We start from the raw sequence: 57,671 nt of genomic DNA on the forward strand, positions 1-57,671 counted from the left end.
GAGGCGCAGGAAGTGCTCGAACAGATCACCCACCTGCGCAAGGGCACGCTGACGGACGTGGTCCGCGGCTTCGTGCCCGAGGAATCGCTGGAAGAGCAGTGGGACCTGGCCGCGCTGGAGCGCGTGCTGCGCGACGAGTGGAAGCTCGAGGTGCCGCTCGGCGACATGCTCAAGAAGAGCGACACGCTGACCGACGAGGACGTGCTCGACGCCGTGCTGAAGGCGGGCGACGTGTCCTTCCAGGACAAGCTGGACCGCGTCGGCCTGGAGCAGTTCACGCCGTTCATGCGCATGGTGCTGCTGCAGAGCATCGACCAGCACTGGCGCGAGCATCTGGCCTCGCTGGACTACCTGCGCCAGGGCATCCACCTGCGCGGTTACGCCCAGAAGAACCCGAAGCAGGAATACAAGCGCGAAGCCTTCGAGCTGTTCTCGCAGCTGCTGGACGCGGTGAAGCTGGAAGTGACCCGCGTGCTGCTGAACGTGCGCATCCAGTCGCAGGAGGAGGCCACCGCCGCCGCCGATGCGATCGAGCAGCGCGCCGAGAACGTCGGCAACGTGACCTACACGCATCCGAACGAGGACGGCTCGGTGTCGCAGGACGCGGCGCCGGTCGCCGGCGGGACGGAAGCCATTCCGGCCGAGTGGGGCCACGTCGGCCGCAACGATCCCTGCCCGTGCGGCAGCGGCAAGAAGTTCAAGAGCTGCCACGGCAAGTTGGCCTGACCGGTCGCTGCTCCTGAGATCGACGGCGCCCCTCGTGGGCGCCGTTGTCGTTTCCGGGGCGCGGACGACCGGGCATGGCGCCGACGGGCCGGGCTGGCGGCATCCGCTGCCAGGCCTTGCCAGGCCTGGCGTGACGGATTCACGAGCCGCGCGTGGCACCCGCCCGACGCGGCGGCTCCGCGATGTGCGCTTTCTCACGACCGGGGCACGAGCACGCGTTTCTCCCCCGTGGCGCGGGGGACACCGTACGGCACCCCGTCGATAGAGTCCGCTGCATCGACCTGCCCCCGCGGGTCTTCGAGGTCTCCGGACCGCACCGCCATGAAGCTCACGACCCGCCTCTTCGCCGCCGCCCTGGTTGTCGCCGCCGTCGCCTCCGCGCAGGCCGCGCCGGTGACCGCGTCCCAGTCCGTCGCCCTGCAGTCCGGCACGACCGTGGACACCAAGACGGCGGGCTTCACCATCAACCATCTGGTGGCCGGCGAGTTCGTCGACACCTTCACCTTCACCGGCATGGACCGTTGGGGCCTGGTCAACGCCAGCCTGACGACCAGTGCGCAGCAGGCCCGCTTCAACATCGACTTCGTCAGCGCCACGGTCAACGGACGGACGCTGAACTTCACCCGCACCGCGCTGGGCAGCTTCCAGAACGGCTTCGAATTCGGCCGCATGGACGACTACCTGCTCAGCGGCCCGCTGGTCCTGACGGTGCGCGGCTACGCGGGCCAGGGCCTGGCCGCAGGCACGGCGATCAGCGCCAGCTACTCCGGCACGATCAACGTCACGCAGGTGCCGGAACCGGGCAGTCTGGCGCTGGCGGCGTTCGGCCTGTTCGGCATGGGCGTCGTCGTCCGTCGCCGCCGCGCCGCGCGCACCGTCATGACCGCCGCCGCGCTGGCCGTGGCCGCCTCCGGCGCGATGGCTGCGTCGGACCTCAACCAGACGCACGACACCGTCCTCGCCGGCGACCAGAGCGGCCTCACCGGCGCGCCCTACGTGATCCACACCGAGGCCGGCAGCTTCCTGGACACGCTCACCTTCCACTACGCCGGCACTGGCCTGGTGGACGCCTCGCTGATCACGATCGGCACCGGCGCGGGGCAGCAGATCAGCTTCACCGAGGTGTTGCTGAACGGCCAGGCGCTGACGATCGATCCCTCCGTCCCGATGGGCAACGCCACCTACCAGCGCGCCTGGCTGGGCTCGACGCTGCTCGCCGGTGACTACACGCTGATCGTCAAGGGCATCGCCGGCGGTTCGCTTGCGTCGGGCACCAACGGCATCGCCGCGAGCTACTCCACGACCTTCAACGTGATGCCGGCCAGCGCCGTGCCGGAGCCGCAGAGCTATGCGATGTTCCTCGGCGGCCTCGGACTGGTGACGCTGATGCTGAGCCGGCGCCGCCGGCAGCAGGGCTGATCCTGCCGCCTGCGGCCATGGCATGAGACGACGCCCCGCCTGCGGGGCGTTTTCCATTGGAGAAGGCGGTCGGTCGGGGCCGGCGGCATCGACGGGCCGACGGTCATGTCGCGCTCCTACAATCGCGCGCATTCGTTCCGGGCGCGTCGGCTGCCCGGTGCCTTCCTCCTCTTCGACGCCCACCACCATGCCCGTCAACCTGACCGCCCCCGATCCGCAATCCCTGCTGCCCGTGCCCGGCGTGCGCCTGGGTGTCACGATGGCCGGCGTGCGAAAGGCCAACCGCCGCGACCTGAGCGTGATCGCGCTCGACGAAGGCGCCAGCGTCGCCGGCGTGTTCACCGCCAACCGCTTCTGTGCCGCCCCCGTGCAGGTCTGCCGCGAGCACCTTGCCGCCGGCAGCGCGATCCGCGCGATCGTCATCAACACCGGCAATGCGAACGCCGGCACCGGCGCCGACGGTCTGGCGCGCGCGCGCCAGACCTGCGATGCGCTGGCCGCCGAGCTCAAGCTCGACGCGAAGCAGGTATTGCCGTTCTCCACCGGCGTGATCATGGAGACGCTGCCGGTCGACCGCATCGTCGCCGGTCTGCCGGCCGCGATCGCCGCGCTGAAGGCCGACAACTGGGCCGAGGCCGCCGCCGGCATCATGACCACGGACACCCTGCCCAAGGCCTGCTCGCGGCAGGTCACCATCGGCGGCAGGACCGTGACCGTCTCCGGCATCTCCAAGGGCGCCGGCATGATCCGTCCGAACATGGCGACGATGCTGGGCTTCGTCGCCACCGACGCGGTCCTCGCGCCCGAGCTGCTGCAGCCGCTGGTCAAGGAAGCGGCGGACCTGTCCTTCAACCGCATCACGATCGACGGCGACACGTCCACCAACGATTCCTTCGTCCTGATCGCGACGCACCAGGCCGGCCACGACCGGATCACGTCGCTGAGCAGCGCCGAAGGCCGCGCGCTGCGCGATGCCGTGGTGGCCGTGTCGCAGCAGCTGGCGCAGGCGATCGTGCGCGACGGCGAAGGCGCGACCAAGTTCATCTCGGTGGTGGTGGAGGGCGGCAAGGACGAGGCGGAATGCCGCAAGGCCGCCTACGCGATCGCGCACTCGCCGCTGGTCAAGACCGCGTTCTTCGCCAGCGATCCCAACCTGGGACGCATCCTGGCGGCGGTCGGCTATGCCGGCATCGACGACCTCGACCAGAGCCTGATCGACCTGCATCTGGACGACGTCCATGTCGTCACGAAGGGCGGCCGCCGTCCCGAGTACAAGGAAGAGGACGGCCAGCGCGTCATGAAGCAGAGCGAGATCACCGTGCGCGTGGGCCTGAACCGCGGCCCGGCCACGACGACGGTCTGGACCTGCGACTTCAGCCACGAGTACGTGACGATCAACGCCGACTACCGGTCCTGATCGGGCTTCAGAAGTCGACGGCGCGCGTCCCGCGGATGCCGCGGGCCAGCAGCGTCGCATTGATCAGCTGCGCTTCCTCGCGGCTGCCGAACGGCCACACGGCGGCGCGCCAGCCGTCCTTCGTCTGGAAGACCTCGCCGTTCGGCACCGTGTTGCCACCGAGTGTGGCGACGATCATCTCGCGCATGCGCGCCAGTTGCGCCTCGGCGTCGGCCTTGTTCTTGTGGGGCTGGCTGACCAGCGCGACCAGCTTGCCGCCGGAGGCCCCGTCGCGCTTCATGAGGCTGCCCAGGCCGGCATCGTCGACGCCCACGCGGCGCTCGGCGTCGGAGGCGCCCGCCTTCGCCGCGGCGGCTGCGGCGGCCGTCCTGGCCGCGTCGGGCTTGTCTGCCGGACCGGCGCCGCCAGCCGATGCCGTGGTGGCCGGTGCGGCTGGCGCAGCTTCCTTCCCCCGGGACACGTTCCGCGCCGCCGTGCAACGAGGGGCGGATGTTCGGGATCGCACCTGTGGGCGTCGATGCAGCGGGCGTCGATGCGGCCGGACTTTCCGCCGGCGCGGACGCCGCGGCGCTTGCAGCAGAAGCCGGGTCCATCGCCGCGACGGCCGAGGCTGCCGACGCGGCTGCGGAGGCCGCCGGCGCCGAGCGTGCCGCCTGATCGGCCAGGGCGGCCGCGGAGGCGGCCTGGGCGGCGGACGCGGCCGATGCCGCCTCGGCGGCCGCAAGCGCGGCCAGCGCCTCCTTGGAGGGCTTGGACGTGGGCCACAGCGCCCAGATCGCCGCGATCAGCACCAGCGCCGCGACGCTGCCGGCCACGCCCAATCGCGCCGGATCCAACGCCCGTTGTCCCAGCACCTGGTCGCGACGCCCCACGAGCACGCGCCGTCGTGCCGGGCCCGCATCGAAAGCGGCGCTCAGCAGCACCAATTCCATCGGCCATGCACCAGGCTGGTTCGCGTCGGCGGCGAGCGCCCGTTCGTCGATGTCCACGCGCCGCAGCGGCAGGTCGTCCGGCGCGGTGGTGAAGCCGTTGTCCAGCGCCATCGTGGCGACTGCCGACGTCTTCAGGCCGGGGATGAATTCGTCCAGCCAGGCGGGTCGAGGTCCCGACCCCGCAGCCTTGCGCTGCCACGGCAGGCGGCGCTTGGGCGCAGGCGGCGCGGCTTCGGCGGGCGCGCCGCCTTCGAGGCTGGGCTCCTTGGGCAGCGCCTGCGCCATGAAGGGCAGGGCCACCGCGCCCACCGTGTGGACATCGGCGATCCCCAACCGTCGCGCCAGCGGATGCTTGTTGTGCCAGTTCACCAGCAGCCAGGCGACGACGTCGGGCGACGGTCCTTCCCACGGCGCCGCAGGGGCGGCGGGCGCGGGAGCGGCGACCGGCGCGGCGGCCTCGCCGGACGGCGGGGCGGTCGGATCGATGTCGGGCGAGGCGGGGGTATCGTCCATGGCGCCGGCCATTGTGCGTCAGCGCACGCGGTGCCGATCGCCGCGGGACGGGGATGATCGCCCCGGAGTTCGAGGCTTTCCTCCGCCCCTGGTGTCTTGAGAGGCGGGCACGGGACTTGTATGGTGGAGCGCATGCCCTCGATGCCGCCGCCCGATCCGATCCGCCCGCGTTCCTTGCCGCGACCGCGCCTGCTGGTCGTGCAGGCGCTCGCGGTGCAGCCGCTGGCGGCCGTGCTCGAGGAGAGCGGGTACGAACTGCTCCGCGCCGCCGATGCACGGGCGGCGATCGACGGACTGGGCGCCGGGCCCGTCCTCGTGATCATGGACATGGAACTGCCCGAGCTGCCCGGCGACGGTCCGCTGACCCTGCTGCGGCGCCTGGCCGGCAGCGGCGTGCCGGTGCTGACGCTGAGCCGTCCGCGCGGGCCTCAGCCGGTGGCGGCGCTGCACGAGGCCGGCGCCTCGGAATGCCTGCTCAAGCCGGTCCGCATGAGCGAGCTGCTGTTGCGCATCGAGGGCCTGATGTCGCCGGTGCCGGCGGCCGAGCCGGTCGAACCGCGTCGGCCCACGGCCCGCATGGCAGTGCGCGAACGCGATGGGCAGTGCACCTGGCAGACGCCGCAGGCGCGCGCCCTGATGGCGGCGCACTTCCCGCCACCGTGGGCGGATCACGCGCGCCTGCCGCCGGAGGTGCTGGCCTGGTTGCACCGCGAGGCCCTGCGTCGGCGCGCGGGGGCGCCGCCGTCCTCGCTGACGGTCGCGCCGCGCGCGGGCGAGGGGCGACACCGGCTGAGCTTCACGCTGACCGCCGGGGACGACGAGGTCGTCGGCGAAGGCCACTGGTTGCTGGTGCTCGACCGGCCGGAATGAGCGCGGCCCCGGATTGGCGGGACAATCCGTCCCCATGTCATCCGGAAGTCCCTTGTTCACGCCGTCCCCCGACGCCCCCGCCCCCGACGAGCGCCAGCGCTTCCTGCGCCTGCTGCGCACGGCCCTGGCGGAACGCCGCTTCCAGCGCCTGCTGCTGAACCGTCACGAGGGCGAGGATGCCTCGATCGAACGCCTCACCGTGCGCGACATCGAGCTGCGCGGCGAGCGCGCGCTGAGCTTCCTGTGGCGGCACAAGACCAAGGACGTCACGAAGAACCACCCGCTGGACGAAGGCCTCGCGCTGATCGACGCGCTGCTGGGGCGGGACTTCCAGCAGGCGCACCTGGACACGCTCGCCGAGGAGGTCCAGCTGCGCTTCAGCCGCAAGGGCAAGCCGCTGCTGCAGGTCGGGAAGAAGGGGGCGCCTCCGCGACCGGCGAGGACGTCGGCGGCGCGGAGGGCGTCGCGACGCCCGGCGGACACGACCGCGCCAAGCCCCGGGAGTTGTCGTCCGACCGTCCGTTCTGGCGCGACCTCGGCGTCACGCACGAGATCAAGGGCCAGCCCGCGCTCGTGCCGGCGATGGCCCGCAAGTGGAAGCAGATCAACAAGTTCATCGAGATCTTCGGCGCGGCGGTCCGCAAGGCGGCCCTGGACGCGCCGGGCACGACGGTGCGGCTGGCCGACTTCGGCTCCGGCAAGGGCTACCTGACCTTCGCGATGCACGACTGGCTGCATGCGCAAGGCCTGACCCCGGCGGTGCAGGGCGTCGAGCTCAAGCAGGACATGGTGGCGCTGGGCAACGCCGCCGCGGCGCGACACGGCCTGGCGGGATTGCGCTTCGAGCACGGCGACGTGCGCGAGCGTGGCGACCAGCCGCTGGACGTGATGGTCGCGCTGCATGCCTGCGACATCGCGACCGACTACGCCATGCACTTCGGCCTGCGCAGCGGCGCGCGCGTGATCATGTGCGCCCCGTGCTGCCACAAGGAGATCCGTCCGCAGATGACGACGCCGGCCGCGCTGCGGCCGCTGCTGCAGCACGGCATCCACCTCGGCCAGGAGGCCGAGATGGTGACCGACTCGTTGCGCGCGCTGCTGCTGGAGCTGATGGGCTACGACACGCAGGTGATCGAATTCATCGCGCTGGAGCACACCAGCAAGAACAAGATGGTGCTGGCCGTGAAGCGTCCGCAAGACCCGACCCCGGCGCGACGCACGGAGCTGCTGGCGCAGCTCGACGAGATCAAGCGTTTCTACGGTCTGCGCAGCCAGGCGCTGGAGACCTTGCTGCGCGTGGAAGGCAAGCTGGAACCCGAAGCGGCTTGAGCCCGCTGGAGGCGGCAATGAGGCGGCAGTGAGGCGGTTCGAACCGGCATGAGTCGGCGCGGACCGGCGTGAGCCGGCGTGAACCGGTCGTGAGGCCCGGGTGAAGGCAGCGCCGCTGCTCAAAACTGCGGCAGCGCAACGAAGTGCCTGACGGATCAACAGCTTGAGCGCGCCGCCCTCAGCTTTCCCCACGACTTGTCCACAGGCGGCGGGGGCAACCGGCATGTCGATTGCCGAACACGCGGCATGTCGACCGTCCTCGCCCCCTCTCCCGCCCCTGTCCCCTGGCTGGCCCGCGTCCTCGGCGCCGGGCTGCTGATCCTGGGTTTCGTCATGCTCGCCGCGGGCGGCCTGCTGGCCTCGCTCGGCGGCAGCTGGTACTACGCGCTCTCGGGCCTGGCCTGGGCCGTCATCGGCGCGCTGATGTGGGGGCGGTTGCGCGAGGCGGTGCTCGGCTACGCGCTCTACTTCCTCGCCACGCTCGTGTGGAGCCTGTGGGAAGTGGGCCTGGACTGGTGGCCCTTGGGCGCGCGGATCGGCGTGCCCTTCGTCATCGGCGCGGTGCTGCTGGCGCTGGTGCCGACGATGCGTCGCCATCTGCCCGCCGACGACCTGCGTCGTGTCGCATGGCGCAGCCCGCCGGCGCTCGCACTGGCGGCGGTGCTCGGGATCTTCGTGGTCCTCGCGGTGACGTCGTGGACGCGTGACATCCACGCTGTCGAAGGGACGATGCCGGCCAGCGGCGCCGCGCGCCCGCCGGGCACACCCGCCTCGGGCGCGGCCTCGGTGCCCGACGGCGAGTGGCACGCCTACGGTCGCACCGGCTTCGGCCAGCGCTGGTCGCCGCTGGCGCAGATCACGCCGGCCAATGTGGGCGACCTGAAGCTGGCCTGGGACTTCCGCACCGGCGACGTCCGCGGCCGGCCCGGTGATCCCGTGGAGACCACTTTCGAAGTCACGCCGCTGAAGGTCGGGGAACGGCTGTTCCTCTGCACGCCGCACCAGACGGTGCTCGCGCTGGACGCGACGACGGGCCGCGAACTCTGGCGCTTCGATCCGCAGGTGCGCGGACAGCTCGCGTTGCAGCATCTGACCTGCCGCGGTCTGTCGTACCAGCCGCCGCCCGATGCGATGGCGGCCGCGGGGGCCCAGCCGGCGGCCTGTGCCGCGAAACTCTTCATGCCCACGGCCGACGCACGGCTGATCGCCCTGGATCCGGCGACGGGCAAGACCTGCCCCTCGTTCGGGCAGCAGGGTGCGGTGAACCTGATGGCCGGCATGCCGAATGCGCAGCCCGGCGCCTACTACTCGACCTCGCCCGTCGTGGTGACGCGCAAGCTGGTGATCGTCGGCGGCACGGTGCTCGACAACGCCTCCACCAAGGAACAGTCCGGCGTGATCCGGGCCTATGACGTCGAGACCGGCGCGCTGGTCTGGAACTGGGACTCCGCGAATCCGGAGGCCACCGCGCCGATCACGGCCGGGCAGACCTACGCCGCCAACTCGCCCAACAGCTGGTCGGTGGCCAGCGTCGACGAGGCACTCGGCCTGGTCTACCTCCCGATGGGCAACCAGCCGCCGGACCAGTGGGGCGGCAAGCGCTCCGCGGCGGTGGAAAAGCATTCGTCGTCGGTGGTGGCGCTCGACCTCGCGACCGGTCGGACGCGCTGGGTCTTCCAGACGGTGCACCACGACCTGTGGGACTACGACGTGCCGTCGCAACCGGTCCTGGTGGACCTGACGGTGAAGGGGCAGCGCGTGCCGGCGCTGGTGCAGCCGACCAAGCAGGGCGAGCTCTTCGTGCTGGACCGCCGCGACGGCAAGCCGGTGTTCCCCGTGACCGAGACGCCGGCCCCGCAGGGCGCCGCGGCGGGCGACTTCAGCGCGCCGACGCAACCGGTGTCGGCGATCTCCTTCAACCCGCCGGAACTGCGCGAGCGCGACATGTGGGGCGTGTCGATGTTCGACCAGCTCTGGTGCCGCATCGCCTTCCACAAGCTGCGCTACGAGGGCCGCTTCACGCCGCCGTCGGAGCAGGGCTCGCTGATCAACCCGGGCAACTTCGGTGTCTTCAACTGGGGCAGCATCGCCGTCGATCCGGTGCGCGGCATCGCGTTCACGACGCCCGCGGTGCTGGGCTTCACCTCGACGCTGGTGCCGCGCCGCGACGACACCTCGCTGCTGGTGCAGGACGGCGGGCCGCCCAAGGGCGCGCTGCCGGCGCTCAACGAGAACTTCGGCGCGCCCTTCGCCGCGAAGATGAAGCCCTTCACTTCGCCGCTGGGCATTCCCTGCCAGGCGCCGCCGTGGGGCACGGTGGCCGGTGTCGACCTGAACGAGGGCAAGGTCGTCTGGCGGCATCGCAACGGCACGGTGCGCGACCTGTCCCCACTCCCCGTGCCGTTCAGGCTGGGCGTCCCCAGCCTGGGCGGGCCGCTGATGACGGCCGGCGGCCTGGCCTTCCTGTCCGGCAGCATGGACGACTACGTGCGCGCCTACGACGTCAACGACGGCCGCGTGCTGTGGGAAAGCCGCCTGCCCGCGGGCGGCCAGGCGACGCCGATGACCTACCTCGGCGCGGACGGACGGCAGTACCTGCTCGTCATCGCCGGCGGCCACGGCTCGACCGGCACGCGGCCCGGCGACCACGTGCGGGCGTACGTGCTGGACAAGCGCTGACCAGGCGCTGGACCGGCGCTGAACCGGCGCAGGGCGCAACGAAAAAGCCCGGCCCCTCGTGGAAGGGCCGGGCAAGGGCGCTGTGACGCCGCCTGGACACCCCGACTGCTGGGGGCGTGGCGCTGCGGCGTGGCGAATGGGGAAGCGCATGCGCGCCGGCCATCGGGCGACCCGCGAGGGGCCGCGACCTGGGCGCGAGGATCGTGGTGAGTCAGGTCCGCGGAAGCGGGACCGGCGCCGGGGCTGGCCTGGCCGGGCACGAATGCGGGCAGGTGTGCGGGCAGGGACGCGGGAGCGTGGACTGCGGGCTGGCGGGCGTGCGGCGTGTCGTCATGCTTCGCATCATCGCGGTCGCCAAAGATTCCGAGACGACAAGAACAGGGCGCAAATCCGGCCAAACATCTGGCCGGATTTCACGCCCATTTCCGCCTGCACGGTGAATGCCCGGCAGGGGAACTCCGGCCGGAAAGTGGAAAGCCCGGCGCGTCGTCGACGGCCGGGCTTCGGGGCGGCGCGCCAGGGCGCGCCGGGGCGGGCGACGAGGCCCTCAGTTCACTTGACGTCCATCCCGAAGGTGTTCGCGATGAAGGCCAGGATGTCCGCACGCTCCTCGATGATCTTGGAGGTCGGCTTGCCGGCGCCATGGCCGGCCTGCGTCTCGATGCGGATCAGCTTGGGCGCGGGGCCGGTGTCGGCGGCCTGCAGCGTCGCGGTGTACTTGAAGCTGTGGGCCGGGACGACGCGGTCGTCATGGTCGCCGGTGGTCACCAGGATGGCCGGGTAACGCGCGCCGCTCTTGATCGTGTGCAGCGGCGAGTAGGCCTTGAGCCACTGGAAGTCGGCGGCGTTCTCCGAGCTGCCGTAGTCCGAGGTCCACGCCCAGCCGATGGTGAACTTGTGGAAGCGCAGCATGTCCATCACGCCGACCTGCGGCACCGCGGCGCCGAACAGGTCCGGGCGCTGGTTCACGACCGCGCCGACCAGCAGGCCGCCGTTGGAGCCGCCGTTGATGGCGAGCTTCGCGGGCTGCGTGTACTTGTTGGCCACGAGGTACTCGCCGGCGGCGATGAAGTCGTCGAAGACGTTCTGCTTCTTGCCCTTGGTGCCGGCCTCGTGCCAGGCGGCGCCGTACTCGCCGCCGCCGCGCAGCACGGCCAGCACGTACACGCCGCCCATCTTCATCCAGGTCGCGGCGGTGACGCCGTAGCCCGGCGTCATCGGCACGTTGAAGCCGCCGTAGCCGTAGAGCAGCGTCGGGTTGGTGCCGTCCAGCTTCAGGCCCTTGCGGTGGGCGATGAAGATCGGCAGCTTGGTGCCGTCCTTGCTGGTGACGAAGACGCGCTTGCTTTCGAACTGGTTCGCCTCGAAGGCCGTCTCCGTGCGCTTGAACAGCTCGGCCTTGCCGGTCTTGGCGTCCAGGCGCCAGATCTCGCCCGGCGTGGTCAGGCTGGTGTAGCTGAAGAAGGTCTCGGGGTCGTTCCACTTGCCGCCGAAGCCGGCGGCGGTGCCGACGCCGGGCAACGCGATGTCGCGCACATGCTTGCCGCTGGGGGCATGCACGCGCACCAGCGTGGCGGCGTCCTGCAGGTAGCTCAGCACCAGCTGGCCGCCGACGCCGCTGGCGGCGGTCAGGGCATCCTTGGTCTCGGGCACCAGCGTGGTCCAGGTCTTGGGATCCTTGGCCTGCCAGTCCTTGTCGAGGTCGATCGCGATCAGGCGGCCGCGCGGCGCGTCCTTGTCGGTCTTGACGATCAGGCGCTGGCCGTCGAGCACGACGGGCGCGTACTCGGCGTCGAAGCTGACGGTCAGCGGCACCGGCTTGGCGCCGGCGTAGCCGCCCTTGCCGTCCAGCGGCAGGACGAGCAGGCCGTTCTTGCGGGCGGAGCCCTTCCAGACGTTGATCAGCGCGAGGCGGCCGTCGTCGGTGACGTCGACGTTGAAGCCCCATTCCTTCTCGGCGGGGTTCTCGACGACCAGCGTGTCGGCGGACTGCGGCGTGCCCAGGCGGTGGTAGTAGACCTTCTGGAAGTAGTTGGCGCCGGTGAGGGCCGCGCCTTCCTTCGGCGCGTCGTAGCGCGAATAGAAGAAGCCCTTGCCGTCGGGCGTCCAGGAGGCGCCGGAGAACTTCACCCATTCGATGGTGTCGTCCAGGTCCTTGCCGGTGTCGAGGTCGCGGACCTTCCAGGTCTGCCAGTCGGAGCCGGCGCCGGCGGTGCCGTAGGCCATCAGGCGGCCGTCCTTCGAGACGACGCTGCCGGTCAGCGCGACGGTGCCGTCCTTGGACAGCGTGTTGGGATCGAGCGCGACCTGCGGCGTGTCCTTCAGGCTGCGCGCGGTGTAGAGCACCGCCTGCTGCTGCAGGCCGTTGTTGCGGGTCCAGAAGTAGCGGCCGCCTTCCTTCGAAGGCACGCCGAACTTCTCGAAGTTGTAGAGGTCGGTGTAGAGCTTGCGCGCAGGCAGGCGCTGCGGCATCGCGGCGAGGAACTTGTCGGTGATCGCGTTCTCGGCCTGGACCCAGGCCTTGGTGTCGGCGCTGTTGTCGTCCTCGAGCCAGCGGTACGGGTCGGCGACGGTGGTGCCGTGGTAGTTGTCGGTCTGGTCGACCTTGCGGGTGGCCGGGTAGGACAGGCCTTGCGAAGCGGCAGAGGTCGCCGAGGCGGCGGACGGGGCCGCGGGGGCCGAGGCGGTCTGTGCGGTGGCGGCCGTGCCGGCGCCGAGCCCGACCACCAGCGCGGCGGTCAACGAGAGGCGGGATTGCATGCGATGTGCTCCTGGAGTCGGGAAGCCGCCCGCGCGGCTCGTGGCCGTGCGGGGCGGTGCGCGGGGATTGTGCCCCGCTGCCCGTGGGGTGCCTTTGGTCAGGGCGGGGAAGTACGGGGTGGGCTCTCCATTTCCGCAGGGTCGAGGAAGGGCTCGGAGAGATCGCCGGATCTCCGGAGGACGATTTTCTTTCGGTGGTCCGCGTCATCCACACGGCGCGGCGATGGCCGTCGTCCTCAAAGGATCAGTAGTCCCACCTCGCCTCCACCTGGAACGTCCTCCCCGGATACGGGTGGAAGTTCCAGTACTGGTAGTTGTTGAGGTTGTCGACGCCGGCGGCGAGGGTCCACTGCTTGTCCAGGCGCCACTGCGCCCGCACGTCGACGGTGAAGTACTTGCTCGCCGCCATGTAGGCGAAGCCGTTGACGTCGCTGTTGTCGAGCGTGCTGAACTGCTTGCCGCTGTAGCGCGCGCCCAGGCTGAGGCTCAGGTCGTCGCGGGCCTGCCATTGCGCGAGCAACGTGGCGCGCCAGCGCGGCACGCGCGGCTGCCACTTGCCGATGGTGTCGCCCGGCACCGTCGCGTAGCCGGTGTTGGCCAGGATGATCGAATCGGCGAAGGTGACGCTGCCGGTCAGGGTCACGCGTCGCGGCAGGCCTGCCGTGCCGCTGAGCTCGACGCCCCGCGTGCGCACGTGATCGATGTTCTGCACCGTCGCGGTCGTCGTGTTGATGCCCGGATTGATCTGGGAATACAGCGCATCCCGGCTGTCCTCATGGAACAGCGTCACCCGCAGCGCATCGCGATCCTGACCGGTCCATTCGGCGCTGAGCTCGCTGGTCCAGCTGCGCTCGGCCTTGAGATTCGGGTCGTTGTTGATGAAGCTGCCGGTCGGGCTGAAACCGCCCTGGAACAACTCGCTGACCGTCGGGAAGCGAACCGCGCGACCCGTGCTGGCCTTGATCACCCACTGCTCGCTGAGTCCGTAGGACAGCGCGGCCTTCGGGGACCAGGCCGTCTGCGATCGATCAGGGTGGGCATGCGGGGTCTGGGTGGCCAGCGCTTGCGTGAGGCCGTCGAAGGCCTGCCAGCGCTCGCCGCGCAGGCCGAACACCGCCGTCCAGTCCGGCGCGAACGCCCAGGCGTCCTGGGCGAACACGGCACGCACGCGCGTGTCGCCCTCGAAGCGCGCGCTCTGCGCGCCGCCGGCCGCCGCGCGCCAGTCATCCAGCCCGAACACGCGGCTGCGCAGGCGGAAGCGCTCCTGCGACACGCCCGCGTCGATCGTGTGATCGCTGCCGTCCGGCGTCCAGCTGAGCTTGGCCGACAGTGTGTTCCAGCCGGTGCCCGCCTGATCGGTGAGCCGGCCGCCCTGAGGCAGCGTTGAACTCGGCGTGCTGGTCGGCGCGTAGGCGCGCGAGCGGTCGGCGAGGTAGTCGTACAGGCTGCCGGAAACTTCCCATCCAAGCCCGTCGCGCACGCGGCGCTTCAGCGACAGCGCGTACATGCGGTGCTCCAGCTCATCGCGCGTCTGCGGGAAGTCGGCCGCGCTCAGCGTGTAGCCCTTGCCATCGATGCTGACCGGCTGCGTGATGCCGCCGCTGGCACGGTGATCGATCGTGCGTCCGTTCGCATCGGTCAGGAAGCTCTCCGACTGTCCGTCCGAGCGGTTGCGCCAGAGCCCGACCACCGCCATCGCCCGCAGCCCGGGATCGATGTCATAGGCAAGCTTCAGCTTGGCCTGGTCCTGCACCGTGTCGTACTGCGTGCCGCTGCTGAGCAGCAGCCACGGCTGGTTGGCGCGATTGAGTCCGCTCACCGCGCCCGTCACCGGCACGGCGTTGGCCGCCGGTGCCGATGAACTCAAGGGTCGGTTCGCAAAGGTCTGAGGCTGCCCCTCGCTGTCGGTGCGGCCGGCGTGCAGCCACCACGAGAACGCGCCCTCCGCACTGCCGATCGAGGCGCTCGCCTGCTTGGCGTCGTAGTCGTGCTGGTGCCCGTACAGGTCGTTGGGCTGATGGCTGTAGCCCACCCGCGCATGGGCCTCGAACCGGGTCGGCATCCGCGTCTGGTAGTCGACGACCGCACCGACCGCGTTGCCTGAGTAAGCCGCCGAGAACGGCCCGTACATCACGTCGACGCGGGCGATCTCCTCGGGCGAGACGAGGCCCCAGCGCGGCGCGAAGGTCGCGCCGTTGCCGAGCAGGTTGGACAGCAGGATGCCGTCCGCATAGACCAGCGAACGCGCGCTGTTGCCGGTGCCGGAGGCGCGCGTCGACAGCACGGCGTGGTTGTAGTCGCCGATGTAGCGCTTGCGCACCAGCAGGCTGGGCAGGTACTTGAGCGCGTCCTCGGCATCGGTGGCATTGATGTCGCGGGCGATGGCCTCACCGGACACGCCCTCCATCGTCGTGGGGATGCGGCTCGGAAGCGAGGTCGGCGCGGCGCCGTCGACACGGACGATGCCGAGGGACTGCGCGCGGACGGGGGCGGAAATGATGGCGGAAGCGACGGATTCGACGGCGGCGTCTTCCGCGGCGTACACGGTCGTGAACGCAGCGGCGGAAGCGGACGCCAGCGCCGTCAGCGCGCCGGCTCGAAGCCGACGCGCACGGGAAATGCTGTGCATGGAAAGGAACTCCAACGGAATGAAGGAGCACCGGCCAGTGCCGGTGCGACAGACTTCAGGCCGTCAGAGGGGGCGCTCTCGCTGGCGCGCTGCGCCAGGCATGCGCGGTGACCGTCGCGCTGTAGAAGCGCTCCGGCAGGCCGTGGCGCAACTCGGTACGCAGCGGCAGGACCGCGGGCACCGGCGGCAAGGGCAGGGCGTCCTGGTGCAGGTGGCAGAACGCACAGTGCTGGAACAGCGCGTGATCCTGATCGTCGGCACCGCTGTCCGCCAGCCCCGCCCGCAACTCGGCAGCGCGTGGGCCCACCACACTGGATCGGCAGATCTGCGTCCACGGCGCCAGATCCCCGTTCAAGGCCTGCGCCGCCATGGCCGCCGCGGGCAGCAGCGCCGCCAGCCAGAAGACCAGGACGGTCATCCAGCGGGCGAAGGCGGTGGGGGAATGCAGGCGCATGACGCGGCGGATTCTAGGCGCGCCGCGCCGGCAGGACCTCAGCGGGCCTGCAACAGATCGAACAGCGTGCGCGCGACGACCTTCGTCGCACGGCGCAGGTCCTCCAGCTCGACACGCTCGTCCGAGCGCTTGGCATGCGACGCCAGCACGGTGCGCGGGCCGGCGCCGTAGATCGCGGCGGGGATGCCGTGCTCGCCGTACAGGCGCACGTCGGTGTACAGCGGCGTACCCGAGGTCGGGATCGCCTCGCCGAAGACCGCCTCGCCATGACGCTGCAGCGCTTCGACCAGCGGCCGGTTGCCCGGCAGCGGCTTGAGCGCGCGCGCGAGCAGCAGACGCTTCACGTCCACCGTGATGCCGGGGAACGAGGCCGCGGCCTTCGCGATGGTGTCGCGGATCTCCGCTTCGACAACCACCGGATCCTCTTCCGGAATCATCCGGCGATCCAGCTTCAGCGTGACCTTGCCCGGCACGACGTTGGTGTTGGTGCCGCCTTCGATGCGGCCGACGTTCAGGTAGGGATGCTGGATGCCCTCGACCTTCGACGTGACCTCGCGGTACGCCAGGTTGCGGGCATACAGCGCGTTCAGGATCACGACGGCGCCCTGCAGTGCGTCGATGCCGGTGTCCGGGATCGCGGCATGCGCCATCTTGCCGTGGACCGTCACCTCCATCTGCAGGCAGCCGTTATGCGCGGTGACGACCTGGTAGCTGAAGCCGGCGGCGAGCAGCAGATTCGGCTTCGTCAGGCCCTGTTGGAGCAACCAGCCGGGGCCCAGCTCTCCGCCGAATTCCTCGTCGTAGGTGAAGTGCAGTTCGACACCGCCCTTCAGCGCGGCACCTTGCGCGTGCAGCGCTTCCAACGCGCGCAGCGCGAAGGTGTAGGTCGAGAAGTCGCTCTTGCTGACCGCGGACGCGCGTCCGAAGAGCTGGCCGTCGACCACCTCGCCGCCATAGGGATCGTGCGTCCAGCCGTCGCCGGGGGGCACCACGTCGCCATGCGCATTCAGCGCGATCACGGGGCCAGCGCTTCCAGTGCTCGTGCCCCCGTCTTCCGCGCCGAAGCGGCGTCGGACGATCAGGTTGGTCAGCGATTCCAGCCCGTACTCGCGCACCTGCGCCTGCGGCACCGCGTGTTGCTCCGCCACGTACCCCATCTCGGCGAGCAGCTCGGCGGTGCGCTCGGCATGCGGCGCGTTGTTACCGGGAGGCGTGTCCGTGGGCACGCGGACCAGCGCCTGCAGGTAGCGGACCTGTTCGTCGAAGTGGGCGTCGATCCACGCGTCGAGCGCGTCGTACGAGGTCTGGGAAGAAGCGGTCATGAGATGTCTGTTCCAGGAGATCGGGCGGCGTTCACAGCCGGTCGAGCAGAGCGAGGAAGGCCTGCACGCAGAGTTCGGTGTCGTCGTTGCTGATCGCTTCGAGCGGGTTGTGGCTGATGCCCAGGTTCAATCCGCGCTGGAACAGCATGGCCTGGGGCATCGCCTGATGGAGCTTCATCGCGTCGTGGCCGGCGCCGGAGGGCATCCGGTGCACCGGCAGGCCGAGCGCGCCCACCGCCGATTCCCAGCGCGCCTGCCACACCGCATCGCTGGGCGCGGCGGCGGCGGCCTCGGTGCGCTCCAGCGTGAAGCTGACGCCGCGGCGCTCGCAGATCTCGGCGAGGCGCGCGCGCACGTCGGCGTCGAGCGCATCGCGGGCGGCGTCGGTGGTCGCGCGCAGGTCGAGGCTGAAGCGGCATCGGCCCGGGATCACGTTGATCGAGCCGTTGGGCACCTGCAGCTGCCCGACGGTGCCGACGACCTCGGGCACGGCGCCGGCGCGTTCCTCGACGTAGAGGATCAACTCCGCCACCGCCGCGGCGGCGTCACGCCGGCGGTCCATCGGCGTCGTGCCGGCGTGCGAGGCCAGCCCGCGCACTTCGCCGACGTAGCGCAGGCTGCCGTTGATCGAGGTGACGATGCCCAGCGGCAGGTCGAGCTCGTTGAGCACCGGACCCTGCTCGATGTGGACCTCGACGAAGCCGAGGTAGCGCGCGGGATCCCGCTTCAGGGCCTGGATCGCGTCCATCGTGCCGGGCAGACCGGCGTCGCGCATCAGGTCGCGCAGCACGACACCATCGGCATCGGCCTGATCCAGCCAGGCCGGGTCGAAGCGGCCGACCAGCGCGCTGGAACCGAGGAAGGTCGCCTTGTAGCGCTGGCCTTCCTCCTCGGAGAAACCGACGACTTCGAGGCCGTGCTTGAGCCGGCGCCCCTGGCGCTTGAGTTCGCGCACGCAGGCCATCGGCACGAAGATGCCGAGCCGCCCGTCGTACTTGCCGCCGTTGCGGACGGTGTCGTAGTGGCTGCCGGTGAGCAGCCGCGGCGGCTCGGGCGTGTCGGTCCCGCTGCCTGGCTGGCCGTGGTGCTCGCCGTGATAGACACCGACGACATTGCCGACCGCATCGATGCCGACCTCGTCGAAACCGCATTCGCGCATCCAGTCCGCGAGCTGCGCCGCCGCGGCGCGATGCGCCTCGGTCAGGTAGAGGACGGTGAGCTGGCCGTTCTCCGCGAAGCCGGGATCGGAGAACCGCGCCAGCGATTCCGCCCAGTCCCAGACCTGGTTGCCGAGCGTCGGCACGACGCCGGACGTGTTGCCGAACTTGTCGTTGAGCCGGATCTCCGCGATGCGGTGGATGTTGCGCAGGCACTCGGCGCGTTCGATGTCCGGGTGCCCGTTCAGGCGGCGCGCGAAGGTGTCGATGATCTGCTGCCGCGTCAGGCCGTCGCCGCGCGGGCCACGGACCGCGAGGATGAAGGGCCAGCCGAAGCGCGCGTTGTAGTCGGCGTTCAGCTGCTGCAAGCGGGCGAATTCCTCCGGCGAGCAGTGGGTGAGGCCGGCCTTGCTCTGCTCGTTCGTGGACTCCGCCGTCAGCGACCGCGCGACCATCGCCTTGCCGGCGAGCTCGGGATGCGCGCGGATCAGGCCGAGCTGCTCGTCGAGCGCGGCCTCGCGCACGACGGTGGCCATCGCATGCTTCAGCGCTGCGAGGCTTGCAAATCCGCCCGTGTGGCTTTCAGGGCGGCTGGCGAAGGCGCGCCGCGCGATCCACGGCGAATGCTCGTAGATGCCGTCGAGCAGGGCGACGAAGCTGTCCTCATCCGCGGCGTTCAGCGCGGCCAGGGACAGGGTGGGTGTGGGCGCAGTGGAGGAAGGCGAGGAGGGTGGGGAGGTGGTCATGACGGTTCGGCGTTTCAGCCCCAAACGAAGGCCTTGTCCGCATCGAACGGATGCGTGGCGCGCCAGTGGCGGGCGATGTCGATGCGTCGGGCGACCCAGACGCGGTCGTGTTTCTCGACGTGGTCGAGGAAGCGTTGCAGCGCCCGCATCCGGCCCGGCCGGCCGAGCAGCCGGCAGTGCATGCCGATGCTCATCATCTTCGGCGCCTCGGCGCCTTCGGCGTAGAGCACGTCGAAGGTGTCGCGCAGGTACTCGAAGAACTCGTCGCCGTGGCTGAAGCCCTGCGGCAGCGCGAAGCGCATGTCGTTGCAGTCCAGCGTGTAGGGCACGACCAGATGCGGTGTCAGCGCGCCGTCGGTCTTGCGCACGTTGAGCCAGAACGGCAGGTCGTCACCGTAGTAGTCGCTGTCGTACTCGAAGCCGCCGAAGTCGGCCACCAGCCGGCGCGTGTGCGGGCTGTCGCGGCCGGTGTACCAGCCCGACGGCCGCTCGCCGGTCAGCTGCTGGATGATGTCCATGCCGATGTCCATGTGCTGGCGCTCGATCGCTTCGTCGACGCCCTGGTAGTGGACCCATCGCCAGCCGTGGCACGCGATCTCGTGGTTCAGCTCGACGAAGGCCTTCGTCAGCTCGGGATGCCGCTCCAGCGCCATCGACACGCCGAAGACCGTCAGCGGCAGCGCGCGTTTCTCGAATTCACGCAGCAGCCGCCACACGCCGGCGCGCGAGCCGTATTCGTAGATGCCTTCCATGCTCAGGTGCCGCGCGGGGAAGGCCGGCGGATTGAACATCTCGGACAGGAACTGCTCGCTGCCGGCGTCGCCGTGCAGCACCGAGTTCTCGCCGCCTTCCTCGTAGTTGAGGACGAACTGCACGGCGATGCGTGCCTGGCCGGGCCACTGCGCGTGCGGCGGATGCTCGCCGTAGCCGACGAGGTCGCGGGGATATCCGGGGGAGACGACGGGCTTCATGCGGCGGACTTCATGGCGGTGTCGGAGGGAGGTCGGGACACGTGTCGGCGGACCTGTCGGGGGAGGGCGGCCGCATCAGCGCTGCAGGACGGACTTCAGGTCCTGCACGCGCGGATCGAGCCGCAGGTTGGCCTCGACGTTGCCGAGGTGCGCATCGAGCAGCTTCAGCGCCGCGCGCTTGTCGCGGGCCTCGAGCGCGTCGACGATGGCGTCGTGCTCGGCCTGCGACTCGGCGGCGGAATGGGAGCTCTGGTACATCAGCGCGATCAGCGAGCTGCGCGAGAGCAGGTCGGTCAGCAGCTGTGCCAGCACCTCGTTGCCCTGCATGCGGGCGAGCACGACGTGGAAGTCCGCCAGCAGCCGCGTGCGGCCGGGGACGTCGGTGCGGGCGACGGCTTCGCGCTCCTGCTTCAGATGGGCGCGCAGCTGCTTGATCTGCGCGGGGGTGATGCGCTGGCAGAGGTCGGCGAGCATCGCCGCCTCCAGCATCTTGCGCACCTCGAAGACCTGGCGGGCCTCCTCGACGCTGGGCTGGGCGACGAAGGCGCCGCGCGCGGGCTCCAGTCGGACGAGCCGGTCGCGGCTGAGCTGGTTCAGCGCCTGCCGCACCAGCGTGCGCGAGCACTCGAAGATGTCCGCCAACTGCTGCTCGACCAGCTTGGTGCCCGGCATCAGCCGGCGCTCGACGATCGCCTGCGTGATGGCGACCGTGATGCGTCCGGTGACGGAGGCGTTGGCGTCGAGGTCCCGGGCGTTCATGGCGGCGTGAGTGACGGACGGAGAGGGCGTGACGGCCGCGGCCGACGGCGCGAGACCGTGGGGACGCGGGTGTGCAGTGTGTTCGAGAGTGTATACACTTTGTGCTTTCATTCCCTCTTTCACCGAAGGCGCCGATGGGCAAGCTCACGACTCATGTCCTCGACACCATGCACGGCAGCCCGGCCGCCGGCATGGCCGTGCGGCTGTACCGGATCGAGTCCGGCGAGCCGCGCCTGCTGCAGGCGCTGACATTGAACGCCGACGGACGGGCGGACGGGCCGTTGCTGGAAGACGCGGCGCTGCAGGTCGGGCGCTACCGGCTGGTGTTCGCGGTGGCGGAGTACTTCCGCAGCCGCCGCGTGACGCTGCCGGAGCCGGCGTTCCTGGACGAGGTGCCGCTGGACTTCGGGATCGCGGACCCGGGCGCGCACTATCACGTGCCGCTGCTGGCCAGCCCCTGGTCGTATTCGACCTACCGGGGCAGCTGAGGTCCACGCATGCGCGCCTGGCAGACGCTGGCCCTGAGACTCGCGCGCGAGCCGGCGGTGCTGGTGCGCGTGGACGAACTGCAGGGCAGCGGCCCGCGGGAGGTCGGCGCGTGGATGGCGGTGACCACCTCCGACGTCGTGAACACGATCGGCGGCGGGCAGCTGGAATTCGACGCGATCGCGAAGGCGCGGGCCGCCCTCGCGGCGGGGCGAGTGATCGAGGCACGCCAGCGTTTCGCGCTCGGGCCGTCGCTAGGGCAGTGCTGCGGCGGCGTCGTGTGGCTGACCTTCGAGTGGCTGGATGCGCAGTCCATCGCCGGGCTGGCCGATCGTCTCGGCGACCAGCGTGAATGGCGGCGCATCGCGCTGTTCGGCGGCGGCCATGTGGGGCGGGCGATCGTCGACCTGCTGGCGAAGCTGCCGGCGACGGTGCACTGGATCGACAGCCGCGAAGGCATGTTCCCGGAGCCGCTGCCGGACAACGTCCGCGCGGAGCAGTCCGAGCCCGTGCAGGGCGCGGTGCCGACGCTGGCGGCGGGATCGCACGTGCTGATCATGAGCTTCAGCCACGCGGAGGACCTCGACATCCTGGCCAGTTGCCTGAAGCGGCAGCGCGAATCGGGGGATCTGCCGTACATCGGCCTGATCGGCAGCAAGAGCAAGTGGGCGACGTTCCGGCACCGTCTTGAGGCGCGAGGCTTCACGCCCGCCGAGCTGGCGCATGTCACCTGCCCGATCGGCATCCCCAACATCCCTGGCAAGCAGCCGGAGGTGGTGGCGCTGTCGGTCGTTGCGCAGGCGATGCAACAGCCGGACGAGCCCCGGTGAGACTCCCTCTCCCGCTTGCTGTATGGACCGAGGACATGGGTAACAGGTGTGCCAGGACATGGGTGACACTTTTCCCGCCTAGTCAGCGGGAGGACGAAGTTGCCCTGGAGCCAAGTCACCGTGAAGGATCAAAGAGAGGAATTCGTTCGGCTGGCCCGACAGCCTGGCGCCAATATCAGCGAGCTATGTCGACGCAGCGGCATCAGCCGTAAGACGGGCTACAAGTGGCTCAGCCGAGTCGATCTTGAGGATCGATCTCGGCGACCACGAACCTCACCGACCCGTACACCCGAACAGCTGCAAGCTCAGGTGCTTGCAGTGCGGGCCGAATGTCCGGCTTGGGGTGCTCGCAAGATCGCGCATGTGCTGGGGCGCGATCATGGCGTGCACATAGCGGCCAGCACGGCCAACTGGGTGCTGCGCCGCAACGGCCTGATCGACCCGGCAGCAAGCCAGGCCGCAACGGCATGGCAGCGCTTCGAGCACGAGACGCCTAATGCGCTGTGGCAAATGGACTTCAAGGGCCACTTCGCCACCGACGCCCAGCGCTGTCACCCGCTGACCGTGCTGGACGATCACTCGCGCTTCAACATCGTCCTGCAAGCGCTGGGCAATGAGCGGCTCGAGTCCGTGCAGCCCGTGCTGCAGCGCGCCTTCGAGCGCTATGGGCTGCCTGAGCGCATCAACGCCGACAACGGCCCGCCCTGGGGTTCGCCTACGCGCGGCGCGCTCACCGAGCTGGAGGTGTGGCTGATTCGGCTGGGCGTGCGCTTGAGCCACAGCCGACCGATGCATCCGCAGACCAACGGCAAAGACGAACGATTCCATCGCACGCTGAAGGCCGAGCTACTAGCCAGTCGGCACTTCAAGGACCTGAGCGATGCCCAGCGCTACTTCAGCCAGTGGCGCCATCTCTACAACTCCAAACGGCCTCATTGCGCACTGGGCATGGGCACGCCAGCCAGCCGCTACGTGGCTAGCCCGCGCTCAATGCCAAGCTCACTGGAGCCCGTCGAATACGGCGATGGCGTCATCGTGCGCCGGGTCGGATACGGTGGACGGATCCAGTTCAAGGGCAATACCTACCGCGTTGGCAGAGGTCTCATCGGCCAACCTGTGGCCCTACGACCTCACTTGGATCTCGATGGCAGCTTCGATGTCTTCTTCTGCCACCAAAAGGTACGCATGATTGAGCTGTGCCAGGCTGACTAACCTGGACCTGACCTGTTACCCATGTCCTGGCACACCTGTCACCCATGTCCTCGGTCCATACAGCTTGCGGGAGAGGGCGGGGGTGAGGGCCAGCGGCCGCCGCAGTCCCCACGCCAAACTGTATACACTTCCCCCTCAACGTCGCCGCGGCGCCCCGATCTTCAGCGCGACGCTTGCCGGTTCACAGCGCCCGCAGTGGTGGTCCGGATCTTGCTCGACGTTCGTTGATGGACAGCTACCTGCTTGACTGGGCCAATCTGCTGCTGCGCTGGCTGCACGTGATCGTGGCCATTGCCTGGATCGGCGCCTCGTTCTATTTCGTCTGGCTGGACAACCATCTGGTGAAGCCGCAGGCCGAGGACCTCAAGTCCAAGGGCGTGGACGGCGAACTCTGGGCGGTGCACGGCGGCGGCTTCTACAACCCGCAGAAATACATGGTCGCGCCGGCCAACCTGCCGCAGCACCTGCACTGGTTCTACTGGGAGAGCTACTGGACGTGGATGAGCGGTTTCGCGCTCTTCGCACTGCTGTACCTCTTCAACGCCGACACCTACCTGATCGACAAGCGTGTCTTCGACTGGAGCGCGCCCGCGGCGATCTCAGGAGCGCTTGGCTTCCTGGCGGGCGGCTGGCTCGTCTACGACCAGATCTGCCGGCGCTTCGGCCGCAAGGCCGACGGCTCGATCGGCAACGACGGCGTGGTGCTCGGCCTGATCGCGGTGGCCGTCGTGGCGGCGGCGTGGGGGCCAGCCAGCTCTTCGCGGGCCGCGCGGCCTTCCTGATCACCGGCGCCATGATCGCCACGATGATGAGCGCGAACGTCTTCTTCTGGATCATCCCGGGCCAGAAGCAGGTCATCGCCGACATGCGGGCGGGGCGGCCGGTGGACCCGGTCCACGGCCAGCGCGGCAAGCAGCGCAGCGTGCACAACACCTACTTCACGCTGCCGGTGCTGATCGCGATGCTGTCCAACCACTACGGCATGCTCTACAGCCACGCGCAGAACTGGCTGGTGCTGGTGATGCTGATGGCCGCGGGCGCGCTGGTGCGCACCTGGTTCGTGAAGCGCCACAAGGGCATCGATGCCTGGCCGCTGCTGGTGGCGGTGGTGATGCTGCTCGCGATCCTGATCGCCTGGCTGGCGCCTCAGCCGGCGACGGTGCCCGTCACGATGGCACCGGCAACGTCGCCTGCAACACCTGGCCCCGGCGCCCCCGCGGCATTGGGCGATTCGGCCGAAGTGTCCTTCGAGCAGGTGCAGACGATCGTCAACGCCCGGTGCCTCGCGTGCCACAACGCGGCGCTCGCGCCCAAGCGCATCCAGTTCCACGAGCCACAGATGATCGAGCAGCATGCGGCCGAGATCTACCAGCAGGTCGTGGTGCAGAAGACCATGCCGCTGAACAATGCGACCGGCATCACCGACGAGGAGCGGGCGGCGTTGGGACGGTGGTTCAAGGCGAGGCAGTGAAGATGCGTGTCCAGGACGATCCCAGCCTGCGTCCGCGCTTCATCCGGATGGAGGACCTGGAGGCTGAGATCGCGCGAGCGGGCGGCCACCGGGAAGGCCGCCCCGACGACCGCATGCCCGTGCATTTCGAGCACAACGAATCTCTGGCCTTGATCTGCACGGTCCATCGCGATGGCGGCATCGACATGGTGCGATGGGGCGAGATCCCTTGGGATGCCGATGAGTACGAAGACCTTCTCACCCGCGCCTTCAACCGTTTCACCGCGACGTTGTCGGGCATTGAACCGGAGCGGATCGCCTCGGCATCGGGTCTGACGTACCGCGTGACCTTGCGTGACCCGCACGATTCGCTGTTGCTGCTGGTCGGGACGACGTGGCGGAGATGGACGGTGGAATGCCGCGGAGAACTCCTTGCGGCAGTCCCGGCTCATGACGTCCTGCTGATCGCGGACGCTGGCGTGCCCGGAGCCCGTGAGGAGCTTGCGATGCTGAGCGCGGAGTACTTTCGAACGTCAGCGCATCCGCTGTCGGAGCGCACGATGTTTCGCAACCAGCACCATTTTGGCGAGTCCGGGCGACGTTGACGACGCCTGGCTAGACCGTCCAGGTCTTGAGCAGCTGGCGAAGCTTCTTCCGCCCATCGCTGTTGGTCTCCCGATAGGTCTTGAGCGCCAACGCGACGAACTGCTGCTCGGCCTGGGTCATGCCTTTCGGCGCGCGCTCCTCGTCGAGCCAACCCGATGGATGTCCGCAGCGGTCTTCGAACTGCCGCGCGAGCTTGTCGCCGATCGGGCGCTCGCCGGACTTGGCCATGCTCCAGGTCGCACGGCTCACCTCGAGCTTCTCGGCAAACGCCGCTTCGAGCCCCTTCGGCGATCCGCCGGTGGAGATGCTCTGCTCGACGAACTCCTGGAACAGGGACAGGACGTTCTGGCGTCGGAGGGTCGAAGTGGGCGTGGTCACGTGGCGATGTGAAAAGTATTCACAAATTCTAGTTGACGTCGATGTGAACGGTGTTCACAATCCGCTTCATTCCAGAACAACGGAACGGGTCTCCGACCCGCTCCACCCCAGAAGTCGATCCGAAGCCCATCTGAAGTCAAGAGCTGATCATGAACCGCGCCATCGCCCTCCAGACCAACGCACTGCCTGCCGGCGGTGTGGCTGCGTCCCTGGTGAGCGCGCATCACCGCTGCTGTCATTGCCATGCAACCGAAGGCCATCGTCATTGGATGGCAGGTGCGGATGACGGGGCGGATCACTCAGTGCGCAAGGCCTAGCCGACAAGCGCGCCGCGATTCGCAGGACTCGAGAGAGGCCCGGATTCCGCAAGGACCCGGGCTTTCTTGTTTTCCGTTTTCCATTCTTCTTCTCTCGGGTGTGTCCGTGCACAAGCGGCGAGCCGGCTCGACGTGCATGTGTGCCGACGCGGCCGCGCCGGCATGCAGCGAGACGCACCGTGCAGACGGCCGGGCTCGCGTGCGGACACAGCCGAGAGAGGACATCTCACGCATTCATCTCGACGTAGCCAAGAGGTTCAAGGCGACGGATTGCAAATCCGTTGGCGCAAGCCGTCCCCGGTTCGAATCCGGGCGTCGAGTCCAGTTCAAGGGTGGCCGTAGCGCAGTTGGTCAGCGCGCCGGGTTGTGACCCCGGAGGCGGTCGGTTCGATCCCGACCGGTCACCCCATTCCATTCATCAGCGAGGGAAACCCCTCGGTTGAAGCCTCGTGACGTGTCTCGATCTGGGCGCCATGTTCTTCTTCCGCCACCCCAAGCCCGTCGTCGATCGACGCCCCGTCGCGGAGCACTCGGTGCAGGTCGAGGCGCGGGATCTGCCCGTGCTGGTCGAGCTGAAGGAGATCCCGAAGCCGGCGCTTTCAGTCCGCGCCGTCTGCGGCAGCCCCGGTGATCCAGAGCTTCAGGCCGAGATCGAATCCGGCGGAAGGCTTGGCGCCGCCAAGGACGCCAGCCCGTTCCAGCACCGTCATGCCGTGAAGAAACGCCCATAGGGCCACGGCGGCCTCCGCGGCGCGCTCGTCGCCGTACAGCCGCGCCACCTGAGCGACGACGAACCGCCAGCTCTGACTGTGCGCCGCGTCATCCCCCTCGACATTGGACGGATGCAGCGTGGTCGCGAAGGCGTGCGGGCTCTCCCGTGCGAACCGGAGATACGCCTGAGCGATGGCCCGGATCGCCTCGCCGGGACCCTTGCGGCCGACCCCTGCCTGCATCGCCGACAGCAGGCGTCGCTGGCTCTCCTCCGACACCGCGCCCCGGAGGTCGGAAAGACTGCCGAAGTATCGGTAGAGCGCATTGGGCGCAATGCCCAGCTTGGTCGCCACGCCCCGTATCGACAGGGCGTCGGCGCCTTCTTCTTCGGCTTGCTGCATCGCGGCCGCAAGGATGGCTTCGCGGTCTGTCTTGGCTGGATATGGCACGAGAACATCGTACATCTTGACCAACTGACCTAAAAATGTACTATGTCCACCTTCATGATTGACAATGTACACCTTGAAGGGGAACTGCAATGACTTCAGACGTGATCCTCGTCACCGGTGCCTCCTCCGGGATCGGTCGCGCCACCGTGGAAGTACTGTTGGAAGCCGGTTATCGCGTCTTCGGATCGCTGCGCAGCGACGCCGACGCGAAGCGGGCCCAGGCCGAGTTGGGAGCGCGGTTCACGCCGCTGCTCATGGATGTCACGGATGAGGCGTCCGTGAGGGCGTGCGCCGACGAGCTGCGCGATCAACTGGGTGGCATGACCTTGCGCGGGCTCGTCAACAACGCCGGCTTCTGCGTGGTGGGCCCGTTGCTCCACCAGCCGATCGAGGACATGCGCCGGCAGCTGGAGATCAACACCTTGGGCCCCGTCATCGTGACCCAGGCATTCGCTCCCTTGCTCGGCGTCGACCGGGCGCTGAAGGGCAAGCCCGGCCGCATCGTCAATATCAGCTCGGTCGGCGGGCGCTTCGGCGCGCCATTCCTCGGGGCTTATGCCGGGTCCAAGCATGCGCTCGAGGGCATGACCGAGTCTCTGCGTCGCGAACTGCAGCTCTACGGGATCGACGCGATCCTGATCGAGCCTGGGTATGTGAATACGCCGATCCTGGACAAGGCCCTGGCCGAGGACTACAGCCAGTACCGCCGCACCGATTACGCCGCGGCGATGGAACGCTTCCGGGTGGGCTTCGTGGCCGAGGGCAGGAAAGGCCTGCACCCGCGCGTCATCGGGAAGGCGGTGCTGACTGCCCTGACGAGCGCCAGTCCCAAAGTGAACTACACCGTCGTGAAGCAGAAGTTGAAGAACTGGACGATTCCGATGGCGCTGCCGAAGCGCACTGTCGATGCGGCCATCGGCAAACAGCTCGGTCTGTTGGTGAAGCGATGAGGCCTCGCTAGGGGTCACTCCGGTGGCGCTCGACGCCTCTGGAAATCAGAATCCAAAACAGCGTTTCAAAATGAGAAACGAAGAGGATTCCGATGACCAAGCGCGTGGCCGTGATCGGCGAATGCATGCTGGAGCTCAAGGGCGAGGCCTTCGGCGCGATGACGCTGGGCTACGGCGGCGATACCTTCAACACCGCCATCTATCTGCGTCGTTGCGGCGCGGCGGCGGGGCTGGAGGTGGCGTATGCCACCGCTGTCGGCGAGGACGGTCTCAGCAGCGGCCTGCTTGAACGGTGGCGAGAGCAGGGCATCGATACGCGCTTGGTGAGGCGGCTCCCAGGTCGCATGCCGGGCCTCTACATGATCGAGGTCGACGGTCGCGGGGAACGCAGCTTCCACTACTGGCGCGACTCCGCCGCGGCGAAGTCGTACTTCGACGTCGAGCGCACGCCGTTGGAAACCCACGCGGATGAATTCGACGCGCTTTATCTCAGCGGCATCACGCTCGCGATCCTGCCGCCCGCCGGGCGTGAGCGCCTCTATGCGCTCATGGCCACGATGCGCGAGCGCGGTGCCCACGTCGTCTTCGACAACAACTACCGGCCTCGGTTGTGGGTGCATCGGCAGGCGGCGCGCCTCGAGTTCGAACGGGCCTTCTCGCTCGCCACGATCGCCCTGGTGACGGCGGACGACCATCAAGCGCTGAAGGACCTGCCTGACCTCGACGCGGCCATCGCGCATGCGAAAGCCTTGGCGGCGCCTGAGGTGCTGATCAAACGCGGCGCCTCGTCGACGCTCGTGCGTGCCGTCGATGGACACGGACGTTGGCTCGAAGCGCCGACGCAATGGGTCGAGCGCGTCGTCGATACCACCGCGGCGGGAGATTCGTTCGCCGGCGGCTACCTGGCGCGTCGGCTCTCGGGACACGATGCCGTCAGTGCTGCGACGCATGGCAATCGAGTCGCATCACGCGTGATCGGATATCCCGGCGCGATCATTCCCGCCGAGGCGATGGCGGACCTGCTCTGACGTCTGCTCAGCGCATCCAGCGCTTGAGCTCCGGCATCAGCACGACCACTTGCTCGGCCACGATGGTCGAGAACACCTGCGCGCCCTTGGGGCCGAGGTGCGTGCGGTCGAAGACCGGATTCGCGGCGCCTGCGCGCTCGGGCGCTGAGGCCGCCTGTGCCGGCGCATCGATCGGCTTCGGTGCCATCGCAAGCGTGTCGGCTTCCGTTTCGCCCATCGACTGCACTGCCGCGTGGCTGATCGCGTTCAGGTCGAGCAACGGGACCTGGTGCTCGACGCTGACGCGGATCGTCGCGTCGGCCCAGGGGCGCAGGTTGTTCTCGAGCTTGCCCTGCGCGTCGAAGCTGCGGCGCGTGAGCGGCGTCAGCATCACCAGCCGCGCGCCGGTCGGTGCCACGTCGGCGATGTAGCCGGCGAGGTTGACGGGAAACTCCGACTGCAGATCGGTGGAGCGGCCCGGCTTGCCGGGCTGGTCGTTGTGGCCGAACTGCATCAGCACGACGTCCGCCTGCCCTGCGGGCCGATCGCGCAGCAGCGTCATGACCTGATCCCAGAGGCCTTCGGCGCGGAAACTCTTCGTGCTGCGTCCGCCCTTGGCGACGTTGAGGCAGGTGACCTCCGGCTTGAAGCGCGCGCAGAGCGCGTCGCCGTAGCCGCTCTTCGTGGCCATCGTGGAATCGCCGACGAGGATGATGCGCAGCGAAGACGCTGCGCTCTGTGCGTGCGCGACGCCGGCCACAAGGACCAGCGCCGCGAGCCATGACTTCTTCATGAGTGCTCCGTGGTGATGCGACCGGAATGGGGCTTGGGGTTCCCGGAGGGAGGCCCCATGCCCCGTGGAGAGTCGGCGCTCATCCCCACGCAGTCAAGCAGGCAAACTCAGAACTTGTACGCCGCTCCGAGCAGGAACTCCCGCCCCGTCACGTGATACACGACCGGGCTGTTCCGGGCTCTCGAGATGAACTGATCGTTCGCCTCGTTGGTCAGGTTGACGCCTTCCAGCGTGATGGTGAGGTGGTCGTTGACCTTGTAGGAGATCGACGCGTCCACGTTGAGCGTGGCGTTCTTCCCTTCCACGTCGTTGTTGTTCTGCCCCGGCACCCGCGTCAGGAACGACGAGCGCTTGGACGCCGACACCCGTGCGCTGAACGTGTTGTCGTCGTAGTACATCGTCGCGTTCCACGACTTGGGCGACATGTTGAGCAGGTCGTCGGTGATGGTGGTGTTGCTGGTCGGCGAGATCAGGTAGGTGATCTTGGACTTCACGTAGGTGTAGTTGAGCACCGTGCCGAAGTTCTTCCCCCAGCCGGGCAGGAAGGTGAACGGCTGCTGGTAGTTCAGCTCGATGCCGCGCAGCTTGCCTCCGGGCGTGTTGATCGGCGTCGTGAGCTGGAACACCTCCTCACCGGTGAAGTTGGACGGCAGCAGCGACATCGGCAGCCCCGTCTGGTTGTACGGCGCGTTGGTGCGCAGGCTCTGGATGTAGGTGTCGATGTTCTTCTGGAACAGGCCCACGCCGACGAAGGCGTTGCGGCCGAAGTACCACTCCAGGCTGCCGTCGAAGGTCTTCGCGCGGAAGGGCTTCAGGTACGGGTTGCCGGTGGTGATCGACAGCGTGCCGGTCGTGCTGATGGTGCCGCCCGGGTTCAGGTTGCCGAGTTGCGGCCGCGCCATCACCTTGGCCGCGGCGAAGCGCGCGATCAGGTCCTTGGTCAGGTTGGCCGACACGTTCAGCGCCGGCAGCCAGTCCTTGTACTTCTGCCCGATCACGACCTCGGTGCCGCCGCCGGTGGCCAGGTAGCCGGTGGCGTCCTGCTCGGTGACGACGTAGCGCACGCCGACGTTGCCCTGCATGCGCAGGCCGAGCAGGCGTCCCTCGAAGTCCGCCTGGACGAAGCCGCCGCGGTCCTTCTCGACCACCGCGCGGTTGTTGCCGCGCGCGTTGCCGTTGGTGGTCGAGGACAGCGTGTAGTCGCCCGGGCCGCCGGCGGGACCGCTCTTGATGCAGTTGCAGTAGATGTCGTAGGCCGCGGCGATCGCGTTGAGGTCGGGGATGACCCACGAGGTCGGCGTGCCTTCGGGCAGGCTGAGCCCGCGCCCGAAGCCGGTGAGCATCTTCGTCAGCACGCCCGATCCCGCCGCGGGCGAGAAGATCGTGTCGTTCTGGTTGATGCGCCGGAATTCGTAGGTGTCGAAGCTGTACTTCTTGTAGTCGAAGCCGGCCTTCAGCGTCAGCGTGTCCGGCATCACTTCCCACGCCAGGTCCAGATGCCCGATGTCGTTGACGTTGTTGGCGCCCTGCGGCCGGATGCGGATCTCGCTGGTGGTCGTGTTGGTGACCGTCGTCGGCTGCGTGCCCGTGGTGACCTGCGGCACGCCGACGATCTGCAGCGCGCCGTTCTGCGCCGTCGGATCGAAGGGGTACTTGATCACCGGCAGCCGGTCGTTGTTGCGGAAGTCCAGCGTGTAGCCGTTGACGTTGAGCGCGTCCAGCGTGACCGTCGTCTGCACCGGGTTGCGGAACTTGGAGTCGGCCCGGCCCACCTTCGCGTTGAGCTTGAGGTGATCGGTGAGGTCCTGCTCCAACGTCAGGCTGGGCTGCTTGAAGGTCGTCGAGAGCTCGTCGTAGCGCGACTCGGCGCGGATGTCGACGCCGTTGAACACGCCGTACTGGAGCGCGCCGTTGGGCGCGTATTGCGCCTCGACCACGCTGGTCTGCGGCTTGCCGCCCTGGCTCGCGGTGCGGCTGAACGAGATCGCCTCGAGGAAGTCCTCGCGCCGTGTCGCGTCGAGCTTCGAGTACAGCATGTCGAAGGTCAGCAGCGTGCGGTCCGTCGGCCGGAACTGGATCGAGCCGGTCAGGCCGAGCCGGTCCTGGTCATGCGAGAGCCGGCCGTAGCGCGGCAGGCGCGGGTGGAAGTTGTCGGCGCTGCTGGCCGCGTTGTAGGCCGCGGTCGCGCCGGCGGACGCGGGCAGGCGCGGCACGCCTTGCGCGGCGGGGCCGCAGTTGGCGGCGGTGGTCGTCGGATTCGCCGGGGTCACGCCTTGCGGCGAGCACCAGCCGCCGGAGGAGGGGCCGTTGTCCCAGCGCACCGTCGAGAAGCCTTCCTCGAAGAGCCGGCGCTTCGAGTACGCACCCGAGACCAGCACGCCCAGCTTCTTGTCCAGGAACACGTCGCTGAGCAGGAAGGCGGCGCGCGGATCGGTCTCGCGCGCGAGGTCGTTGTAGCGGCCCTTCACCGAGGCGGCGATGACGCGCTTGTTGAAGTCGAACGGACGCGCGGCCTGCAGGTCCACCGTCGCGCCGAGCGAGCCTTCGTCCACTTCGGCCGAGCTGCTCTTGCGCACGGTGATCGTGTTGAAGAGCTCGGCGGCGAAGACGTTGAAGTCGAAGCCGCGCGAGCGGTTCGCGCCGCCGGAGCTGTCGGTGCCGCCGGTCGTGGCCAGCGCCTCGATGCCGTTGATGCGCACGCGGGTGAAGTCCGCGCCCAGGCCGCGCACGGTGATGTTGCGGCCTTCGCCGGCGTCGCGGTCGATCACGACGCCCGGGATGCGCTGCAGCGATTCGGCCAGGTTGGTGTCGGGGAACTTGGCGATGTCCTCCGCCTTGATCACGTCGACGATGCCCTTGTCCTGGCGCTTGGCGTTCAACGCACTCTCCAGCGAGGCGCGGATGCCGGTCACCACCACTGTGTCGAGCGCCTTGTCCGCGGCCGATGCGGCCGCGGCAGGGGGCGCGGCCTGGTCCTGGCTCCAGGCGGGGAGCGACAGCGTGGCCGTGCCGAGCAGGCAGGCGGCAAGGCGGGTCAGTCGGGGCGTGGATCGGGGCGTGGATCGGGGCGTGGGCCGAGGCGTGGATCGAGGCGTGGCGGACGTCCCGAGGCGAGTCCCAAAGCGATGGGGCATGACGTTGTCTCCAAGGTTCTTCTGCGACCGCGGGCGCGGGATCGTGGCCCGTCGCTCTCGCGGCATCGGTCGGTCGCAGGCGCACGCAGGGCGCCGGCAGGGTAGGGAGCGGGAGCGCTGTAGTGCGATGCCGCCTCGGTACTGCTGGACGATGCGATCCGCGGTGCGCGCGGACCCTGGGGAATCAGCTCAGAGGTAGTCCTCGCGACGCGGCGAGAACTGGTCCAGCAGCGTGCTGCCGGCCTCCAGCGCGACGACGCCATGCGTGGTCAGACGCGGCGCGACGAAGGCGTCCCCCGGCTTGAGCACGCGCTTGACGCCGCCGACCTCGCATTCGAACGAGCCGCTGATCACGAACGCGATCTGGTCATGGGCGTCGTGCGCATGGGGCGTGCCGATGGCGCCCTGGTCGAACTGCACCAGCACCGACATCAGCTCCGGCGTGTGGCCGACGATCTTGCGGCGGATGCCGTCGCCGAGCTCGGTCCACGGCTGGTCGTCGTTCAGGAAGTACGGGCTGCTCATCGGGGATGTCTCCTGGATTCAGGACGGTTCTCGGCCGTCGTTGCGAGCAACTATAGCGACGTCGCGAAAAATTGAAACAGCGGTTCACTAGATGGAAACCATAGTTCCGGGAAAGTCCGCAGCCCCGTACGCTGCGACCCCATCAGAGCTCGTGAAGCCACAGGAACCGCCAGGAGACGACATGGAAATCCGCCAACCCATCCACAGTGAACACGCCCGCACGCTGGACACCGAAGGCCTGCGCCAGCAGTTCCTGGTCGACGAGATGTTCAAGCCCGACGAGGCGACGCTGACCTACAGCCAGATCGACCGGATCATCGTCGGCGGCATCATGCCGGTGACCAAGCCGGTCACCTTCTCGGCGGAGCTGGGCAAATACACCGGCACGGACTACTTCCTGCAGCGGCGCGAGCTGGGCCTGATCAACATCGGCGGCGCGGCGCGCGTCTTCGTCGACGACACGCAGTACGACGTCGGCCCGCGCGAGGCGCTCTACATCGGCCAGGGCGCGAAGATCGTCGAGTTCAAGAGCGTCGACGCCGCGAATCCGGCCAAGCTGTATTTCAACTGCGCGCCGGCGCACACCGCCTATCCGACGCGCAAGGTCACGCTGGCCGAGGCCTCGCCGGAGACGCTGGGCTCGGCCGAGACCAGCAACCGCCGCACCATCCACAAGTTCCTGGTGCCGGACGTGCTGCCGACCTGCCAGCTGCTGATGGGCATGACGCAGCTGGAGCCGGGCAGCCTCTGGAACACGATGCCCTGCCACCAGCACGACCGCCGCATGGAGGTGTACTTCTACTTCGACATGAAGTCCGACGCGGTGGTCTTCCACATGCTGGGCGAGCCGACGCAGACCCGCCACCTGGTCGTGCGCAACGAACAGGCGGTCATCAGCCCGAGCTGGTCCATCCACTCCGGCGTGGGCACGCAGGCCTACACCTTCATCTGGGGCATGGTCGGCGAGAACCAGGTGTTCAAGGACATGGACCACGTGCCGATGACGACGCTGCGCTGAGCGCGCCCCGCTTCGTCATGGACACCAAGGGAACGACAGACATGATCCTGGACAACTTCCAACTCGACGGCCGCGTGGCCATCGTCTCGGGCTGCAACACCGGCCTGGGGCAGGGGATGGCGGTCGCGCTGGCGCAGGCCGGCGCCCACATCGTCGGCGTCAACGTGTCCGACCCGGCGGAGACGCGCACCGAGGTCGAACGGCTGGGGCGCCGCTTCCTCGACCTGCGCGCCAACCTGGGCGACATCAGCTGCATCGAGGGCCTCGTCGCCGAGGCCAAGTCGCTGACCGGCCGCGTCGACATCCTGGTCAACAACGCCGGCATCATCCGCCGCGAGGACGCGATCCGCTTCAGCGAGAAGGACTGGGACGACGTCGTCGACCTCAACCTGAAGACGGTGTTCTTCTTCTCGCAGGCGGTGGCCCGTCAATACCTGGCACAGGGCGGCGGCGGCAAGATCATCAATGTCGCCTCGATGCTGTCCTTCCAGGGCGGCGTCCGGGTGCCGTCGTACACCGCCAGCAAGAGCGGCGTGATGGGCATCACCCGGCTGATGGCCAACGAATGGGCGTCGCACGGCATCAACGTCAACGCGATCGCGCCCGGCTACATGGCCACCAACAATACCGCCGCGCTGCGCCAGGACGAGACGCGCAACGCCGCGATCCTCGATCGCATCCCCGCCGGGCGCTGGGGCAGCCCGGACGATCTCGCGGGCCCGGTCGTGTTCCTCGCGTCCAAAGCTTCGGACTACGTCAACGGCTACACAGTCGCAGTCGACGGCGGCTGGCTGGCCCGGTAACCGGGCCCACCCCTACGCGCTGCGCGCGCCCCCTCAAGGGGGCGAACCCGGCGGCCCGGCAGAGCCGGTCCGTGGGTTCCGCTGGGTGAAGACACCACGCGCGCGGTTTTGATGATCGGCCACCGACGAGACAACGGGGGATCGATGTACGAGAACAAGAAGCTGGGCTTTCTGTTCGTCCTGCCATTCGTGCTGGGCGTGCTGCTGTTCAAGCTTTTCCCCTTCGTGATGAGCTTCGCGCTCAGCTTCACGCAGTACGACCTGATCGATCCGCCGACCTTCGTCGGGCTGCGGAACTATGAGGAGCTCGCGACCGCGGATCCGCTGTTCCGCAAGTCGCTGGGCGTGACGCTGCTCTTCGCGCTGCTGGCGGTGCCGCTGCGCGTGGGCTTCGCGCTGTTCATCGCGCATGTGCTGAACTTCAAGCTGCGCGGCATCAACTTCTTCCGCGCCGCGTTCTACATCCCGTCCATCCTCGGCGGCTCGATCGCGGTGGCGGTGCTGTGGCGTTTCGTCTTCGCGCGCAACGGCCTGGTCAACCTGGTGCTGATGAAGCTGGGCATCGAGCCGATCGCGTGGCTGGCCGACGAGCACTACTCGATGTGGACCATCGTGCTGCTGTTCACGTGGCAGTTCGGCTCCGCGATGGTGATCTTCCTGGCGGCGCTGCAGAACGTGTCGATCTCGCTCTACGAGGCGGCGGAGTGCGACGGCGCCAGCAAGATGCAGCAGTTCTGGAAGATCACGGTCCCGCTGATCACGCCGGTGATCTTCTTCAACGTGATCATGCAGATGGTGCACGCGTTCCAGGAGTTCAACGGCCCGTACATGATCACCGAGGGCGGCCCGCTGCACTCGACCTACGTGCTGGCGCTCTACATCTACGACCAGAGCTTCCGCTTCTTCAACCTGGGCTACGGCGCGGCGCTGTCGTGGGTGCTGTTCGCGCTGGTCGGCGGCCTGGCGGCGTTGTCCTTCTGGAGCTCCAAGTACTGGGTCTTCTACTCCGGCGAGAAGGAGACCAAGCGATGAGCCGCAACGGATCTTCACTCCCTCTCCCGCTTGCGGGAGAGGGCGAGGTGAGGGCAGCGGTGGCGGCAGTGCGCCGGCCCTGATCCTGGGCCGCGACCGCGGCAACCGCACGCTGCGCTACCTCGCGCTGGGCGCGGTGGCGATCGTGATGCTCTACCCGCTGCTCTGGCTGATCGGCGCCTCCTTCAAGAGCAACGCCGAGATCTTCAGCTCCGCCGGTTTCCTGCCGGACCGCCTCGACTTCGGCGCCTACGCCAAGGGCTGGAAGACCAGCACCGAATACACCTTCGCCACCTACTTCCTCAACAGCTTCCTGATCACGATCCCGCGCATCATCGTCACGGTGATCTCCTGCGTGCTGGTCGCCTACGCCTTCGCGCGCTTCGAGTTCTGGGGCCGCAAGCTGCTCTTCAGCATCATGATCGCCACGATGATGCTGCCGCTGATCGTGCTGCGGCTTCCGCAGTACCTGGTGTTCCGCGAGATCGGCTGGCTGGACTCCTACCTGCCGCTGATCGTGCCTTCCGCCTTCGCGACCGACACCTTCTTCGTCTTCATGCTGGTGCAGTTCCTGCGCGGCATCCCGCGCGACATGGAAGAGGCTGCGCAGATCGACGGCTGCAACGCGCTGCAGCTGCTGTGGCACATCATCGTGCCGCTGCTCAAGCCGGCCATCATCTCCGTGGTCGTCTTCCAGTTCATCTGGACGATGAACGACTTCATGGGCCCGCTGATCTACCTCGCCTCGGTCGAGAAGTACCCCGTCTCCCTCGCACTGAAGATGAGCATCGGCGCGACCGAGGAGGTCGAGTGGGCCAACGTGATCGCGATCTCGGTGGTGGCGCTGATCCCCTCGGTGGCGGTGTTCTTCGCGGCACAGAAGCATTTCATCGAAGGCGCGACGTCCAGCGGCGTCAAGGGCTGACGCCGCGCCCGCATCGCCAGCGCAGACACGACGACACAAGAAGAGAACCCGGAGACACGACGTGGCAAGACTGAGCCTCAACAAGATCGAGAAGGTGTACCCCAACGGCTTCAAGGCCGTGCACGGGGTGGACCTGGAAGTGCGGGACGGCGAGTTCATGGTCTTCGTCGGCCCGTCGGGCTGCGCGAAGTCGACGCTGCTGCGGATGATCGCAGGGCTGGAAAGCATCACCGGCGGCGAGCTGCGCATCGGCGACCGCGCGGTCAACGCGCTGCCGCCCAAGCAGCGCGGCATCGCGATGGTGTTCCAGAACTACGCGCTGTACCCGCACATGAAGGTCTACGACAACCTGGCCTTCGGCCTGAAGCTGGCCGGCACGCCGAAGGCGGAACTCGACCAGCGCGTGCGCCACGCCGCCGGCCTGCTGGAGATGGAGCATCTGCTGGACCGTTACCCGAAGCAGCTCTCCGGCGGCCAGGCGCAGCGTGTCGCGGTCGGCCGGGCGATCGTGAAGAAGCCGGACGTGTTCCTCTTCGACGAGCCGCTGTCCAACCTCGACGCCAAGCTGCGCGCCGCGATGCGCGTGCGGCTCACCGAGCTGCACCGCACGCTGCGCGAGAGCCGCCAGCCGGCGACGACCATCTACGTCACCCACGACCAGGTCGAGGCGATGACGATGGGCGAGCGGATCTGCGTGCTCAAGGACGGCGTGATCCAGCAGGTCGACACGCCGACGGCGCTGTACGACCGGCCGGCGAATGCCTTCGTGGCGGGCTTCATCGGCTCGCCTGAGATGAACCTGCTGGCGGGGCGGCTGCGGGCGACCGACAACGGCCTGGCCGTCGAAGTCGGCGGCGCGAAGCTGCCGCTGCCGGCGGAGAAGACGGTCGGCATCGCGTCGCTGCCGCGGCTTGCGGACGGCGCGCTGACCTTCGGCCTCCGGCCCGAGCACATCGGCCTCGCTCCGCGCGCACAGGGCGACAGCGTGCCGGTCTCCGCTCGAGTGCGCTTCACCGAACACATGGGCTCGGAGGTCTATCTGCATGCGGAGCTCGGCCCGCTGCCGATCTCCGCGCGCATCCCCGCCGAGCAGGCGGTGGCGCTGCAAGGTCTGGCGCGCGGGGACGCCTTGACGCTGCACCTGCAGATGTCGGCGTGCCACCTGTTCGACGCGACGAATGGACTCAACCTGCTGACCACGTCGGCATCGGGCGCGGCTTCGGGATCGCCCGCCGCATCGGGGGCGTCCGCGGCATCGACCTCCACGTCCGGGACCTACGCATGAGCCTGCCGCGACGACAGCTGCTGGGCATCGCCGCGGGGTCGGCCGCGGTGGCCGCGACCGCGGGCGTGACGGCGGCGCTGACCGCGTCGGGCCTGCGCGCGCAGGACAAGCCGACCGTGCTGCGCTTCGCCTGGTGGGGCGGCGCCGGCCGGCACGAGGCGACGCTGAAGGCGCTCGCGCTCTTCGAGCGCCGCCACGGGGTGCGCGTGAAGGCCGAGTACATGGGCTTCAACGGCTACCTGGAGCGGCTGACGACGCAGATCGCCGGCGGGTCCGAGCCCGAGGTCATGCAGATCAACTGGGCCTGGCTGGCGATGTTCAGCAAGCGTGGCAACGGCTTCGCGGACCTGAACCGGCACGGGCGACTGCTGGACCTCGCGCAGTTCGATCGCGACGACCTGGCCTACGGCGACGTGGCCGGCAAGCTGAACGCGCTGCCGGTCTCGTTCAGCGCGCGGGTGATGCTGTGGAACCAGGCGGCCTTCGACCGCGCCGGCCTCGCGCTGCCCCGGACCTGGGATGAACTCTTCGCGGCCGGCCCGGCTTTCCGTCGGATCCTCGGCGAGGACGCCTATCCGCTCGACGGCGAGCTCTACGACATGATGCTGCTGTCCCAGGCCTGGGTGCAGCAGCGCCACGGCACGGCCTACGTCGATCCCGTGCAGCCGCGGGTGGCGATGAGCGAGGCCGCGGCGCTCGACTGGGTGCGCACCTACAAGCGCCTGGTCACCGACCACGTCGCGACCCCGCTGCCGTTGCGCGCGAGCCTGGGCGGCGCGGAGAAGCCGACCGAGCAGCAGCCCGACTGGGTCGTCGGCCGCTGGGCCGGCAACTACACCTGGGACTCGGTCATCGCGCTGCGCGCGTCCACGCTGGACAAGCAGCAGAAGCTGGTGCTCGGCGAGTTCCCGACGCTGCCCGGCGCGCTCGACAGCGGCATGTTCGGTCGCCCCACCGTGATGTACGCGGTGAGTCGGCACGCCGAAAAGAACGGCCGCGCGGAGATGGCGGTCAAGCTCGTCAACTTCCTGCTCACCGATCCGGAGGCCGCGGCGCTGCTCGGCCGCACGCGCGGTCTGCCGTCGGCGCGCGGGCCCTACGAGCAACTGAAGGCCGCCGGCAAGCTGCCGCCGCTGGAGGTCGCCGCGCACGAGCAGATCAAGGTGCAGCGCGAGTCGGGCCGGCTCAAGCGCCCGGCGCCGCTGTTCGAGCACGCCCGGCTGCACAAGTTCATGCGCGAGGTCTTCGAGACCGTCGCGTACAACAAGACCAGCGATGTCGATGCCGCTCGTCGCCTGGTCACGGAAGGCCAGGCCTTGCTGCAACGGATCAAGTGAAAGCCATCATGAAAGCCAACGAACGACAGCTCCATTTCGTCACCCGCGAGGATCCGGACACCGGCGCGCGCGTCACGCGGCTGACGCCCACCGACGTGACCTGCCATCGCAACTACTTCTATCAGAAGTGCTTCACCAACGATGGGACCCAGCTGATCTTCGGCGCGGAGTTCGGGCCGGGCACGAGCTGGAACTACCACCTGCTCGACCTCAAGACGCAGGTGGCGACGCAGCTCACCGACCAACCGGGCGAGAACACCTTCGGCGGCTTCCTCAGTCCCGACGATCGTCATCTCTACTTCGTCCGTGCCGAGCGGCAGCTGATCCGCCTGTCCATGCGGGATCTGGGCGAGGAGGTCGTCTACACCGTGCCCGAAGGCTGGGTCGGGTACGGCACCTGGGTGGCGAATTCGGCCTGCACCAAGATGGTCGGCATCGAGATCGCGGCGAGCGACTGGTTCCCGCTCAGCGACTGGCAGAAGTTCCACCAGATGTTCCATGCGAAGCCGCGCTGCCGGTTGATCCGCATCGACCTGATGACCGGCGCGCGCGAGGTGATCCTCGAGCAGCAGGGCTGGCTCGGGCATCCGCAATACCGGCCGGGGGACGACAACACCGTCGCGTACTGCCACGAAGGGCCGCACGACCTCGTCGACGCGCGCATGTGGTTCATCGACGAGGACGGCCGCAACGTCCGCTGCGGCCGCCGCCATGATCCGGGCGAGAGCTGCACCCACGAGTTCTGGGTGCCGGACGGCTCCGCGATGATCTACGTCTCCTACCTGAAGGGGCAGCGCGACCGCTGGATCTGCTCGCTCGACCCGGTGACGCTCGAATCGAAGCGCCTGACGCGCATGCCGCCGTGCTCGCACCTGATGAGCAACCAGGACGGCACGCTGCTGATCGGTGACGGCTGCGATTCGCCGGCCGATGTCGCCGACACCGGCAGCCACCAGATCGCGACCGATCCCTTCCTGCACGTCTTCGACCTGAAGGCCGGCACCGAGCGCCGCGTCGCGCGGCATGACAGCTCGTGGCGCGTCTACAAGGGCAACCGGCAGGTCACGCATCCGCATCCGTCCTTCACGCCGGATGAGAAGCAGGTCCTCTTCAGCGCCGACGCCGAGGGCGAGCCGGCGCTGTATCTGGCGGATCTGTGATGCAGGGGCGGATGGGGATGCGGCGCGCAGTCGTGACGGCGAGTCTGGTCCTCATGGGGTTGTCGGGCGAGGCCGCGGTGGCGTCGACGGCCCCGATACCGGATCGCCCCCAACTCTCCGACGCGCAGGCGGCGACGGCGACCGTCGCCGCTTACCTCGGCGACTGGCAGCCGGCGCCGCTCGATCCCTCGCTTTGGACGCCGACCTTTGTCGTCGCCGCGGACGGCAGCGGCACGCACCGCACGGTGCAGGCGGCGATCGATGCGCTGCCCGCAAGGGCGGCGGGGACGGCCCCGCGCGCGTACGTGCTCGTGAAGCCCGGCATCTACCGCGAACCGCTCTGCATCCAGGACAAGGCGCCGTTCGCGCTGTACGGCGCGGGAGATCCGTCCGAGGTCGTGATCCTCGAAGGCCGCTACAACGCGCTGCCGAAAGCGAAAGGCGAGGTCGCGCATCGCTGCATGCCGCTGCTCGACGCGGAGACCCATGGCACGCCTGGAAGCGCCAGCGTGATGCTGTTCAGCGACGACGTCCAGCTCGCCCGCCTGACCATCGCGAACGACGCGATGGACCGAGTCCGCGATGGGCAGGCCTATCCCGCCGGTGTCGGTGAAAGCGGCGGCGCGCAGGCCGTCGCGCTGATGACGCGTGGCGACCGGATCCAGCTGGAACAGGTGCGGCTCATCGGGCATCAGGACACGTTCTATGCGGAACGGGAAAACGACGGGACGCATGAGGCGCGCGTGCTCGCGCGTCGCACGGAGATACGTGGCGATGTCGACTTCATCTTCGGCGGCGCGACGCTGGTCATCGACGACAGCCTGATCGTCAGTCGCGCCGGTCGTCGCGTGCCGGGCCACGGTGGGCACGTGATCGCGCCCAGCACGCCCAACGCGCTCGCGCGGGGCTTCCTGATCCAGGATTCGCGCTGGCTCGCTGAGCCGGGCGTGGCGCCGGCGAGCATCAGTCTTGGCCGGGCGTGGGACCGCGGCGTCGCCCGCGGCGGATGGCGTGCATCGCCGACGATCCCGAACGGTCAGGCGGTGCTGCGCGGCAACCTGTTCGGGCCGCATCTGGCGCCGTGGTCCGCATCGACCTCGCGACGTCCGTTCAGCGCCACGGGTGACGCGGCGAATCGCATGGCCGAGTACCGCAACCTCGCGCTGCCGGTCGCATTGCCTGCCGTCGCGTTCGATGCGATCGCGTCCGGCAATGGCTGGGCATCGATGAACGGCGGCACGATCGGCGGCGCGAAGGCGAGGCCCGATGCGGTCCGCGTCGTTCGCACACGCGCGGAACTCGACGCGGCGATCGCGCTCGGCGACACGCCCAAGCTGATCGCGGTCGCGGCGCGCATCGACCTCGCCGCGGAGGCCGCGGGACGCCGCCTGGGCATGGACGACTTCCGCGATCCTGCGTTCGACTTCGATGCCTTCGTCAGGCAATACGACCCGGCGACCTGGGGGCGTCGCGAACCTTCGGGGCCGCTCGAGGACGCACGCAGGCGCTCTGCCAAGCGGCAGGCCGCGCAGGTCGTGGTCAAGGTGCCGTCGAACACGACGATCGTCGGCGTCACCCCCGACGCCGGCTTCGACGGCGGCTCGCTGATGCTGGACAAGGTCTCTCAGGTGGTCCTGCGCAACCTGCGCTTCTCCGATGCCTACGACTTCTTCCCCGCCTGGGACCCCAACGACAACGGCCACGGCGAATGGAACTCCGAGTACGACACCGTCTCGCTGCGCGAGGCCACGCAGGTGTGGATCGACCACTGCGCCTTCGACGACGGCGAGCGGCCCGATCCGCGCGAACCGGTGGCGTTGGGTCAGCGCCTGCAGCGGCACGACGGACTGCTCGACATCACCCGACGCTCCGATTTCATCACCGTGTCCTGGAACGTCTTCCGCCGGCACGACAAGACGATGCTGATCGGCGGCGGCGACGGGCATCGCGACGATCGCGGCCACCTGCGCGTGACGCTGCACCACAACCTCTGGGAGCAGGTGAAGGAGCGCACGCCGCGCGTGCGCTACGGGCAGGTGCACGTCGCCAACAACCTCTATGTCGCGACGGCCGACGGCGACTATCCCTACGGCTACTCGATCGGGGTAGGCATCGAATCGCAGGTGCTGAGCGAGGCCAACGCCTGGGAGACCGCGTCGGGCATCGGCCCCGAGCGCGTCGCGCGCCTGCTCAAGGGCGATCGACTCTCGGATCGCGGCTCGAGCTTCAATGGGGCCCCCTTCGATCCGGCGCGTTCGCTGCGCGTCGCGAACCCTGACAAGGCTGTCGTCGACGACGCCGGCTGGACACCGCCATACCGGCTGCCCATCGGGGTTGCACGCGATGTGGCCGCCCAAGTCCGCGCCGGTGCGGGGACGGGCCGGCTGTGGTGAAATCTCCCCTTTCCAGGAACACCGAGCGCATGGATGACGATCTGAACGATGGCAAGCAGCAGCCCGAATCCGTGGCCGCCGTGCTCAAGGTTTTCGCCATCCTGCAGGCCCTGTCAGAACGCAGTGATACCGGTATCTCGGAGTTGTCCGTCAGGCTGGCGATGCCCAAGGCGACGGTCTACCGTTTCCTGCAGACGATGAAGACGCTGGGCTACGTCCGCCAGGAGACCGACAGCGAACGCTACGGCCTGGCGATGAAGGTCTTCGAGATCGGCGCGAAGGCGCTGCAGTACCCGGACCTGGTCGACCTGTCCAAGCACCACATGCAGATGCTGGCCGACGCCACCGGCGAGACGGTGCACCTGGGCACGCTGATCGACAGCGAGATCATCTACGTCCACAAGGTCGATTCCAAGCACATGCTGGGCATGTACTCGCGCATCGGCCGTCGCGCGCCGCTGCACTGCACGGCGATCGGCAAGGTGCTGATGGCCTGGGAGCATCCGGAGCGCCGGGCGCGCGTGCTGGCCGGCGCCGAGTTCCAGCGCTTCCGCGACAAGACCATCATCGAGCCGGCCGCCTTCCAGGCCGAGCTGGAGCGGGTGAAGGGGCAGGGCTTCGGCGAGGACCGCGAGGAATTCGACGACCACATCCGCTGCATCGGCGTGCCGATCTTCGACCGGCTGGGCCAGCCGATCGCCGGCATGAGCGTCAGCTTCCCGACCTTCCGCTACGACGACGCCAAGGCGCCCGAGGTCGTGGCGATGCTGCAGGCGGCCAGCCGGGACATCTCGGCGCGGCTGGGTTGCACGAAGTTCCCGCTGGACGTCGCCTGACGCACTGAGCGTCGCCGGTCCGGGACAATCCCCGTCCCGCGGCACCCGGCGTCCTGCCGGCCGCCGTCCCCCGAAACAACGCTCGATAACACGCAGCATCGACGCGACACCGAGATAACGAGGTTGTCGCGGAGGTCGATGTTGTCGTACAACTGATCCCGTGATGAATGCTTCGTTGACCCGTTCCCGTCCGAAATCGCTGGCGCTCGGCCTTGTCCGCGCGCTGGAGGACCGGATCCGTGCGGGTGCGCTCGCCAACGGCGACAAGCTGCCGACCGAGGCGGCGATCATGGCCGAGTTCGAGGTCAGCCGGACGGTGGTCCGGGAGGCGATCTCCAAGCTGCAGGCGGCGGGGCTGGTCGAGACCCGGCACGGCATCGGGACCTTCGTCCTGGGGCTGGGGGAGGGCGGCCCGTTCCGCATCGGCGCGGAGCAGATGGCGACCTTGCACGACGTCGTCGCGGTGCTGGAGCTGCGCATCGGCATCGAGACCGAGGCGGCGGCGCTGGCCGCGCAGCGGCGCAGCGACGCGAACCTGAACAACATGCGCGCGGCGCTGTCGGCCTTCGCCGAGGCGGCCGAGGCGGGCCGGGACGCGGTGGCGTCGGACTTCCAGTTCCACCTCGAGATTGCCCGCGCGACGGGCAACCCGCACTTCGAGCAGCTGATGGCGACGCTGGGTGCCCCCAGCATCCCGCGCGCGCGCCTCGCGAGCCTGCAGGCCGCGGGCGACGAGGACCCGGTGGCGCAGCGCGACTACCTGCTCCGCGTGAACGCGGAGCACGAGAGCATCCTCGACGCGATCGCCGCGCGCGACACCGAGGCTGCCCGCGCCGCCATGCGGACGCATTTGGCCAACAGCCGCGAACGGCGCCGGCGTGCGGCGTTGGCGCTCCAAGAGCGCGGATAGTTCTCGGTCATCTTCCAATAGAGGGCACGTTCCAGGGCCATGATCGCTTTGAAGGCGGACTTCAGCGACTCATCGCCTGCGGCGCAGTCGAGGTAGAAGCGGCGAAGCATCTCCTCATGGGCCCTGGGCAACGGAACGCCTTGCTCCCAGCGACGCACGACCTGTGTGGGCAGGCGAAGGACCTTGGCCATGGCTTGTTGCGACAGTCCCAACATGGTCCGCAAGAACCGGACCTCCTGGCCCGACAGACGTTCCTGATTGCAGGCGATGTAGGAGCCAAGCGCATCGTGGATCGCGTCGTGAGCGCTGAACGACATGGCGGGCCCATACGCCGTCTCGTGAAATTCAAATCCGTTCATGAGCCAGACGTTGTCGAGCCCGCATTCGGTGTAGTGATACATCGTCATTTCCAGCGTCTCCTAGCAGGCCGTTCCTCGGCCCAGACAGGCTGGAAATCGTAGGCTTGCGCCGGTGCGGCGCTCGCGAGCCGTGTCGCGAACTCCCCATAGTTCAACTCGGTAAATCGCGGGCTGGAACTGACTTCGATACGTGTATTCCCCGATCCGCCGCGCTGGTTTCGCGCCTTGTCATCCGCGCGACTCAACTTGTATGATGACTGACAACAAGGCCGCCGAAGCGACCCTGGGCTGAGTCCCGAGGGCGCACCAAGAGCGGTTTCCACGGTTCCTTCCTGGAGACAAAACCATGACCGTCCTGACCCGCCGCCTGGCCGTCAAAGCCGGTGCCGCCCTCGGCGCCGCCGTCCTGTCCACCTTTGCGGCCGGCCTGGCCCACGCCAGCGGCTTCCCCGACCGGCCGGTGACCATCGTGGTCCCGTTCCCCGCCGGCGGTTCCACCGACATGCTGGCCCGCGCCATGGGCGCCGAGCTGCAGAAGAAGTGGGGCCAGACCGTCATCGTCGACAACCGCCCCGGCGCCACCGGCACCCTCGGCACCACCCAGGTCAAGCGCGCCTCGCCCGACGGCTACACGCTGCTGGTGTCCTCGCTCGGACCCTTCGTCATCGCGCCGCACCTGATCAAGGCCGTCCAGTACGACGCCCTCAAGGACATCGACCTGCTCACCGTCGCCATCCAGGCGCCCAACGTGCTGGTCGTGCCCGCCTCGTCCCCGCTCAAGAGCGTCAAGGACGTCATCGACACGCTCAAGAAGGAGCCGGGCAAGATGAGCTTCGCCTCCTCGGGCAACGGCTCCTCCGACCACCTCACCGCCGAGCTGTTCTGGCTGCAGACCGGCACCAACGGCCTGCACGTCCCCTACAAGGGCGGCGCCCCGGCGATCAGCGACCTGCTGGGCGCCCAGATCGAGGCCTCGTTCCAGAACGTCAACGCGGTGCTGCCGCACATCCTCGGCGGCAAGCTGCGCGCGCTGGCCGTGACCGGCGACAAGCGCTCCGCCGTGCTGCCCAACGTGCCCACGCTGTCCGAGTCCGGCATCAAGGGCGCCGACGTCTACTCGTGGCAAGGCGTCGCCGCCCCCGGGGCCTGCCGCCCGCCGTGCGCGCGCAGCTGCAGAAGGACATCGTGGCCGCGCTGCACGAGCCCTCGGTGAAGCAGAAGTTCACCGACATCGGCATCGAGACCGTCGCCAACACGGCCGACCAGGCGCAGGCCTTCCAGAAGACCGAGTTCGCGCGCTGGAAGCAGGTCATCGAGACCCGCAAGATCACCGCCGATTGATTCAGATTGACCAGGAGCTTCTCGTGAGCGCAAGCAGTCCCATCGTCACCTCCGCCCGCGCGATCCCGGTCGCCGGCCGCGACGGCATGCTCATGAACCTGAGCGGCGCCCATGCGCCGTTCTTCACCCGCAACCTGCTGATCCTCGAGGACGACGCCGGCCACGTCGGCATCGCCGAGATCCCCGGCGGCGAGCCCATCCGCAAGACGCTGGAGCAGGCCGGCGAACTGCTCGTCGGCCAGCCGGTCGCGAAGTGGAACGCGCTGCTGGCGCAGGTGCGCGAGAAGTTCAAGGGCCTCGATAGCGGCGGCCGCGGCCTGCAGACCTTCGATCTGCGGACCACCATCCACGTGCTCACCGCCGTCGAATGCGCGCTGCTGGACCTGCTCGGCCAGCACCTGGGCGTGCCGGTGTGCGAGCTGCTCGGCGAAGGCAAGCAGCGCGACAGCGTCGCGATGCTGGGCTACCTGTTCTTCGTCGGCGACCGCACGAAGACGGGTCTGGCCTACAAGACGCCCGAGGACGAGGCCGGCAGCGATGCCGCGACCGACGCCTGGCTGAAGGTCCGCCACCACGTCGCGATGACGCCGGAGACCATCGTCGAGCAGGCCGCCGCCGCGCAGGCGCGCTACGGCTTCAAGGACTTCAAGCTCAAGGGCGGCGTGCTGCGCGGCGAGGAGGAGGTCGAGGCGATCAAGGCGCTGAAGGCCCGCTTCCCCGAGGCGCGCGTCACGCTCGATCCCAACGGCGGCTGGCTGCTGAAGGACGCGATCCGCCTGCTGCGCGACCTGGGCGGCGTGCTCGCCTACGCCGAGGATCCCTGCGGCGCGGAGGAGGGCTTCTCCGGCCGCGAGGTGATGGCCGAGTTCCGCCGCGCCACCGGCCTGCCGACGGCCACCAACATGGTCGCCACCGACTGGCGCCAGTTCACGCACGCGCTCAGCCTGCAGTCCGTCGACATCCCGCTGGCCGACCCGCACTTCTGGACCCTGTCCGGCGCGGTCCGCGTCGCGCAGACCTGCCGCGACTTCGGCCTCACCTGGGGCTCGCATTCCAACAACCACTTCGATGTGTCGCTGGCGATGTTCACGCATGCCGCGGCCGCCGCGCCGGGTCGCCTCACCGCGATCGACACGCACTGGATCTGGCAGGATGGCCAGTTCCTGACCGAGAAGCCGCTGCAGATCGTCGACGGCGAGGTCGCGGTCCCGACCGCGCCGGGTCTCGGCGTGACGCTCGACATGAAGGCCGTCGAAGCGGCCCACCAGCTCTACCTGCAGCACGGCCTGGGCGCGCGCGACGACGCCATCGCCATGCAGCACCTGATCCCCGACTGGAAGTTCGATCCCAAGCGGCCCTGCATGGTCCGCTGAACGATCCCCCCGAACGACACCTGGAGAGAGACAACATGCAAGACAAGAAGTTCGCCCGCCGTGCCCTCATCAAGACCGCCGCCGCCGCCGCCGCTGTGGCCGCGGTGGCAGGTGTTGCCCCCAGCGCCTACGCGCAAGCCGCCTGGCCCAGCAAGCCGCTGAAGATCATCGTCCCGTACACCCCGGGCGGCTCCTCGGACATCATCGCCCGCATCATCTCGCCGCTGCTGGGCGAGGCGCTCAAGCAGACCGTCATCGTCGAGAACAAGCCCGGCGCCAGCGGCAACATGGGCGCCGACCAGACCGCCAAGGCCAACGACGGCTACACCATCATGCTGTGCGATGTCAGCGCGCTGGCCATCAGCCCGTCGCTGTACACCAAGCTCAACTTCGATCCGTCCAAGGACCTGAAGGGCGTGGCGATGCTGGCGTACTCGCCGCACATGCTGGTCGTCCACCCGTCGGTGCCGGCCAACAACCTGAAGGAACTGGTCGAGCTGTCCAAGAAGTCCAAGATCGACTTCGCCGTCACCGCGATGGGCAGTGCGCCCCACCTGGCCGGCTTCCAGGTCGCCAGCCTGACCGGCGCGAAGTGGGAATACATCCCGTACAAGGGCGGCTCGCAGGCCGTCACCGACACCATCGCCGGCCAGACGCAGGTGCTGATGAACGGCATGCTCGCGACGCTGCCCTTCGTGCAGCAGAACAAGCTCAAGGTCATTGGCGTGAGCAAGTCCACCCGCGTGCCGCTGCTGCCCAACGTGCCGACGCTGGCCGAGCAGGGCGCCACCGGCTTCGAGTCCGGCACCTGGCAGGGCATCCTGGCCCCGGCCAACATGCCCAAGGCCAACATCGACAAGCTGTCGGCCGCGCTGATCGCCATCATCCGCATGCCCGACGTCCGCGCGCGCCTGGCCGCGCAGGGCGCCGAGGTCAACACGATGAACGCCGCCGAGATGGACACCTTCTTCAACGCCGAGCGCAAGAAGTGGGCGGGCGTCGTGGCCAAGAGCGGACTGAAGCTCGATTGATTGCCGATCGGCGCATCGAAGGCGCATCGCTGGATGCGTCGTCGGTCGCGTCGACGCAGACCCGTTTGATTCCGACCTGAGGAGCCCGTCATGCCGACGCCGACCACGCCTTATTCCGCCTTCCCCAACACGCTGCGCCAGCGCCTGATCGCCGGCGAGCGCCTGATCGGCTGCTGGTGCTCGCTCGCCAGCCCGATCAGCACCGAGGTGCTGGGCGTGGCCGGCTTCGACTGGCTGCTGCTGGACGGCGAACACTCGCCCAACGAGGTCAGCAGCTTCGTGCCGCAACTGATGGCGCTCAAGGACAGCGTGAGCGCGCCGGTCGTGCGGCCGAGCAGCAACAACGCCGTGGAGATCAAGCGGCTGCTCGACGCGGGCTTCTCCAACTTCCTGGTCCCGTTCGTCGAGAGCGCGGAGGAGGCGGCCCGGGCCGTCGCCTCGACGCGTTATCCGCCGCAAGGCATCCGTGGCGTGTCCGTCTCGCAGCGCAACAACCGCTACGGCACGGTGCCCGGCTACTTCCAGGGCATCAACGAGCAGATCACCGTGGTCGTCCAGATCGAGAGCCCGGCCGGCGTGGCCGCCGTCGCGGAGATCGCCGCGATCGACGGCGTGGACGCCGTGTTCATCGGCCCGTCCGACCTGGCGGCCGGTTACGGCCACCTCGGCAACCCGCAGCACCCGGACGTGCAGGCGGCGATGGCGACGATCTACGCCGCCTGCAAGGCCGCGGGCAAGCCGGTCGGCATCCTGGCGCCGGTCGAGGCCGATGCGCGCCGCTACATCGAGCAGGGTGCCACCTTCGTCGCCGTCGGCAGCGACCTCGGCATCTTCCGCAGCGCGACCCAAGGTCTGCGCGACAAGTTTTGACCCCTCCTACGCGCTTCGCGCGCCCCCGGGGGCGGCTCCGAGGCCCGGCAAACCCGGCGCCTCGTGCCCTGCTTGGTCAAGACGACCATTGAATCAGTAGTGAAAGTGAGAACTGCAATGAGCATCAAGATCGGTTTCATCGGCCTGGGCATCATGGGCGCGCCCATGGCGGTGCGTCTCGCGCAGGGCGGGCATCAGCTGTTCGTCCAGACGCGCAGCAAGGTGCGCGAGGAAGTGGCCGCCGCCGGCGCCACCGTCTGCGCCAGCGCGACGGACGTGGCCGAGCAGGCCGACGTGATCTTCACGATGGTCCCGGACACGCCGGACGTCGAGCGCGTGCTGTTCGGCGAGGGCGGCATCGCCGCCGCGTTCGCCGGCGGCAAGGGCGCGGGCAAGACGGTCGTGGACATGAGCTCGATCTCGCCGATCGCGACCAAGGACTTCGCCGCTCGCATCGAAGCGCTCGGCGCCGAATGGCTGGACGCGCCGGTCTCCGGTGGCGAGGTCGGCGCCAAGGCCGGCACGCTGTCGATCATGGTCGGCGGCAAGGAGTCCACCTTCGCGCGCATCAAGCCGCTGTTCGAGCTGATGGGCAAGAACATCACGCTGGTCGGCGGCGCGAGCGCGGGTCAGGTCACCAAGGTCGCCAACCAGATCATCGTGGCGCTGAACATCGCCGCCGTGAGCGAGGCGCTGGTCTTCGCCTCCAAGGCCGGCGCCGATCCGGCCAAGGTGCGCGAGGCGCTGATGGGCGGCTTCGCCTCCAGCCGCATCCTCGAGGTCCACGGTGAGCGCATGATCAAGCGCACCTTCAATCCGGGCTTCCGGATCGCGCTGCACCAGAAGGACCTGAACCTCGCGCTGCAGAGCGCCAAGTCCATGAACGTGGCGCTGCCCAACACGGCCAACACCGCGCAGCTGATGCAGGCCGCCGCGGCGCAGGGCTGGGACCAGCTCGACCACTCGGCGCTGGTGCGCGCGCTGGAAGTGCTGGCCAATCACGAGGTCGGTAGCACTACGGACGCCGCCTGAGGGGCCAGGTCTCCACAATCACCGGTCATGAGCCAGCCCTCCGACGCCTCCGTTCCTCCGGCCGACCTGGTCGCCGATCCCCGCGCGCTGCTGAGGCACCTCTACCGCGTCGCGGTGGACCGCGCGCTGCCGGGGAAGATCCTGGCCAGTCACCTGCCGCCGCCCCCAAGGGTCGCACGCTGGTGATCGGTGCGGGCAAGGGCGGCGGGTCGATGGCGCAGGCCTTCGAGGCCGCCTGGCCGGCCAGTGCGCCCATGACCGGGCTGGTGATCACGCGCTACGGCCACATCCCGCCGGACTACCGGCCGCGCCGCATAGAGATGGTCGAGGCCGCGCATCCGGTGCCCGACGCCGCCGGCGAGCGCGCCGCGGCCCGGATGATGCAGAAGGTGCGCGACTTCAACCCGACGCCCGACGACCAGGTGATCTGCCTGATCTCGGGCGGAGGCTCGGCGCTGATGCCATTGCCGGCACCGGGGCTGACGCTGGCCGACAAGCAGGCGGTGAACCGCGCGCTGCTGGCCAGCGGCGCCAACATCGTCGAGATGAACTGCGTGCGCAAGCACCTCAGCGGCATCAAGGGTGGCCGGCTGGCCGCCGCCTGCGCGCCGGCCAAGGTGCTGACGCTGATGATCTCCGACGTGCCGGGCGACGATCCGCAGGTGATCGCCTCCGGCCCGACGGTGCCCGACGCGAGCACCTGCGCCGAGGCGCTGGCGATCTGCCGCCGCTACCGCATCGCCTTGCCGCAGCTCGCCGTCGACGCGCTGGAGCGCGGTGAGTGGGAGACGCCCAAGCCCGGCGACCCCTGCTTCGACGGCCATGAGCAGCGCATCATCGCGGCGCCGCGCCAGAGCCTGCTCGCGGCCGCCGAGGCGGCGCGCGCGCTGGGCATCACCGCGCACGTGCTGTCCGACGAGATCGAGGGCGAGTCCCGCGAGGTCGGCCGCGTGCACGCCGCGCTGGCGCGCTCGGTGGCACGGCACGGCGAACCTTTCGCGAAGCCCTGCCTGATCCTGTCCGGCGGCGAGACCACGGTCACGCTGGTCCCGCAGCCCGGACGTGGCGGCCGGGCCGGCGAGTTCGTGCTCGGCTGCGCGATCGCGCTGGACGGGCAGCCGGAGGTCTGGGGCCTGGCCGCGGACACCGACGGCATCGACGGCGTCGAGGACAACGCCGGCGCCTTCCTCAGCCCCAGTACCCTCGAGCGCGCCCGCGCGCTCGGCCTGAAGCCGGCGGACCTGCTGGCGGCCAACAACGGCTACGCGCTGTTCGAGGCCCTGGGCGACCTGCTGATCACCGGACCGACGCAGACCAACGTCAACGACTTCCGCGCGCTGCTGATCCGCTGATCCGTCGAGGGTCAGGCGTCGACAGCCGGGCATCGGCAGGGCAGCGGCAGGGCAGCGGATATCCCCCGTGGAGCGAATCCAGGGGGAGATTGACCAGATGTTGACGCGCCTCAAGGCAATTTCCGTCCAGGGCGAGGACAGTCCGGCATTCCCGGTTTCCGAGAACGCCCGTGATTGCCCCTCTGACCCCCGACCTCTCTCCACCCCCGTCGCCACCTGCCAGCGCCGGTCTGATCCCCGGCCCCGGCCATCCGATCCCGTGGCGCGCGCTGCTCGGCGACGTGCTGCTCGACGGCGGAAGCTGGTCCGCGCTGGCCGGCATGACGCAGGTGCGGCGCTGCCAGGCCGGCGAGCTGGCGATCCGTCGCGGCGACGCCGCCGTGGCCATGCTGGCGCTGTGCGACGGCAAGGTCGCCGCGCGCGGTCCGCTGACCGGGCCGCAGTGGCTGGACCTGCACACCGCCTGGCTGGAAGGCCGCTACGAGGAGGATGTCAGCGTCGTGTCCTCCTCGGCGCTGCTGATGGTCTGGCCGATGGCGGTGGCGACGATGTGGCTGCGCTCGCAGCCGCTGGTGCTGGAGGCGCTGGTGCGGACGTCGGCGGCGCAGTTGCGGGACGCGCAGGACGCGATCCGCGGCCTGACGATGAAGGACGCCACCGGTCGCGTGGCCGCCTGGCTGCTCGCGCAGGCCGGCGCCGCGCAGGAACTGCAGCTGGCCGAGCGCAAGCGGGACGTGGCGGCGCAGCTGTCGATCTCCCCGGAGACGCTGTCGCGCACGCTGCGCCAGCTCGCCGACCGTGGCATCGTGGCGGTCCGGGGCTACCGCATCGGGCTGCTGGACCGGGTCGAGCTGCTGGCGCTGGCGCGCGGTCGCTGAGCGGCTTAGACTGGTCGCCACACTTTCCGTTGCGTCCCCAAGGAGGCCAATGTGACGATCGCCAGCGTGACCCCCGCCACCACCACCGTTTCCAGCGCGGAACGATTCTTCGGGGGGCACGCCAGCCTTCCGGTGATGCCCGAGGTCGGACGCAAGCTGCTGCGCAGCCTGGACGACGACGGCGTCTCGCTCGGCCAGATCGCCGAACTGATCGGCAAGGATTCGACGCTCGCGGCCAAGGTGCTGCGACTCGCCAACTCCGCGCGCTACAGCCCGTCGCACACGATCAGCACGCTGCAGGACGCGGCGATGGCGCTGGGCCTGGAGACGCTGCGCAACCTCGCGATGGCGGCCAGCCTGACGGGCACCTTCCCCGACGTGAAGGGCCTGGACCGCCAGCGCTTCTGGCGCCACAGCATGCGCACGGCCGGGTATGCGCGGCTGCTGGCCAAGCTGCTGCACGGCGACGCGGACACCGCCTACCTCGCCGGCCTGATGCTGCGCACCGGCCAGTTGATGATGGCGATGAGCGAGCCCGATCAGGTCGCCGACGTGGAAGCCCACGCGGCCGAGCCCGGCAGCCGCTTCTCGCTGGAATCGCACCGCTTCGGCTGCACGCATGCCGACGTCACGGCGGCGCTGGCCGCGCACTGGCACTTCCCGGCCGACCTGGTCGAGGCCTTCAAGGATGCGAACGTGCCGCTGGAGGTCAAGCCCTTCTCGATGCTCGCCGCGATCCTGCACCTGTCCGAGGTGGTGGCCGACGCCTGCGACACGAACGTCGACCGCATCGCGGCGCTCACGACCGCGGTGCCCGAACTGGTCGAGCACCTCCACCTGGACCTCGAGTTCCTGCGCCTGCGCCTGGACGGCTGCGGCGATCCGGGACAGGACGTGGAGCTGATGCTCAAGTGATCCTGGCGCGGCACGGGTGCGGCGCGGGCGTGAATCGGGCGGACCCTGCCCATGACCCGTCCGTGACCTGCTCGTGCGCCGGTCTTGAGCCGGTCTTGGGATAAGGTGCTGCACTCGCCCGGACCGCGCGGCCATCCCGCCGGACGGCGGGCGCAGGGAGACCATCATCAAGACTTTCAACAAGCTGCCCATGGCGGCGCTGCTGCCGTTGCTGATGCTCGGCGCCGCCGCTGCTGTGGCTCAATCGACCGACCTGTCGACGCTGGAACTCCGCGAGGACGAGCGTCCCGGGATCATCCGCGCCACCAACGATTTCGAATGCACGAGTTCGCGGCGGCGCATCGTCGTCCAGACCTCGTTCGAACGTCGCGACCAGACGGCGCGCATCGACGCCGTCACGTACCAGGGACAGCCGATCGACGAGGCCCTGCTGAAACAGGCGCGGGCTGAAACGCCTCGCGCACTGCCGCTCGGCGCGAGCCTGACCTGTTTCAAGGCGCACTCCGACCTGCTGCTGTTCTTCCGCGAGCGCGCCGATCTGCCGACCTTGTCCGTGCTGATCCGCGTGCCGGCGACATGACCGAGCCGTCGGCGCCGCGGCTGATCGCGCGCGGTGCCGCGCTGACCTGAAGCGGCGCTCCCCGCCAGCGCGGGAGAGCACCATGCCCTCAGCGCGTGCTCACAGCTTCGTGATGCGCACCCAGTTCAGGTTCCAGCCGCCGGCCGGCGCGTAGACGCCGAGCGCGTAGGTGCCGGCGTTGACGTTGACCGTGTGCGAGACCGTCGTCCAGTTCTGCCAGCCGCCGGTGGCCGGGATCGTGACCTGGCCGAGCTGGATGCTGCCGGCGTTCAGGTCCAGCGACAGGCGCGAGCCGCTCGGGCTGGCGACGCGGTACTCGACGCGGTAGCTGCCGCTGCTCGGGAAGTTGACGTTGGCGTAGGCCATCCAATCGCCGGCATCGATCCAGCCGACGTTGCTGCCGCCTTCGCTGCAGGCCTCGGTCTGCACGCCGCTCTGGTTGGTGAAGGCCTCGGCCTCGATCAGCTTGCCGGTCGACGGGGGCGGCGTGGTGCCGCCGCCGATCTCGGAACGGATGGCCGTCAGCAGGCTGTTGGCGCCGTTGCCGTCCTGCGCCAGCTCCCAGATCATCACGCCCGCGCCTTGCTGCAGCGCCAGCCGCGTCTTGGCCTTGATGGTCGGGATGCCGTTGTAGGTGATGTAGCCGCAGCTCGCGCACAGCGTGCCGATCAGGTCCTTCTGCGCTGCGGACGCGCCGAACTGGTTGATGATGTCGTTGAAGCCGTAGTCCGACGCATAGCCGTTGAAGCCGTAGCCGTAGAACGGCACGCCCAGCACCAGCTTGTCCTTGGGCAGGCCGCGCGACTGCCAGGTCGCGACGTTGCTCTGGGCCATCGCGTAGCTCGAGTGCTCCTGGCCGACCTGACCCCAGCTCGGTCCCACGTTGTCGTAGGACATGATGGTCACGAAGTCGAAATGCGGGATCGAGGAGACCGGGATCATCCCGCCCTCGTAGGTGGCCGTGGCCGCGGTGACCAGCTTGCCCGGCAGCGCGGCGCGCAGCGCCTGGATGAACGGCGTGTAGTTGCCGGCGCGGTCGATGGCGGTCAGCAGGCTGCCTTCGATGTCGATGTCCGCGCCGTCCAGCCCGTAGGTGTTGACGAACTGCGCCAGGCCGTTGACCGTGGCCGCGCGGCTGCCGGGTGCCAGCAGGCTCTGCCAGTTGCCGGAGCAGCCGGGGATCGAGCCGCCCGCCACCGAGATCAGCACTTTCACGCCCGCCGCGTGGGCCTTCTGCACCACGTAGCTGATGTCGGCGCCGGAGGCGTCCATGCAGGTCGGATTGCCGTTGCTGAGGAAGGCGCCGCTGCCCGACGGATTCGCGAAGGCGAGGTTGATGTGCGTGAGCTTGCTCAGGTCGGTGCGGTCGGCGACGGCGCGCAGGTTCTTCCACGCCGGGATGTAGCCGACCACCTTGGTCTGGGCGAGGGCGCTCGACGCCACGCCGCACAGGGCGAGGGCGGCCAGCAGACCGGTGAGGACAGGACGGCGGAACGAGTGGGACAGTGTCATCGCGAGCTCCCTTGGGGTTGAGGGACCGGTCGGGCGCAGCGCGACATCCGCGCGGCCTCGGTCGATCGCCGGCGATTCTGTGGCGTTTTATGAAATCGCTTTCATGGCTGTCCCTGAATCGGCGACGCGTTTTCGGTTTCGAATGCAACCAGGCGTTGCGTGGTTTCGGGCCGGCGAGGGCGCGTGTCCGCCGTGTAAAGCCCGAAAGGCTGGAAACCTGCTTGCGACCGCTTACGAATCGGCGCGACCGGTTGCACGCCGTGCGCAGAGCGCTCCGAATAATCCGCCGCCTACCTCCAAAGGTCTAAAGGACGGATTCCATGACGATCACCACCCAGCGCCCGACCGGCGCACTCCGCCTGCATCCGCTGGCCCTGTCGCTGGCCCTGGCCGGCGTGCTCGTCGGTTGCGGCGGCGGCAGCGACGGCGCCGGCGGCCTGGTCGCGGCGGGCCAGCAGAGCGGCACCGCCACGGCAGCGGCGGGCGCCGTCACCGCGGCCGCGGATCCGCAGGTCTGCTTCTATGAACACGCCAACTACACCGGCGCCGGCCTGTGCCGCAGCACGACGACGAGCTGGATCGGACCGACCTGGAACGACCGTGTCTCGTCCATCCGCGTGCCCGCCGGTTTCAAGGTGGAGCTGTTCGCCGACATCAACTTCGGCGGCCGCTCGGTCACGCTGACGGCGGACAACGCCAACCTGACCTCGGTCAGCATGAATGACGCGGTCTCCTCGATGCGCGTCACGAAGATCGTCTCGTCGAACGTGACGCTGGCGTCGGTGCAGTTCGCGCAGTCGATGCTCTACGGCAGCACGGACAACCAGCTGGTGCTGGTCGCCAACAAGCCGACGCTGCTGAAGGTCAACGTGACCGCGCCGGCCGGCACCGCCGCGCCGACGGGCCTGGTGCGCGTCGAGAACACCGTCGACGGCAGCAGCCGCGACCTGGTGCTGGCCGCGCCGCGCCGCGGCCTGCCGACGACGGTCTCCGACACGCAATCCTTCGACGACGCCTACACGGTCTCCGTGCCGGCCGAGCTGGTCAAGAACGGCCTGAAGGTGACGGTCACCGTGGCCGGCGCCGCGGCGCAGACCTTCACGCCTCGCGTCGGCGGCGGCACGCCGATGCGTTTCGTGCCGATCGCGGTGCGCATCGCCGGCACGACCGGCCAGCTGCCGGTGGACCAGACCGGTCA

46 protein-coding genes, 2 tRNA genes and 3 pseudogenes (2 of these 51 cut by a window edge) are annotated in these 57,671 nt (G+C 68.9%); 36 read left to right on the top strand and 15 right to left on the bottom strand.

All coding sequences use genetic code 11. The features are described from left to right. The 3 genes from secA to argJ form a co-directional block, all read left to right on the top strand. Positions 1–726: the 3' portion of a preprotein translocase subunit SecA gene (secA, locus tag ACQ86G_RS13275; protein WP_431260985.1), read on the top strand. It extends 2,034 nt beyond the left edge of the window; 726 of the gene's 2,760 nt are visible here — the last part of the coding sequence; its start codon lies beyond the left edge, outside the window; it ends in the stop codon at positions 724–726. Between the two features lie 321 nt (positions 727–1,047). Then, positions 1,048–2,145 (top strand): FxDxF family double-cut PEP-CTERM protein, encoded by a 1,098-nt coding sequence (locus tag ACQ86G_RS13280; RefSeq protein WP_431260986.1) that lies wholly within the window; start codon positions 1,048–1,050, stop codon positions 2,143–2,145. A 187-nt stretch (positions 2,146–2,332) separates the two neighbouring features. Then, positions 2,333–3,562 (top strand): bifunctional glutamate N-acetyltransferase/amino-acid acetyltransferase ArgJ, encoded by a 1,230-nt coding sequence (gene argJ / locus ACQ86G_RS13285; protein ID WP_431260987.1) that lies wholly within the window; start codon positions 2,333–2,335, stop codon positions 3,560–3,562. A gap of 7 nt (positions 3,563–3,569) precedes the next feature. On the opposite strand, the gene ACQ86G_RS13290 is transcribed toward argJ, so the two are convergent. Next, positions 3,570–4,022: a hypothetical protein gene (locus tag ACQ86G_RS13290; protein WP_431260988.1), complete on the bottom strand. Its 453-nt coding sequence runs from the start codon at positions 4,020–4,022 to the stop codon at positions 3,570–3,572. 29 nt (positions 4,023–4,051) lie between these two features. Between ACQ86G_RS13290 and ACQ86G_RS13295 the strand changes: the two genes are divergently transcribed. Together ACQ86G_RS13295 and ACQ86G_RS13300 are read left to right on the top strand one after the other, a co-directional pair. Next, on the top strand, positions 4,052–4,219 hold the full coding sequence (locus ACQ86G_RS13295) for a hypothetical protein (RefSeq protein ID WP_431260989.1): 168 nt from the start codon (positions 4,052–4,054) through the stop codon (positions 4,217–4,219). 920 nt (positions 4,220–5,139) lie between these two features. Then, the gene (locus ACQ86G_RS13300) at positions 5,140–5,877 is read left to right on the top strand and encodes a response regulator (protein WP_431260990.1); all 738 of its coding nucleotides are present in this window, start codon (positions 5,140–5,142) and stop codon (positions 5,875–5,877) included. Between the two features lie 37 nt (positions 5,878–5,914). Here the strand turns inward: ACQ86G_RS13300 and ACQ86G_RS13305 are convergent, their stop codons facing one another. After that, positions 5,915–6,220: a hypothetical protein gene (locus ACQ86G_RS13305; protein ID WP_431260991.1), complete on the bottom strand. Its 306-nt coding sequence runs from the start codon at positions 6,218–6,220 to the stop codon at positions 5,915–5,917. A 161-nt stretch (positions 6,221–6,381) separates the two neighbouring features. Between ACQ86G_RS13305 and ACQ86G_RS13310 the strand changes: the two genes are divergently transcribed. Continuing rightward, a complete protein-coding gene (locus ACQ86G_RS13310; protein ID WP_431260992.1) occupies positions 6,382–7,206 on the top strand; it encodes a class I SAM-dependent methyltransferase in 825 nt (274 codons plus the stop codon). A 246-nt stretch (positions 7,207–7,452) separates the two neighbouring features. Next, positions 7,453–9,885, top strand: coding sequence for a membrane-bound PQQ-dependent dehydrogenase, glucose/quinate/shikimate family (locus ACQ86G_RS13315; RefSeq protein ID WP_431260993.1), 2,433 nt, complete (start codon positions 7,453–7,455; stop codon positions 9,883–9,885). A 552-nt stretch (positions 9,886–10,437) separates the two neighbouring features. Here the strand turns inward: ACQ86G_RS13315 and ACQ86G_RS13320 are convergent. From ACQ86G_RS13320 to ACQ86G_RS13350, 7 genes are all read right to left on the bottom strand, one after another. Further along, on the bottom strand, positions 10,438–12,645 hold the full coding sequence (locus tag ACQ86G_RS13320; RefSeq protein WP_431260994.1) for a prolyl oligopeptidase family serine peptidase: 2,208 nt from the start codon (positions 12,643–12,645) through the stop codon (positions 10,438–10,440). Positions 12,646–12,889: 244 nt separating this feature from the next. After that, positions 12,890–15,274, bottom strand: coding sequence for a TonB-dependent receptor (locus ACQ86G_RS13325; protein WP_431260995.1), 2,385 nt, complete (start codon positions 15,272–15,274; stop codon positions 12,890–12,892). Between the two features lie 55 nt (positions 15,275–15,329). Continuing rightward, positions 15,330–15,728: a DUF2946 family protein gene (locus tag ACQ86G_RS13330; RefSeq protein WP_431260996.1), complete on the bottom strand. Its 399-nt coding sequence runs from the start codon at positions 15,726–15,728 to the stop codon at positions 15,330–15,332. 38 nt (positions 15,729–15,766) lie between these two features. After that, positions 15,767–17,050 (bottom strand): M20 family metallopeptidase, encoded by a 1,284-nt coding sequence (locus tag ACQ86G_RS13335; RefSeq protein ID WP_431260997.1) that lies wholly within the window; start codon positions 17,048–17,050, stop codon positions 15,767–15,769. 31 nt (positions 17,051–17,081) lie between these two features. Further along, positions 17,082–18,953 carry a 2-oxo-4-hydroxy-4-carboxy-5-ureidoimidazoline decarboxylase gene (gene uraD / locus ACQ86G_RS13340; RefSeq protein WP_431260998.1) on the bottom strand — a complete coding sequence of 624 codons (1,872 nt, stop codon included), beginning with the start codon at positions 18,951–18,953 and terminating at the stop codon, positions 17,082–17,084. 14 nt (positions 18,954–18,967) lie between these two features. Next, entirely contained in the window at positions 18,968–19,924 is a 957-nt protein-coding gene (gene puuE, locus ACQ86G_RS13345; protein WP_431260999.1) for an allantoinase PuuE, read from the bottom strand. 75 nt (positions 19,925–19,999) lie between these two features. Continuing rightward, the gene (locus ACQ86G_RS13350; RefSeq protein WP_431261000.1) at positions 20,000–20,683 is read right to left on the bottom strand and encodes a GntR family transcriptional regulator; all 684 of its coding nucleotides are present in this window, start codon (positions 20,681–20,683) and stop codon (positions 20,000–20,002) included. 134 nt (positions 20,684–20,817) lie between these two features. On the opposite strand from ACQ86G_RS13350, the gene uraH reads away from it, so the two are divergent. From uraH to ACQ86G_RS13375, 5 genes and pseudogenes are all read left to right on the top strand, one after another. Then, positions 20,818–21,171 carry a hydroxyisourate hydrolase gene (gene uraH, locus ACQ86G_RS13355; protein WP_431261001.1) on the top strand — a complete coding sequence of 118 codons (354 nt, stop codon included), beginning with the start codon at positions 20,818–20,820 and terminating at the stop codon, positions 21,169–21,171. A 9-nt stretch (positions 21,172–21,180) separates the two neighbouring features. After that, positions 21,181–21,999, top strand: coding sequence for a xanthine dehydrogenase accessory protein XdhC (xdhC, locus tag ACQ86G_RS13360; RefSeq protein ID WP_431261002.1), 819 nt, complete (start codon positions 21,181–21,183; stop codon positions 21,997–21,999). Positions 22,000–22,098: 99 nt separating this feature from the next. Beyond that, positions 22,099–23,211: an IS481 family transposase gene (locus tag ACQ86G_RS13365; protein WP_431260883.1), complete on the top strand. Its 1,113-nt coding sequence runs from the start codon at positions 22,099–22,101 to the stop codon at positions 23,209–23,211. 227 nt (positions 23,212–23,438) lie between these two features. After that, positions 23,439–24,682, top strand: a pseudogene (locus ACQ86G_RS13370) (urate hydroxylase PuuD). After that, entirely contained in the window at positions 24,679–25,266 is a 588-nt protein-coding gene (locus ACQ86G_RS13375) for a hypothetical protein (protein WP_431261003.1), read from the top strand. The pseudogene ACQ86G_RS13370 and the gene ACQ86G_RS13375 overlap by 4 nt, the downstream one beginning before the upstream one ends. A gap of 10 nt (positions 25,267–25,276) precedes the next feature. Here ACQ86G_RS13375 and ACQ86G_RS13380 read toward each other — a convergent pair whose 3' ends face one another. Next, positions 25,277–25,645: a hypothetical protein gene (locus ACQ86G_RS13380; protein ID WP_431261004.1), complete on the bottom strand. Its 369-nt coding sequence runs from the start codon at positions 25,643–25,645 to the stop codon at positions 25,277–25,279. Between the two features lie 555 nt (positions 25,646–26,200). On the opposite strand from ACQ86G_RS13380, the gene ACQ86G_RS13385 reads away from it, so the two are divergent. Together ACQ86G_RS13385 and ACQ86G_RS13390 are read left to right on the top strand one after the other, a co-directional pair. Then, positions 26,201–26,286, top strand: a tRNA-Cys gene (locus ACQ86G_RS13385). A gap of 8 nt (positions 26,287–26,294) precedes the next feature. Beyond that, positions 26,295–26,371: transfer RNA gene (locus ACQ86G_RS13390), tRNA-His, on the top strand. A gap of 190 nt (positions 26,372–26,561) precedes the next feature. Here ACQ86G_RS13390 and ACQ86G_RS13395 read toward each other — a convergent pair. After that, complete coding sequence (locus tag ACQ86G_RS13395) at positions 26,562–27,212, bottom strand: TetR/AcrR family transcriptional regulator (protein WP_431261005.1); 651 nt, start codon at positions 27,210–27,212, stop codon at positions 26,562–26,564. On the opposite strand from ACQ86G_RS13395, the gene ACQ86G_RS13400 reads away from it, so the two are divergent. Both ACQ86G_RS13400 and ACQ86G_RS13405 read left to right on the top strand, forming a co-directional pair. Then, positions 27,212–28,072: an SDR family oxidoreductase gene (locus ACQ86G_RS13400; RefSeq protein WP_431261006.1), complete on the top strand. Its 861-nt coding sequence runs from the start codon at positions 27,212–27,214 to the stop codon at positions 28,070–28,072. The genes ACQ86G_RS13395 and ACQ86G_RS13400 overlap by 1 nt on opposite strands. A 92-nt stretch (positions 28,073–28,164) precedes the next feature. Then, complete coding sequence (locus tag ACQ86G_RS13405) at positions 28,165–29,100, top strand: sugar kinase (protein ID WP_431261007.1); 936 nt, start codon at positions 28,165–28,167, stop codon at positions 29,098–29,100. Positions 29,101–29,107: 7 nt separating this feature from the next. On the opposite strand, the gene ACQ86G_RS13410 is transcribed toward ACQ86G_RS13405, so the two are convergent. From ACQ86G_RS13410 to ACQ86G_RS13420, 3 genes are all read right to left on the bottom strand, one after another. Beyond that, positions 29,108–29,872, bottom strand: a complete 765-nt coding sequence (locus ACQ86G_RS13410; protein WP_431261008.1) for a rhamnogalacturonan acetylesterase — start codon at positions 29,870–29,872, stop codon at positions 29,108–29,110. Between the two features lie 107 nt (positions 29,873–29,979). After that, positions 29,980–33,006, bottom strand: a complete 3,027-nt coding sequence (locus tag ACQ86G_RS13415) for a TonB-dependent receptor (protein WP_431261009.1) — start codon at positions 33,004–33,006, stop codon at positions 29,980–29,982. A gap of 189 nt (positions 33,007–33,195) precedes the next feature. Further along, positions 33,196–33,531: a cupin domain-containing protein gene (locus ACQ86G_RS13420; RefSeq protein ID WP_431261010.1), complete on the bottom strand. Its 336-nt coding sequence runs from the start codon at positions 33,529–33,531 to the stop codon at positions 33,196–33,198. 181 nt (positions 33,532–33,712) lie between these two features. Here ACQ86G_RS13420 and kduI point away from each other — a divergent pair, with 181 nt between their 5' ends. The 19 genes and pseudogenes from kduI to ACQ86G_RS13515 all read left to right on the top strand — a co-directional run bounded on the left by kduI (position 33,713) and on the right by ACQ86G_RS13515 (position 54,961). Continuing rightward, on the top strand, positions 33,713–34,549 hold the full coding sequence (gene kduI, locus ACQ86G_RS13425) for a 5-dehydro-4-deoxy-D-glucuronate isomerase (protein ID WP_431261011.1): 837 nt from the start codon (positions 33,713–33,715) through the stop codon (positions 34,547–34,549). A gap of 17 nt (positions 34,550–34,566) precedes the next feature. Beyond that, entirely contained in the window at positions 34,567–35,352 is a 786-nt protein-coding gene (gene kduD / locus ACQ86G_RS13430) for a 2-dehydro-3-deoxy-D-gluconate 5-dehydrogenase KduD (RefSeq protein ID WP_431261012.1), read from the top strand. A 144-nt stretch (positions 35,353–35,496) separates the two neighbouring features. Then, entirely contained in the window at positions 35,497–36,384 is an 888-nt protein-coding gene (locus tag ACQ86G_RS13435; protein WP_431261013.1) for a carbohydrate ABC transporter permease, read from the top strand. Between the two features lie 136 nt (positions 36,385–36,520). Beyond that, positions 36,521–37,309 (top strand): carbohydrate ABC transporter permease, encoded by a 789-nt coding sequence (locus ACQ86G_RS13440; RefSeq protein ID WP_431261014.1) that lies wholly within the window; start codon positions 36,521–36,523, stop codon positions 37,307–37,309. Positions 37,310–37,370: 61 nt separating this feature from the next. Then, positions 37,371–38,594: an ABC transporter ATP-binding protein gene (locus ACQ86G_RS13445; protein ID WP_431261015.1), complete on the top strand. Its 1,224-nt coding sequence runs from the start codon at positions 37,371–37,373 to the stop codon at positions 38,592–38,594. Beyond that, a complete protein-coding gene (locus ACQ86G_RS13450; RefSeq protein WP_431261016.1) occupies positions 38,591–39,931 on the top strand; it encodes an ABC transporter substrate-binding protein in 1,341 nt (446 codons plus the stop codon). Before ACQ86G_RS13445 ends, ACQ86G_RS13450 begins: the two co-directional genes overlap by 4 nt. A gap of 8 nt (positions 39,932–39,939) precedes the next feature. Next, positions 39,940–41,091, top strand: a complete 1,152-nt coding sequence (locus ACQ86G_RS13455) for an oligogalacturonate lyase family protein (RefSeq protein ID WP_431261017.1) — start codon at positions 39,940–39,942, stop codon at positions 41,089–41,091. A 17-nt stretch (positions 41,092–41,108) separates the two neighbouring features. Next, entirely contained in the window at positions 41,109–43,484 is a 2,376-nt protein-coding gene (locus ACQ86G_RS13460; protein WP_431261018.1) for a pectinesterase family protein, read from the top strand. Positions 43,485–43,513: 29 nt separating this feature from the next. Continuing rightward, positions 43,514–44,320, top strand: coding sequence for a DNA-binding transcriptional regulator KdgR (gene kdgR / locus ACQ86G_RS13465; RefSeq protein WP_431261019.1), 807 nt, complete (start codon positions 43,514–43,516; stop codon positions 44,318–44,320). Positions 44,321–44,483: 163 nt separating this feature from the next. Beyond that, positions 44,484–45,230, top strand: coding sequence for a FadR/GntR family transcriptional regulator (locus ACQ86G_RS13470; RefSeq protein WP_431261020.1), 747 nt, complete (start codon positions 44,484–44,486; stop codon positions 45,228–45,230). Positions 45,231–45,935: 705 nt separating this feature from the next. After that, a pseudogene (locus tag ACQ86G_RS13475) lies at positions 45,936–46,930 on the top strand (Bug family tripartite tricarboxylate transporter substrate binding protein). 86 nt (positions 46,931–47,016) lie between these two features. Next, on the top strand, positions 47,017–48,303 hold the full coding sequence (locus ACQ86G_RS13480; protein ID WP_431261399.1) for an enolase C-terminal domain-like protein: 1,287 nt from the start codon (positions 47,017–47,019) through the stop codon (positions 48,301–48,303). A gap of 35 nt (positions 48,304–48,338) precedes the next feature. Further along, positions 48,339–49,334, top strand: coding sequence for a Bug family tripartite tricarboxylate transporter substrate binding protein (locus ACQ86G_RS13485; RefSeq protein WP_431261021.1), 996 nt, complete (start codon positions 48,339–48,341; stop codon positions 49,332–49,334). A gap of 90 nt (positions 49,335–49,424) precedes the next feature. After that, a complete protein-coding gene (gene garL, locus ACQ86G_RS13490) occupies positions 49,425–50,204 on the top strand; it encodes a 2-dehydro-3-deoxyglucarate aldolase (protein ID WP_431261022.1) in 780 nt (259 codons plus the stop codon). Between the two features lie 117 nt (positions 50,205–50,321). After that, positions 50,322–51,236, top strand: a complete 915-nt coding sequence (gene glxR, locus ACQ86G_RS13495; protein WP_431261023.1) for a 2-hydroxy-3-oxopropionate reductase — start codon at positions 50,322–50,324, stop codon at positions 51,234–51,236. 27 nt (positions 51,237–51,263) lie between these two features. Next, positions 51,264–52,588 (top strand): annotated as a pseudogene (locus ACQ86G_RS13500) (glycerate kinase type-2 family protein). Positions 52,589–52,758: 170 nt separating this feature from the next. Continuing rightward, the gene (locus ACQ86G_RS13505) at positions 52,759–53,466 is read left to right on the top strand and encodes a Crp/Fnr family transcriptional regulator (protein WP_431261024.1); all 708 of its coding nucleotides are present in this window, start codon (positions 52,759–52,761) and stop codon (positions 53,464–53,466) included. A 51-nt stretch (positions 53,467–53,517) separates the two neighbouring features. Then, positions 53,518–54,381 (top strand): HDOD domain-containing protein, encoded by an 864-nt coding sequence (locus tag ACQ86G_RS13510; protein WP_431261025.1) that lies wholly within the window; start codon positions 53,518–53,520, stop codon positions 54,379–54,381. Between the two features lie 190 nt (positions 54,382–54,571). Further along, on the top strand, positions 54,572–54,961 hold the full coding sequence (locus tag ACQ86G_RS13515) for a hypothetical protein (RefSeq protein WP_431261026.1): 390 nt from the start codon (positions 54,572–54,574) through the stop codon (positions 54,959–54,961). A gap of 99 nt (positions 54,962–55,060) precedes the next feature. Here ACQ86G_RS13515 and ACQ86G_RS13520 read toward each other — a convergent pair whose 3' ends face one another. Continuing rightward, positions 55,061–56,473, bottom strand: a complete 1,413-nt coding sequence (locus ACQ86G_RS13520; RefSeq protein ID WP_431261027.1) for a carbohydrate-binding protein — start codon at positions 56,471–56,473, stop codon at positions 55,061–55,063. 320 nt (positions 56,474–56,793) lie between these two features. Between ACQ86G_RS13520 and ACQ86G_RS13525 the strand changes: the two genes are divergently transcribed. After that, on the top strand, positions 56,794–57,671 hold the start of the coding sequence (locus ACQ86G_RS13525; RefSeq protein ID WP_431261028.1) for a peptidase inhibitor family I36 protein. 1,138 nt of this gene lie beyond the right edge of the window; 878 of the gene's 2,016 nt are visible here — the first part of the coding sequence; it begins with the start codon at positions 56,794–56,796; the stop codon falls past the right edge of the window.

This window comes from Roseateles chitinivorans, assembly GCF_050632145.1.
In the GTDB taxonomy this organism is placed as follows: Bacteria; Pseudomonadota; Gammaproteobacteria; order Burkholderiales; family Burkholderiaceae_C; genus Roseateles; species Roseateles chitinivorans_B.

Bases quoted from the DNA above. Each gene is read 5' to 3' on its own strand.
- garL (WP_431261022.1), top strand. From the start codon at position 49,425: ATGCCGACGCCGACCACGCCTTATTCCGCCTTCCCCAACACGCTGCGC.
- kdgR (WP_431261019.1), top strand. From the start codon at position 43,514: ATGGATGACGATCTGAACGATGGCAAGCAGCAGCCCGAATCCGTGGCC.
- ACQ86G_RS13280 (WP_431260986.1), top strand. From the start codon at position 1,048: ATGAAGCTCACGACCCGCCTCTTCGCCGCCGCCCTGGTTGTCGCCGCC.
- ACQ86G_RS13405 (WP_431261007.1), top strand. From the start codon at position 28,165: ATGACCAAGCGCGTGGCCGTGATCGGCGAATGCATGCTGGAGCTCAAG.
- kduD (WP_431261012.1), top strand. From the start codon at position 34,567: ATGGACACCAAGGGAACGACAGACATGATCCTGGACAACTTCCAACTC.
- ACQ86G_RS13520 (WP_431261027.1), bottom strand. From the start codon at position 56,473: ATGACACTGTCCCACTCGTTCCGCCGTCCTGTCCTCACCGGTCTGCTG.
- ACQ86G_RS13485 (WP_431261021.1), top strand. From the start codon at position 48,339: ATGCAAGACAAGAAGTTCGCCCGCCGTGCCCTCATCAAGACCGCCGCC.
- xdhC (WP_431261002.1), top strand. From the start codon at position 21,181: ATGCGCGCCTGGCAGACGCTGGCCCTGAGACTCGCGCGCGAGCCGGCG.
- ACQ86G_RS13330 (WP_431260996.1), bottom strand. From the start codon at position 15,728: ATGCGCCTGCATTCCCCCACCGCCTTCGCCCGCTGGATGACCGTCCTG.
- ACQ86G_RS13315 (WP_431260993.1), top strand. From the start codon at position 7,453: ATGTCGACCGTCCTCGCCCCCTCTCCCGCCCCTGTCCCCTGGCTGGCC.
- ACQ86G_RS13480 (WP_431261399.1), top strand. From the start codon at position 47,017: ATGCTCATGAACCTGAGCGGCGCCCATGCGCCGTTCTTCACCCGCAAC.
- ACQ86G_RS13350 (WP_431261000.1), bottom strand. From the start codon at position 20,683: ATGAACGCCCGGGACCTCGACGCCAACGCCTCCGTCACCGGACGCATC.
- uraH (WP_431261001.1), top strand. From the start codon at position 20,818: ATGGGCAAGCTCACGACTCATGTCCTCGACACCATGCACGGCAGCCCG.
- ACQ86G_RS13325 (WP_431260995.1), bottom strand. From the start codon at position 15,274: ATGCACAGCATTTCCCGTGCGCGTCGGCTTCGAGCCGGCGCGCTGACG.
- ACQ86G_RS13320 (WP_431260994.1), bottom strand. From the start codon at position 12,645: ATGCAATCCCGCCTCTCGTTGACCGCCGCGCTGGTGGTCGGGCTCGGC.
- ACQ86G_RS13470 (WP_431261020.1), top strand. From the start codon at position 44,484: ATGAATGCTTCGTTGACCCGTTCCCGTCCGAAATCGCTGGCGCTCGGC.
- ACQ86G_RS13515 (WP_431261026.1), top strand. From the start codon at position 54,572: ATGGCGGCGCTGCTGCCGTTGCTGATGCTCGGCGCCGCCGCTGCTGTG.
- ACQ86G_RS13455 (WP_431261017.1), top strand. From the start codon at position 39,940: ATGAAAGCCAACGAACGACAGCTCCATTTCGTCACCCGCGAGGATCCG.
- ACQ86G_RS13400 (WP_431261006.1), top strand. From the start codon at position 27,212: ATGACTTCAGACGTGATCCTCGTCACCGGTGCCTCCTCCGGGATCGGT.
- ACQ86G_RS13300 (WP_431260990.1), top strand. From the start codon at position 5,140: ATGCCCTCGATGCCGCCGCCCGATCCGATCCGCCCGCGTTCCTTGCCG.
- kduI (WP_431261011.1), top strand. From the start codon at position 33,713: ATGGAAATCCGCCAACCCATCCACAGTGAACACGCCCGCACGCTGGAC.
- uraD (WP_431260998.1), bottom strand. From the start codon at position 18,953: ATGACCACCTCCCCACCCTCCTCGCCTTCCTCCACTGCGCCCACACCC.
- ACQ86G_RS13335 (WP_431260997.1), bottom strand. From the start codon at position 17,050: ATGACCGCTTCTTCCCAGACCTCGTACGACGCGCTCGACGCGTGGATC.
- ACQ86G_RS13435 (WP_431261013.1), top strand. From the start codon at position 35,497: ATGTACGAGAACAAGAAGCTGGGCTTTCTGTTCGTCCTGCCATTCGTG.
- ACQ86G_RS13410 (WP_431261008.1), bottom strand. From the start codon at position 29,872: ATGAAGAAGTCATGGCTCGCGGCGCTGGTCCTTGTGGCCGGCGTCGCG.
- ACQ86G_RS13415 (WP_431261009.1), bottom strand. From the start codon at position 33,006: ATGCCCCATCGCTTTGGGACTCGCCTCGGGACGTCCGCCACGCCTCGA.
- puuE (WP_431260999.1), bottom strand. From the start codon at position 19,924: ATGAAGCCCGTCGTCTCCCCCGGATATCCCCGCGACCTCGTCGGCTAC.
- argJ (WP_431260987.1), top strand. From the start codon at position 2,333: ATGCCCGTCAACCTGACCGCCCCCGATCCGCAATCCCTGCTGCCCGTG.
- glxR (WP_431261023.1), top strand. From the start codon at position 50,322: ATGAGCATCAAGATCGGTTTCATCGGCCTGGGCATCATGGGCGCGCCC.
- ACQ86G_RS13295 (WP_431260989.1), top strand. From the start codon at position 4,052: ATGTTCGGGATCGCACCTGTGGGCGTCGATGCAGCGGGCGTCGATGCG.
- ACQ86G_RS13450 (WP_431261016.1), top strand. From the start codon at position 38,591: ATGAGCCTGCCGCGACGACAGCTGCTGGGCATCGCCGCGGGGTCGGCC.
- ACQ86G_RS13420 (WP_431261010.1), bottom strand. From the start codon at position 33,531: ATGAGCAGCCCGTACTTCCTGAACGACGACCAGCCGTGGACCGAGCTC.
- ACQ86G_RS13460 (WP_431261018.1), top strand. From the start codon at position 41,109: ATGCGGCGCGCAGTCGTGACGGCGAGTCTGGTCCTCATGGGGTTGTCG.